33 protein-coding genes (1 of these 33 only partly in view) are annotated in these 46,229 nt (G+C 52.5%); 19 read left to right on the forward strand and 14 right to left on the reverse strand.

What is annotated here, in order from left to right:
• Positions 1-316: the 3' portion of a fasciclin domain-containing protein gene (locus tag NDI52_RS18850; protein ID WP_190772240.1), read on the forward strand. It extends 86 nt beyond the left edge of the window; only the last 316 of its 402 coding nucleotides appear in the window; its start codon lies beyond the left edge, outside the window; its stop codon occupies positions 314-316.
• A 67-nt stretch (positions 317-383) separates the two neighbouring features.
• Here NDI52_RS18850 and NDI52_RS18855 read toward each other — a convergent pair whose 3' ends face one another.
• The 3 genes from NDI52_RS18855 to secD form a co-directional block, all read right to left on the reverse strand.
• Positions 384-827 (reverse strand): hypothetical protein, encoded by a 444-nt coding sequence (locus tag NDI52_RS18855; RefSeq protein ID WP_242035815.1) that lies wholly within the window; start codon positions 825-827, stop codon positions 384-386.
• An 87-nt stretch (positions 828-914) separates the two neighbouring features.
• Positions 915-1,886, reverse strand: a complete 972-nt coding sequence (secF, locus tag NDI52_RS18860) for a protein translocase subunit SecF (protein ID WP_190772239.1) — start codon at positions 1,884-1,886, stop codon at positions 915-917.
• Positions 1,883-3,289: a protein translocase subunit SecD gene (secD, locus tag NDI52_RS18865; protein WP_190772238.1), complete on the reverse strand. Its 1,407-nt coding sequence runs from the start codon at positions 3,287-3,289 to the stop codon at positions 1,883-1,885. The genes secF and secD overlap by 4 nt, the downstream gene beginning before the upstream one ends.
• A gap of 305 nt (positions 3,290-3,594) precedes the next feature.
• Between secD and NDI52_RS18870 the strand changes: the two genes are divergently transcribed.
• From NDI52_RS18870 to menB, 6 genes are all read left to right on the forward strand, one after another.
• On the forward strand, positions 3,595-4,194 hold the full coding sequence (locus NDI52_RS18870) for a superoxide dismutase (protein ID WP_190772237.1): 600 nt from the start codon (positions 3,595-3,597) through the stop codon (positions 4,192-4,194).
• A gap of 990 nt (positions 4,195-5,184) precedes the next feature.
• Positions 5,185-7,350: a polyphosphate kinase 1 gene (ppk1, locus tag NDI52_RS18875; RefSeq protein WP_190772236.1), complete on the forward strand. Its 2,166-nt coding sequence runs from the start codon at positions 5,185-5,187 to the stop codon at positions 7,348-7,350.
• 40 nt (positions 7,351-7,390) lie between these two features.
• Positions 7,391-8,911: a serine/threonine-protein kinase gene (locus NDI52_RS18880; protein WP_190772235.1), complete on the forward strand. Its 1,521-nt coding sequence runs from the start codon at positions 7,391-7,393 to the stop codon at positions 8,909-8,911.
• Positions 8,912-9,046: 135 nt separating this feature from the next.
• Positions 9,047-10,531, forward strand: coding sequence for an ABC transporter substrate-binding protein (locus NDI52_RS18885; RefSeq protein ID WP_190772234.1), 1,485 nt, complete (start codon positions 9,047-9,049; stop codon positions 10,529-10,531).
• A 461-nt stretch (positions 10,532-10,992) separates the two neighbouring features.
• The gene (locus tag NDI52_RS18890; RefSeq protein WP_190772233.1) at positions 10,993-12,456 is read left to right on the forward strand and encodes an ABC transporter substrate-binding protein; all 1,464 of its coding nucleotides are present in this window, start codon (positions 10,993-10,995) and stop codon (positions 12,454-12,456) included.
• A gap of 223 nt (positions 12,457-12,679) precedes the next feature.
• Entirely contained in the window at positions 12,680-13,513 is an 834-nt protein-coding gene (gene menB / locus NDI52_RS18895) for a 1,4-dihydroxy-2-naphthoyl-CoA synthase (RefSeq protein WP_190772232.1), read from the forward strand.
• Between the two features lie 222 nt (positions 13,514-13,735).
• Here the strand turns inward: menB and NDI52_RS18900 are convergent, their stop codons facing one another.
• Complete coding sequence (locus NDI52_RS18900; RefSeq protein ID WP_190772231.1) at positions 13,736-15,370, reverse strand: alpha-D-glucose phosphate-specific phosphoglucomutase; 1,635 nt, start codon at positions 15,368-15,370, stop codon at positions 13,736-13,738.
• A gap of 21 nt (positions 15,371-15,391) precedes the next feature.
• On the opposite strand from NDI52_RS18900, the gene NDI52_RS18905 reads away from it, so the two are divergent.
• Positions 15,392-15,547, forward strand: a complete 156-nt coding sequence (locus tag NDI52_RS18905) for a hypothetical protein (RefSeq protein WP_190772230.1) — start codon at positions 15,392-15,394, stop codon at positions 15,545-15,547.
• A 131-nt stretch (positions 15,548-15,678) separates the two neighbouring features.
• Here NDI52_RS18905 and NDI52_RS18910 read toward each other — a convergent pair whose 3' ends face one another.
• The 3 genes from NDI52_RS18910 to NDI52_RS18920 form a co-directional block, all read right to left on the reverse strand.
• The gene (locus NDI52_RS18910) at positions 15,679-19,536 is read right to left on the reverse strand and encodes an adenylate/guanylate cyclase domain-containing protein (protein ID WP_190789398.1); all 3,858 of its coding nucleotides are present in this window, start codon (positions 19,534-19,536) and stop codon (positions 15,679-15,681) included.
• A gap of 160 nt (positions 19,537-19,696) precedes the next feature.
• Entirely contained in the window at positions 19,697-20,983 is a 1,287-nt protein-coding gene (locus NDI52_RS18915) for a DUF917 family protein (protein ID WP_190772228.1), read from the reverse strand.
• 228 nt (positions 20,984-21,211) lie between these two features.
• Positions 21,212-22,774: an FAD-binding oxidoreductase gene (locus tag NDI52_RS18920; protein WP_190772227.1), complete on the reverse strand. Its 1,563-nt coding sequence runs from the start codon at positions 22,772-22,774 to the stop codon at positions 21,212-21,214.
• Between the two features lie 325 nt (positions 22,775-23,099).
• Here NDI52_RS18920 and NDI52_RS18925 point away from each other — a divergent pair, with 325 nt between their 5' ends.
• From NDI52_RS18925 to NDI52_RS18935, 3 genes are all read left to right on the forward strand, one after another.
• The gene (locus tag NDI52_RS18925) at positions 23,100-24,428 is read left to right on the forward strand and encodes an LLM class flavin-dependent oxidoreductase (RefSeq protein ID WP_190772226.1); all 1,329 of its coding nucleotides are present in this window, start codon (positions 23,100-23,102) and stop codon (positions 24,426-24,428) included.
• 180 nt (positions 24,429-24,608) lie between these two features.
• Positions 24,609-25,568, forward strand: coding sequence for an EamA family transporter (locus NDI52_RS18930; RefSeq protein ID WP_190789397.1), 960 nt, complete (start codon positions 24,609-24,611; stop codon positions 25,566-25,568).
• A gap of 53 nt (positions 25,569-25,621) precedes the next feature.
• Positions 25,622-26,794: an aminotransferase class I/II-fold pyridoxal phosphate-dependent enzyme gene (locus tag NDI52_RS18935; protein ID WP_190772224.1), complete on the forward strand. Its 1,173-nt coding sequence runs from the start codon at positions 25,622-25,624 to the stop codon at positions 26,792-26,794.
• Positions 26,795-27,022: 228 nt separating this feature from the next.
• On the opposite strand, the gene NDI52_RS18940 is transcribed toward NDI52_RS18935, so the two are convergent.
• Positions 27,023-28,093 (reverse strand): 3-deoxy-7-phosphoheptulonate synthase, encoded by a 1,071-nt coding sequence (locus NDI52_RS18940; RefSeq protein ID WP_190772223.1) that lies wholly within the window; start codon positions 28,091-28,093, stop codon positions 27,023-27,025.
• A 541-nt stretch (positions 28,094-28,634) separates the two neighbouring features.
• Here NDI52_RS18940 and NDI52_RS18945 point away from each other — a divergent pair.
• The 3 genes from NDI52_RS18945 to miaB all read left to right on the forward strand — a co-directional run bounded on the left by NDI52_RS18945 (position 28,635) and on the right by miaB (position 32,930).
• A complete protein-coding gene (locus tag NDI52_RS18945; RefSeq protein ID WP_190772222.1) occupies positions 28,635-29,636 on the forward strand; it encodes a hypothetical protein in 1,002 nt (333 codons plus the stop codon).
• A gap of 234 nt (positions 29,637-29,870) precedes the next feature.
• On the forward strand, positions 29,871-31,499 hold the full coding sequence (locus NDI52_RS18950) for an NF038122 family metalloprotease (RefSeq protein WP_190772221.1): 1,629 nt from the start codon (positions 29,871-29,873) through the stop codon (positions 31,497-31,499).
• Between the two features lie 75 nt (positions 31,500-31,574).
• Positions 31,575-32,930, forward strand: coding sequence for a tRNA (N6-isopentenyl adenosine(37)-C2)-methylthiotransferase MiaB (gene miaB, locus NDI52_RS18955; RefSeq protein ID WP_348256491.1), 1,356 nt, complete (start codon positions 31,575-31,577; stop codon positions 32,928-32,930).
• Between the two features lie 14 nt (positions 32,931-32,944).
• Here miaB and NDI52_RS18960 read toward each other — a convergent pair whose 3' ends face one another.
• Complete coding sequence (locus tag NDI52_RS18960; protein ID WP_190772219.1) at positions 32,945-33,583, reverse strand: L-threonylcarbamoyladenylate synthase; 639 nt, start codon at positions 33,581-33,583, stop codon at positions 32,945-32,947.
• A gap of 163 nt (positions 33,584-33,746) precedes the next feature.
• On the opposite strand from NDI52_RS18960, the gene NDI52_RS18965 reads away from it, so the two are divergent.
• Positions 33,747-34,202, forward strand: a complete 456-nt coding sequence (locus NDI52_RS18965) for a hypothetical protein (RefSeq protein WP_190772218.1) — start codon at positions 33,747-33,749, stop codon at positions 34,200-34,202.
• Positions 34,203-34,204: 2 nt separating this feature from the next.
• Here the strand turns inward: NDI52_RS18965 and prmC are convergent, their stop codons facing one another.
• Both prmC and NDI52_RS18975 read right to left on the reverse strand, forming a co-directional pair.
• Complete coding sequence (prmC, locus tag NDI52_RS18970) at positions 34,205-35,173, reverse strand: peptide chain release factor N(5)-glutamine methyltransferase (RefSeq protein WP_347280043.1); 969 nt, start codon at positions 35,171-35,173, stop codon at positions 34,205-34,207.
• Positions 35,151-35,933, reverse strand: coding sequence for a Tic22 family protein (locus tag NDI52_RS18975; RefSeq protein ID WP_190772217.1), 783 nt, complete (start codon positions 35,931-35,933; stop codon positions 35,151-35,153). Before NDI52_RS18975 ends, prmC begins: the two co-directional genes overlap by 23 nt.
• Before the next feature lie 913 nt (positions 35,934-36,846).
• Here NDI52_RS18975 and NDI52_RS18980 point away from each other — a divergent pair.
• On the forward strand, positions 36,847-38,169 hold the full coding sequence (locus NDI52_RS18980; RefSeq protein WP_190772216.1) for an ABC transporter substrate-binding protein: 1,323 nt from the start codon (positions 36,847-36,849) through the stop codon (positions 38,167-38,169).
• A gap of 338 nt (positions 38,170-38,507) precedes the next feature.
• Here NDI52_RS18980 and NDI52_RS18985 read toward each other — a convergent pair whose 3' ends face one another.
• Positions 38,508-38,714 (reverse strand): hypothetical protein, encoded by a 207-nt coding sequence (locus NDI52_RS18985; protein WP_190772215.1) that lies wholly within the window; start codon positions 38,712-38,714, stop codon positions 38,508-38,510.
• A 635-nt stretch (positions 38,715-39,349) separates the two neighbouring features.
• Here NDI52_RS18985 and thrC point away from each other — a divergent pair.
• On the forward strand, positions 39,350-40,444 hold the full coding sequence (gene thrC, locus NDI52_RS18990) for a threonine synthase (protein WP_190772279.1): 1,095 nt from the start codon (positions 39,350-39,352) through the stop codon (positions 40,442-40,444).
• On the opposite strand, the gene NDI52_RS18995 is transcribed toward thrC, so the two are convergent.
• Together NDI52_RS18995 and NDI52_RS19000 are read right to left on the reverse strand one after the other, a co-directional pair.
• Positions 40,407-40,955 (reverse strand): hypothetical protein, encoded by a 549-nt coding sequence (locus tag NDI52_RS18995; protein WP_190772214.1) that lies wholly within the window; start codon positions 40,953-40,955, stop codon positions 40,407-40,409. The genes thrC and NDI52_RS18995 overlap by 38 nt on opposite strands.
• 46 nt (positions 40,956-41,001) lie before the next feature.
• Positions 41,002-42,492: a site-2 protease family protein gene (locus tag NDI52_RS19000; protein ID WP_190772213.1), complete on the reverse strand. Its 1,491-nt coding sequence runs from the start codon at positions 42,490-42,492 to the stop codon at positions 41,002-41,004.
• Positions 42,493-43,436: 944 nt separating this feature from the next.
• On the opposite strand from NDI52_RS19000, the gene NDI52_RS19005 reads away from it, so the two are divergent.
• Both NDI52_RS19005 and NDI52_RS19010 read left to right on the forward strand, forming a co-directional pair.
• Positions 43,437-44,144: an MBL fold metallo-hydrolase gene (locus tag NDI52_RS19005; RefSeq protein ID WP_190772212.1), complete on the forward strand. Its 708-nt coding sequence runs from the start codon at positions 43,437-43,439 to the stop codon at positions 44,142-44,144.
• A gap of 343 nt (positions 44,145-44,487) precedes the next feature.
• Complete coding sequence (locus NDI52_RS19010; RefSeq protein WP_190789396.1) at positions 44,488-46,023, forward strand: hypothetical protein; 1,536 nt, start codon at positions 44,488-44,490, stop codon at positions 46,021-46,023.
• Positions 46,024-46,229 lie beyond the last annotated feature (206 nt).

Genomic DNA, 46,229 nt, shown 5'->3' on the forward strand with positions numbered 1-46,229 from the left:
TCTTAAAAGCCCGGGTCCTTTCACCGTTTTTGCGCCCGTAGATGACGCCTTTGCGGCGCTGCCCCCGGGTACGGTGCAAACTCTGGTGCAAAATCCTCCCCAACTGGCACGAATTCTCAAATTCCATGTGGTATCTGGGAAATACACGAAGGCGGATCTGGCTAGCATCGATAGCCTCACTTCTCTGGAAGGGTCACCCATTCCTATTAACTGCAATGGCGTGTTTGAAGTGAAAAATGCCACGGTGGTTGCTCCTGATGTGGAGGCCGACAATGGCATTATTCATGTAATCGATCGCGTGATTTTGATGGGCTAATCCCTAAACTAGACTCCCGGTGTTTCTAAAAACACCGGGAGTCTAATCTTTGTACCTCTGAGGTTATCTACTTGCAAACCCAGCGCCAGAGGGGATGGCGATCGCCCCGTTCTCGAATGTTAACAACCTGACGCTGAAGCCGTTTCAGCTCGCTTTCGGGTAAGCCAAACAGGATGTTGCGACTCTGCCAGATTAAGACGCCGACCGTAAGACCAATGCAGAGGGAAAGGGCGATCGTCACCACGGGGTGAAAAATCAAGGCATAGCGGACGGCTGCCCAGGTGAAGAAAGCGCGTAACAAAGAAATATCACGCCGCAATAACCACAGACTGACAGGCAAAATGGTGGCCCAGGCGACTCCAACCACAATCCAGCGGCCTAATACCTGTAAGTGATGTAGCCGCTCCATCTGTTTGCTCAGTTCTGGCTCGTCTGCGGGGAAAAGAGCACGGACAGTTCCGGCAGCCTTACCGCTGAGTAGGGAACGTTTTGAACGGCCATTAAATTTCATAATTGTTCAGGTAAGAGTGCCTGAAAGATTTGAAAAAGGGGCATTGTTCACGCTTTAAGCATGAGCAATGCCCCTCTCCGGAGGAGGTTAGGAAGCAGAATCAGCAGGTTCTGCTTCGACGGGGGAAACTTGCGCATAGGCGTTCCCCGTCCGTTCCCGCCAGAGTGCTAGCAGGGTACTGGCGATAAAAATACTGGAGTAAGCTCCTGCTACAAAGCCAATAATCAGCGCTAAGGCAAAGTATTTTAAGGTGTCCCCTCCAAACAGGAAGATGGCTACCAGGGATAACAGCGTTGTGAGGGTGGTATTGATCGAGCGCGTCAAGGTTTGATTCACCGCATCATCGACCACTTCATCAATGTGGCGATTGGGGTTAATTTTGATGGTTTCTCGGACGCGATCGTAAATGACCACTGTGTCGTTGACTGAGAAACCCACAATGGTCAGCAATGACACGATAAATAAACTGTCGACTTCAACCTGTAGTGCCAGGCCCAGGATGGCAAAGATTCCCACGGTTATTAACACATCATGGAGTAGCGCCACGATCGCAAATACCGCATAGTCAGGCTGAAATCGGAAGGTCAGATAGACCATGATGCCCAAAAACGAAAGCCCCAGAGCAACCAAACCCGATGTAAAAGTCTGCCGTCCCAGGGTTGGCCCGACGGTATCAATCTGTGTTGATGCGGGATCAAATTCGCCCAATTTCGCTGCTAGCGCTTGCAGCAGTTGTTCCCGCTCTTCGACCTCCAATGTGGAGGTGCGAATCGAGAGAGCTTCTTGTCTGTCACCCACGACCTGGATGCTGCTCCCCTCCAGCCCTTCGGTTGCAAGAATCTCACGCACAACGCCTGGGTCGATAGGGCCGTCGCAACTATTGGATTGGGCGCAGGCCAACTCCAATTGCAGTCGTGTTCCTCCCACAAAGTCCAGGCTAGGACGTAGAGGGGCACCAATTTGTTTCCAGGAGATGACCATTGCCACCAGCCCAGCCAGAATAATGGCGGTGGAAATGCCCCACCAGAGTTTGCGTTGTTTAATAACGTTCAGTTTCATGAGATTGCTTTAGACTGAGTGGCTTTGGGCAGTTTAGGACAGAAGTATTGAGGGCGACGCAGTGTCGGAAAACCTAATACGGTAAGCAAGAATGTACGACTACAGGTGAGCGCGGTAAACATACTCACAACCACCCCCAGGGCCAGGGTAAGGGCGAAACCCTTGACCAAGCCTGTTCCTAGCCAGAACAGAGCAGCACAGGAAATCAGGGTTGTGACGTTACTGTCCAAGATGCTGGAGAAGGCTCTGTAGAAGCCTGACTCGACTGAGCGGTAAAGGGTTTTGCCATCACGCAATTCTTCGCGAGTGCGTTCGAAAATCAGCACGTTGGCATCTACCGCCATACCAATACTGAGAATGAATCCGGCGATACCGGGCAGAGTTAGGGTGACGCCTAATAAGGAGAAGATGGCCAGGGTGAGTATGGAGTAAATGATGAGAGAGATGTCCGCTACGATTCCAGGTAGACGATAGTAGACGGCCATGAAGATCAGGACTAGCGCCAAACCAGCCAAACCAGCGTAAATGCTGCTTTGGATACTGTCACGCCCCAGGGTGGCACCAACCGTGCGGTTTTCCAAGATTTTTACAGGAACAGGGAGGGCACCGCTTCGGAGTTGTAGCGCCAGATCGTTAGCCTCTTCTGTAGTGAAGCCTCCTGTAATAGATGCGCGGCCTCCTGTAATCCCCGTTTCTGCGTACTGCACGCTGACAGTAGGAGCACTGAGCAATTCGTTATCAAGGAAGATACCCAAGCTGCGTCCGGTGCCTGCCACACTCTTGGTTAGAGCCGCAAATTCACTTGCACCCTGGTTATTGAATTCCAGGCCGACTTCCCAGTAGTTGCCATTCACAGGGGCAGCATAGGCATTGCTGAGCTTTTCCCCGGTCAGCTCGGTTTTTTGGAAGAGGCTGGCGATCGCCTCATTCCGTTTGTCTAATTCTTTCTGAGCCTTATCAATAGCGGCTTGATCACCACTTTGTTCGGCCTGCGCCAGCTCGACTAGAGCTTGCTGGCGTAACTGATACTCAATGGGTATTTGTTGTTCACTACCCGCTTGCTGCTCCCGGAAATCGAGCTGAGCAGTGCCTCCCAGGACACGTTCAGCTTGGGCCGGGTCACTCACTCCAGGCAATTGCACCAGCAGTTGGTCACGCCCGATCGTTTGCACAACGGATTCAGAAACCCCCAGGCCGTTAATCCGCCGCTCTACAACGCTGCGAACGGCTTCCAGTTTCTCGGGGGTGATTTCAGGTACGGCTTCGGTGGGTTGAGCCTGAAGTGTGAGCTGCGTTCCCCCCCGCAAGTCTAACCCCAAGGGGATAGGAACTTTAATCAGGATGGTAACGGCGGCAATCACCAGTACCAATACAAGTAGGAGGACGGAACGCTGTCTTGCCATGTCTGTAGCTCATACGACATTCGCTATGATAGCTGGATTTTGCGATGACCGAATGGGGAGTGTTCTAGTCCTATTTTTGGCTGGGAGAGACTGCCTTAGGCAAGCGGTCGGGCTCGATTCACCATAAGAATTGCTGGGGTCGTGTGCGGATAAACGTCTGTTTGTAAATTTTTGATATAAAATCCTATCAATAGTCGGCGATCGCCCCACCCAGAAGCCCGTCTGCTTTCCCTGGAATGGGTTCCCGAACTATCAACCTTGACGCAGTTCGTTTGTATCGTTAACCCTCACGAGGAAAGAACACTATGCCATTCCAACAGCCGCCCCTGCCTTTTGCTACGGATGCCCTCGAACCCTATGGCATGAAGGCAGAAACCTTTGAATATCACTATGGCAAGCACCACAAAGCCTATGTTGATAACCTGAATAAGCTGGTGGCCGGTACCGACCTCGACAGCCAACCCCTGGAAGAGGTTATTAAAAGCACCTACAACGACGACTCTAAGGCGGGTATCTTTAACAACGCCGCTCAGGTTTGGAACCACACCTTCTTCTGGAACTCCTTGAAGCCCGGTGGTGGCGGCGCTCCTACGGGAGATCTGGCTGCTAAAATCGATGCTTCCTTTGGCAGCTATGACAAGTTCAAAGAAGCTTTCTCCAATGCCGCTGCAACTCAGTTTGGTAGCGGTTGGGCCTGGTTGATTGATGACAATGGCACGCTGGCGGTTACCAAAACCCCCAACGCTGTCAACCCTCTGGCTCAGGGCAAGAAGGCACTGCTGACCCTGGATGTATGGGAGCACGCTTATTATATTGACTTCCGTAATGCTCGCCCTGCGTTCATTGCCAACTACCTGGATAAGCTGGTGAACTGGGATTTTGTGGCCGCTAACCTGGCTTCATAAGTCTCGTTTGTATTGCTAGGCTGAATGGCGATCGCTCTTTGGGGCGATCGCCATTTTCTTTAAGTGCTTCTGATAATTTGGGCGATCGCTAATCTAAGTTCGGGTTAAGGGTTTTTTCAAGGCGCACTCCTTGAAAGAGCCTAATTTGTCGTACGCCCTGCGCGCGACAAATTAGGCTTTTGAGATTATCCCGAATTGAGGATCGCTATTAATAATGATGGGATACAAAGTTTAATAACAGTCGCGATTGGAGCGGGGGGCACTAAAAACGTAACGACTGAATTTAAACCTGCTTTCAAGGGAAAAATAGCTTAACTTACTTAGTTCTTCTGTTCTATAGACGACCTTCTTTAACGGCTTAGAGTAGGCAAGTTTCGCAAGGTATAAATCATATAAAACTTTAATATTAGATATTGTCTATACCTATTATTTCTGCCTTCAGATAGAGCATTGGTATTCTCTAACACCATCGACCGTGGCCTTTGAATTTGTTATGGTGAAGTAAACATAGGCATCTTTGTATAGAAGGCGTTGGAAGATCTGATTGAGCTCTGCATCGCTGATTTCTCTTATGTATTTTGTAGTGTTTGTAGGAGCTGTATTCAAAACATACAGAAACCTCCAAATTATATGTAGCTGATGTAATGCTCAGTTTCTCAGATTTATACTTTCCTTCAAACGCTTCTTTAAGTTGTCCTTCCATAAGCTTTACTCTCAATTGCCTGGTTGAAAGTTAATTTTTTGTATGTTTCAACGACTAAAAATCAACTTTCCTGGGTCTGGTTTGGGTAATGCTAGGGTTATGTACACCTTGAAGCTCAAAAAGTTTGTCTTGAGGGGCAGTTTTTACCGCTCCTTTACGCCTTCTTGTTATTCAAAAATTTCCCCTTATGGCGCATTGTGTTCTGCTTAGCCATGCTTCTTAAGGGGGCATAGTATCATCATTGTTCTCCCGAAGGTCATAGGGATTCATGCATCGAGGTTTCATCTATGTATAGTCTGTCATCCGCACTCCACACTGAGGCACATCCGCCTTTGACAGATCCTCAATATTTCCTCAACCGGGAGTTAAGCTGGCTAGAGTTTAATAATCGCGTCTTACATGAGGCGCTAGATCCCCGGAACCCGTTATTAGAACGGCTAAAATTTATTGCTATTTTTAGCAACAATTTGGATGAGTACTTCATGGTGCGGGTGTCGGGCCTGAAGCAACAGGTGGAGGCCGAGGTCACCAAGCGATCGCCCGACGGCCGTACTCCCCAGGAGCAGTTGAAAGCCATTCGCGATCGCCTGCTGCCCATGGTGCAGCGCCAACATCGCCATTTTCAGGAAGCACTACGACCTCAATTAGAAACCCACGGTATTTTCTTTTTAAATTACGAGCAGTTGCGGGCTGACCAGAAGGATTACTTGCAGCGGTACTTTCAGGAAAGCATTTTTCCGGTGCTGACGCCCCTTGCGATGGGTCCCGGCCATCCCTTTCCTTATATATCGAACCTCTGTTTGAATTTAATTGTGGAGTTGCGCAATCCTCAAACGCAGGAGCGGTTGCTGGCTCGAGTCAAGGTGCCCGACACGCTGCCCCGGTTTATCGAATTGCCCGAAAACTTGCGGCAGTTAGCCCGCTCAGGCGAAAGCCTCTGGAGCGGTGTTCCTTTAGAACAGCTGGTTGTGCAAAATCTGGATGAGCTGTTTCCGGGCATGCAAATTGAGGGCCATTATGCGTTTCGGGTCACCCGAGATGCTGATATTGAAGTCGAAGAAGACGAAGCCGACGACCTGCTGCTCGCCATTGAGGAGAAGCTACGGCAACGCCGAATGGGCGGGTGTGTTGTGCGGGTTGAGGTGCAGGCGTCGATGCCATTGCCCCTGCGTCACCGTCTGATTCAGGAAATGGAAATTCTCCCAGAGGACGTTTACGACCTTGACGGGCTGATAGGTCTGCACAATTTGATGGATTTATACACGCTTCCGGCTGATCACTTGAAGGCCGCTTCTATGCCATCCGTGCGTCACCCGCGTTTACATCCACTCTCTAAAAGTTACAAAGGCTATGGCAAGCCCAACGAGGATTTCTTCTCAATTGTGCGGCAGCAGGATGTGTTAGTACATCATCCCTACCAGTCTTTCACGCGCTCTGTGCAGGAGTTCATTACCTGGGCTGCCCATGACCCCAATGTGTTAACGATCAAAATGACTCTGTATCGCACCTCTGGGGATTCACCCATCATGGATGCCCTGGTAGCGGCTGCGGAAAATGGCAAGCAGGTGGCTGCCATTGTGGAATTGAAGGCTCGGTTTGACGAGGAGAACAATATTAACTGGGCCCGGATTTTAGAAAACGCTGGGGTGCATGTAGTTTACGGCCTCGTGGGGCTAAAAACTCACACCAAGCTAGTCATGGTGGTGCGGCAGGAAGGTGACCAACTACGCCGCTATGTCCACATTGGAACCGGCAACTATAACCCCAAAACTGCCCGGCTCTATACCGATGTGGGGCTGTTTAGCTGCCAGGAAGAACTGGGGATGGATGTTACCGACCTATTTAATTACTTGACGGGCTACTCTCGGCAAAACTCCTACCGGAAGTTACTGGTGGCTCCGGTGAATATGCGCGATCGCCTCCTCCGTATGATCGATCAGGAGATTGAGCACCGCCTCCAGGGGAAGCATGCCCGTATTGTGGCTCAGATGAATTCGCTGGTAGATCCCGATTTGATTGTGGCGCTGTATCGGGCTTCTCAAGCAGGCGTGCAGATCGACCTGATTGTGCGGGGGATGTGTGCGTTACGGCCCGGTGTGGAGGGAGTCAGCGAAAATATTCGGGTGATGAGTATTGTGGGACACTTTCTGGAGCATGCACGTATTCTCTACTTCCACAACGGCGGGGATGAGAAAGTCTTCATTGGCAGTGCGGATTGGATGCCCCGCAACCTGGATCGGCGGGTAGAGGTGATGGCTCCGGTAGAGTCGCCCGCTCTCGCCAAGGATTTGCAGGCTATTTTAGGCATTATGTTGGCCGACAACCGTCAATCCTGGGAGTTGCAGCCGGATGGCCATTACATCCAGCGTCGGCCTCGGGGGCCGGGGGGCGAACGCAATGCGCAAAAAGTATTGATGGAATTGGCGACTCAGGCTGCATCTCAAGCGAGCTGATTGCGGTAACTTAGAGCGTAGGCACTTCGTACCCAAACGCATGGAAGTCCACTGCACGCGTCCCCGTTGTCCCCGTCCTCAAAATTTCTTTGCCGATCTGGATGATTCGGCAACCCTGCGTACAATTCAGCAAAAGTACTGTACGGCTTGCGGAATGCCGCTACTACTGGTAGGGCGTTATATTCCGACTCGCTTGCTGGGGCAGGGTGGTTTTGGGGCCGCGTTTTTGGCGCGCGATCGCTACACCCCTGCCATGCGTAATTGCGTTGTCAAACAGTTTCAACCATCGGGCGATCTCAGCCCAAATCAGTTGCAGGTAGCTCAAAACCTGTTTGAACGAGAAGCGGTGGTGTTAGAGAAACTCGGCAACAGCCACCCTCAAATCCCCGATTTGCTGGCTTTTTTTGAGTTGGATGTGCCCAGTCGTACGGCTGGTAAATCGGATAGCTTCTTCTACCTGGTGCAGGAGTTTATCGACGGCGAGAACCTGGAAGAGGAGGTTCGTCGTCGTGGTCCCTTGTCTGAAGAAGACACGGTAGAGGTGCTAACCTCTATTCTTAAGGTGTTGAACTTCGTACATAGCAACGATTCCATCCACCGAGATATTAAGCCTTCTAACATTATGCGGCGGCGGGACGGGCGGCTGTTTCTGCTAGATTTTGGGGCTGTTAAGCAGATTACGGCCAGTGTCGGTTCCCCAGCTGGTAAAGCCTCCACAGGAATTTACTCTCTGGGCTTTGCCCCACCAGAGCAGATGCGGGGGGACGTGGTGTATCCGGCCACGGATCTGTATGCGCTAGCCGTTACTTGCCTGACCCTGCTGACGGGCAAGGAGCCCAATGAGCTTTACGATGCCTACAGCAATGACTGGAAATGGCACGATTTGGTGCAGGTGAGCGATCGCCTCAAACAAATCCTCGAAAAGATGCTGCGGGCCAGCCCTAACCAACGCTTCCAATCCGCTAAGGACGTTGCAGATGCCCTTGAGGCAGCGGGTGCCCCAACGATTGGTCACCCCCTAACATCTTCAGGGGGAGCCGCTGCGGCTGCCGCTCCAACTCCGACCCCGGCTCCAACGCCTCTCCCAACGCCTCTCCCAACTCCAACGACGACTTCCCTTCAGAGCTCTCACCCGGCTCCCCTATCTCAACCGACACAACCGCCTCTTCCCGTCTCACAAACTGCCGGAGCACGTCCCCTTTCTCTGTTGGAATATTTGAGCAGTGCGGCTTTTACAGGATTTGAGGGGGGATTGGTGGCGATCGCCCTGGCCAGTCTTTTGGGGACAACCTTTGTTAGCCCAGTGTTCTGGATTCCCTGGCTGGGTATTGTTGTGGGGCTGATCTACGCCCAATCGCGACGGTGGATTGAGGGCAAGGATTTATGGATTCTGGCAGTTATTACGTTGCTGCTCGTTCTGTTCGTGCCATTCTTGAACACCTTGTTAGTCGGCAATCCACTACAAGTTGTTCCCGTTTTTGCAATTTTGGCCGGATTAGTAGCGGTGGCGTTCGGAATAGTATTCAGGTTGATCTATACGATTACCTCTCGTTTTTTCTAGCAGCTGTCTGGAAATCCTCCCAAGCCCTTCGACAAAGAGGGAGCCGAGCTTGAGAAACCTCTTTGTTAGGTGAGGGAATCAAGGGTTTGACATGGGCTGCTGCTAGAGGTTGCTGCATCTCCGCCCCTGGCATCCATGACCCCTAAAAATGAAGCGCCAACTCTGCTTGTGTTGTTGCTAATGACCATGACTCTGCTGACGGGCGGGGTTTGGTGGTCTGCCGGACGCATGAATCTTGATCATCTGCTGAGTTTGAATCCGCAGATCTTAACGGGGCGATCGCCCACCCGCCTTTCTCCAGTTCTGGCCGAGCGCTTTAGTCAGGGGGAACGATTGTTGATTGAGATGGGGGCGTTGCCAGAGAAGCAACTGGGGGTAACGGCGATGGCATCGAGCTTATATCCTGAAGCCGCGCAGTATTTTGAGGCATCGCTGGCGGTAAACCCCAATGACCCCGAAGCGTTGATTTACCTCAACAATGCTCGTATTGGGCAGGGGCTTGCTTACACCCTGGCGGTGGTGGTACCCAGCGGACGTGACCTCAGCAGCACATTAGAAATTTTGCGGGGGGCCGCTCAGACCCAGAACGAGGTGAATCAGACTGGGGGAATTCAGGGGGTGCCACTGCGATTGGTGCTGGTCAATGATGATGGGGATGTGGCGATCGCCCCCCAAATCGCCGACCTACTGATACAAAACGGGCAAATTTTGGGGGTGGTGGGTCATAGTACGACTGAAGCGACCCAGGCTGCTGCCTCCCGCTACGAAGACGGCGAACTGGTTGCCATCTCACCCCTCAGCACCGCTACCCCACCCCCTCGCGAAAAACGCTTCACCTTTCGCACCCTACCGGGAGATTTCATGATGGCTCGGGCTCTGGCCCATCAGATGTTGAATCGATTGCAACAGCAAAAGGTCGCGTTGTTTTATAGTTCCACCAGTGCATCTAGCCGTTCTCTCCGTTTGGAGTTGGGTTCGGCACTTACAGTTGAGGGTGGGCAATTGCTGCGGGAGTACGATCTGGCTGGCCCAGGCTTCAGCCCGGTTGATAGTTTTAATCAGGCTGCTTTGCAGGGAGCAACGGCATTGATTTTACTCCCGGATGCCGCGCAGGTCGATCGCGCGTTGCAAGTGGTGCGGGTAAATCGGGGACGGCTGAGTTTGCTGGGCGGCAGTGAGCTTTATAGTGCCAAAACCCTGGAGATCGTTGGGCCAGAGTCGGTGGGCATGGTAACGGCAGTGCCCTGGCATGTGCTGACGGATCCAAACTCACTATTTGTGCAGCGATCGCGCCAACTCTGGCAGGGGGATGTGAACTGGCGCACAGCGATGACCTACGATGCAATGCAGGCTCTAGTCGCAGCAATGCGTCAAAACCCAACCCGCAAAGGCATTGCCGAAGCACTACTGCAACCCAACTTCTTCGCAGCAGGTGCGACCGGAGTGGTGCAGTTTTTGCCGGGGGGCGATCGCAGCCACGCCAGCATTCAATTTGTGCAAGTGCAGCCGGGATTCCGCTCAGGCTATGGCTATGACTTCGTGCCCGCTGAATTCGCCCCTGTGTTCGAAGAACCCACATCTCTGGGTTTCCTTCCGTTAGGCCAGAAGACGCTGTTCTAGTACTTCACAGCAAAAACAAACCACTACTCAACCTCAGTTCGGGATAAGCCGAACCGCCCATTGTTGCGTGCGCGAAGCGCACGCAACAATGGACTTTTTCGAGTGCCGCGCGACGCGCGGCACTCGAAAAAGCCCTTAACCCGAACTGAGGTTACTCACAACACAAATTCCTAAGGAGTCCAACAAAGACCTCCCATTTTTTGGGGAAAGTGCACGGCGAAGCCGTGCACTTTCCCCAAAAAATGGGAGGTTCTTTTCTAGCAATCTCCTAAGTCCTAAAAAATAATTTTTAGACGTCCGTGATAAGTGCGGAGCACCGTGTTTCCTACAATAAAGTAGCGAATTCAACAGTCTACCTGTCGACACCCTCAAATTGCAGGCGATCGCAACGGTGCCAACTGCGAAACCAACCAGGCATAAACACAGCTCCGAACGATTGCCACCTCAATACTCTTGCTGACATGGCTAAAACAAACGAAACCTCTAAGCTGATTGTGTCCTTGGTCATTACTCTGGCCCTCATTGGGCTTGGTTTTTCATGGCTGACCCGTAACCTCAATCTGGGTAGGATTCTGCGCTTTGGGCCAGCGGCTCAATCCCCGCTCGATCTTCAGCCAACGCCTTTACCCACAACGGTTCCGGTTGGGTTTAGCAGTTTTTACAACCCTGACGCAATCACCCGCATCAGTCAGGGGGGGCGTCTCCTGTTTCCCGATGGTGTCACGATTCAGAAGGAGGGAGCAGTCGCCGCATTGAATGAAGGTGACCTTCAGCGGGCAATCAACGGTTTGGAAGCTGCCCTGCGATTGAATCGTAATGACCCCGAAGCCCTGATTTACCTGAACAATGCGCGGATTGGTTCGGGTGCGTCCTTCAGCATTGCCGTCGCTGTCCCGATCAGCACAGATCCCGACGGCTCTCGGGAGATTCTGCGGGGTGTTGCCCAAGCCCAAACGGAGATTAATCAGGCCGGGGGAATGAAAGGAACACCCCTGCGAGTTTATATCGCCAACGATGAGGGAGATCCGGAGATTGCCAAGCAGATTGCGATCGCCCTGATTGGAGACCCCAGCATTTTGGGGGTGGTCGGCCACTATGCGAGTGATGTCACCCTTGCAGCAGGGAATGCTTATGATGCTTTAGGTCTGGTGGCTATTTCTCCTGTCAGCACTTCGGTCACCTTGTCTAACCGCAGCGACTATATTCTGCGCACGGTACCCAGCGATTCTGTAGCAGGTAGTACGTTGGCCACTTACACGCTCAATACCCTTCAGCAGCAAAAAGCAGCGGTTTTCTACAACTCCAAGAGTGGTTATAGTGAATCGCTGAAGACTGAATTTATCTCTGCACTGCTACGTGGCGGTGGCCAAGTCGTGGGTGTGTATGATCTATCAGCTCCTAATTTTGATGCAGAGGCACAAGTCCAACAGGCGCAGTTGGCAGGGGCTACGGTGTTGGCGCTTCTGCCCAATACAGGGCAACTCGACAATGCTTTTAAGGTGGCGCGCGCCAATTACGGCAGATTTGCCCTATTAGGGGGTGACGATATGTATACGCCTAAAACCCTGCAAATGGCAGAACAGGGGACGGCGGAAATGGTCGTGGCTGTTCCCTGGCATATTCTGGCTCATAACGATTCTCCCTTTGTAGCTGCATCCCGTCAGCTCTGGGGTGGGGATGTCAATTGGCGTACCGTAACGGCCTATGATGCTACCCAGACATTGATTAGAGCCATTCAGGAAGCACCTGCTCCGACGCGTCAGAAGATTATGGAAACCATCCGGTCGGATTCCTTTACGGCAACGGGTGCAACGAGTAATGTGCAGTTTTTCCCATCGGGCGATCGCAATCAAAATGTTCAACTGGTAAAAGTACAACCAGGAGGGCGATCGGGTAAGGGCTTCGACTTCGTCCCAGTTCCCTAGTAGGATCCGTCAGGACTTATGCATTTTAGGACTTACGCGAGTTCATCATATTTAAGTATTTGTGTTGTGTGTGGTGTGCGAAGTACACCCCACACAACACGAATGCGTAACTCCTGTGCATAAGTCCTATGGGTTTTTGGGTAATTCCGTGGGATAGTAGTTGGGTTGTCTTGCCGTGCAGGGCGCAAGCCCAAGTCGGCAACTCTTTTCAGCGGACAGGGCTATGGCTATCGAGTGGCAATCTGCCGGAACTTACGAAGACATTCTCTATCACAAGGCAGACGGCATCGCCAAAATTACGATCAACCGTCCTCACAAACGGAATGCGTTTCGTCCTAAAACCATTAACGAGCTATACCACGCCTTTTGTGATGCGCGGGAAGATACCAGCATTGGGGTGGTTCTACTTACAGGGGCCGGGCCTCATACGGATGGGAAGTATGCTTTCTGTGCAGGCGGTGACCAGAGTGTGCGGGGTAAGGGCGGCTATATTGATGACTCCGGTATGCCCCGGTTAAATGTGCTGGATTTGCAAAAGCTGATCCGCTCCATGCCGAAGGTGGTGATTGCTCTGGTGGCAGGGTATGCGATCGGGGGAGGCCATGTGTTGCACATTGTCTGTGACCTCACCATCGCCGCTGACAACGCCATTTTTGGACAAACTGGCCCCAAAGTTGGCAGCTTTGATGCCGGGTTTGGAGCCAGTTATCTGGCGCGTATTGTCGGTCAGAAAAAAGCCCGAGAGATTTGGTACCTGTGCCGTCAATACAATGCTCAGCAAGCTGAGGAAATGGGCCTGGTAAATTGCGTTGTGCCCGTTGAAGAATTGGAGGCAGAAGGGGTTCGTTGGGCGCAAGAAATTTTGGAGAAAAGCCCGATCGCCATTCGATGCCTTAAGGCAGCTTTCAATGCTGATTGCGATGGTCAGGCTGGGCTGCAAGAACTGGCGGGTAACGCTACCCTGCTGTACTACATGACTGAGGAAGGGGCTGAAGGGAAACAGGCGTTTTTGGAGAAGCGATCGCCTGACTTCCGCCAATACCCCTGGCTGCCGTAAGAGAATTAACGTCCATATTTGCAAGAACGAACTGCGTCCGTTCTTGCAAATATGGGAATTTAAATGTGAAGCCTGAAAATAGCCCGCCGAAGGCGGGCTATTTTCAGGCTTCAATTCAAAACGAGAATTGCTGCCATCAGGGCAGGTTTTGTTTAACGTTTTGGAATAATCCAAGACGTTATTGGCTAAACCTGCCCCTACAAAGGATCGTGACCCCTGAGATCAGGTGATCACCGTGGGTTTATCCATGCCTGTGAGCTCCCGAATGTTTGCCACTTCTTCTGCGATGTCGATGAGCGGCTTCAGCGCTACTTGTGGATCCAGGTCGTGCTTACTGGCATCAGGTTCGTAGCTTTCCAGGTAGACTCGCAGGGTAGCTCCCTGGGTGCCTGTGCCGGAAAGGCGGAACACGACGCGAGAGCCATCGGTGAAGACAATACGAACGCCCTGATTTTGGCTAACACTGTTATCGATCGGGTCGGTGTAGCTGAAGTCATCGGCGTAGTCTACGGTGTAGCTGCCGAGTTGCTGGCCTTTGAGGGTGGAGAGGGCATTGCGGAGGTTGGTGATGAGCGTGTTGGCGCGATCGCTGGCTACACCCTCATAGTCATGGCGTGAGTAGTAGTTGCGGCCATAGGTTTGCCAGTGCTGTTTGACAATGGCCTCCACCGATTCTTGACGCACTGCCAAAATATTCAGCCAGAACAACACTGCCCACAACCCGTCCTTCTCCCGCACGTGGTTGGAACCAGTACCGAAGCTTTCCTCGCCGCAGAGGGTAGCTTTTCCTGCATCCAGCAGGTTACCGAAAAACTTCCAGCCGGTTGGGGTTTCGTAGCAGTCAATGCCCAGTTGAGCGGCTACGCGATCGGCGGCGGCACTGGTGGGCATGGAGCGGGCTACCCCGGCGATGCCATCTTTATAGCCGGGAACCAGGGTGGCGTTAGCGGCCAGGATGGCAAGGCTATCGCTGGGAGTAACGAAGAAGTTCTTGCCCAGAACCATGTTGCGATCGCCGTCTCCGTCGGATGCCGCTCCAAAATCTGGTGCATTATCCCCAAATAGGATTTCGACCAGCTCATGAGCGTAGACCAGGTTGGGGTCAGGGTGACCGCCACCAAAATCCTCCAAGGGCACGCCGTTCATGACGGTGCCAGCAGGGGCACCCAGACGTTTCTCAAAAATGGCGTGGGCGTAGGGGCCTGTAACGGCGTGCATCGAATCAATGCACATCCGGAAATTACCGGCAGCAATGAATTCTTTGATGCGATCGAAGTCGAATAACGTTTCTAGCAACTCCTGATAATCCGCAACGGAGTCAATCACCTCAACGGTCATCTCGCCCAATTGAGTTTCACCCAAACGAGTCAGATCCACATCGGCAGCTTCGAGGATTTTGTATTCGCGAATCTCCTTACTGTGGGCGTAGATGGCATCGGTAATTTTTTCGGGAGCGGGGCCGCCGTTACCCGTGTTGTATTTAATACCGAAGTCGCCATCTGGGCCACCGGGGTTGTGGCTGGCAGACAGGATAATGCCTCCGAAGGCGCTGTATTTGCGGATGACGCAGGAGGTGGCCGGGGTAGAGAGAATGCCGTTTTGTCCTACTTTGACGCGCCCGAATCCGTTGGCAGCGGCCATTTTCAGGATGATCTGGATGGCTTCGCGATTATAGTAACGTCCGTCGCCGCCCACGACTAGGGTTTGCCCTGCAAATCCCTCCAGACTGTCAAAGATGGCCTGGACGAAATTTTCCAGATAATTGGATTCTTGGAAGGTCTGTACGGCTTTACGGAGGCCCGAGGTTCCGGGTTTCTGATCCGAGAATGGGGTCGTTGCGATAGTTTGGATAGTCATAGGATGGGGTAGCCCCGTCAAATGTGGGATTTAGATACTGGACAGAAGGGCGATCGCCCCCGACGGCGGTTTGTCGCGATCGCAACAGCCTCTGACACGCGCGTTATTCCTTTCGACAACTCTATAGAGCCATTTTGGGTACATCCCGTCAACTCCAATGGGACAGGCTTCGTGTAAATCTTATACAGCCAGGGCTTTCGCAAGTTGATGTCGCTTTTGGAGTTTTTTAGACAGCACTGTATTTACAGCATTTTTGTGGTGTGTGATGTGCAAAGCACATCACACACCACAAAAATGCGTAAGTCCTATCAAGAATCTAGTTGTTTTCTCGCCTCAATTTGGTCGTAGGTCATTTTGCCCTCGGGCATTTGAGCCAGCGCTGCGGTTAGTTGCGTGCCGTTTGGGTCATCGCCGAGCCGGTAAAGACTCATCGCGATACGTAATAGGAAAGAGCGGGCTTCTTGGGCTTGAGCGATCGCCCAAGCTTTATGGAACAGCGATCGCGCTTGCTCCTTGGCCTGGGTACCGTCGCGGGATAACAGAACCTCGCCCTTGAGGCGGTAGAGTTCGGCGATGTAAGCACCTTCGCCATAGGTTTGGACATCGTCCAACCCCTGGTCAATGGTTTCAAAGGCACCGTCTAAGTCTTCAGCGTCAAGCAAACTTTGAGTGAGGAGCATGGAGAAGAACCCGATGCCCAGACAGGCACCGCTGTCACGCAAGCCCGCGATCCCCTCCTTCATCATGGGCAGACCTGTATCGAAGTCACCCAGCCCCACTAGCGCGCGGCCCCAGAGAATGTTTCCAAGCACGATCCACAGGCCCAACTCCTTTTCCTTAGCCAGATTAAGCATGGCTCGGGCCACTTCGCGGGCCTGAGCGAATTCATGGCGGCAAATGTAGACCCAAGACACGGTTTGTAGCGCCTGGGCTACAGAAAAAGGGTGATCGAGATTGCGGGCTATAGCCAGCGCTTTTTTAGCGCGGGCCAGTGAGGAATCCGGGTAGCCGAGGATCCAATCCCCCCAAGAAATCCAGGTAGAGAAGGCAATGTAGGGGTCCATCCCAAAGCGGTGTACGCGATCCTTATGCGCATCGCCGCGCTCATAAATCTCGTCGAGGGTTGAACTCTTCGAGCGGGCTAGCTTGAGCTGACCTAACCAGAACAAAGTATTGCCAAGGGCTCCAGCGGCTTCCATCTTCAGTCCGTCGTCATCTGAGTTGTCAGCGATGGTGTTGCACTGCTCAGCGATATCGCGGCATGTCTCCAACGGCCCAACGAACAGGTAATAGCTCCACAGTCCCCGGAGAATCGTGTGCATATCCGGTATGTTACCGACATCCTGGCAGAGGGCACGCGCCCGCTCATACACAATACGCACCTGCTCTGACTGATACCCCTGGGTCATCACCAGCGGGTTGGCTTGTTTCATCCGAAGCTGCAACTCCAGGCTGTTGCGCTCCTTGCCCTCTTCCAGGCTGTTGAGCATCTCGATCGCCTGGGCGTAGCGTTGCTCGGCCTCCGTGTAGGCCGCGATTCGCATGGCGCGATCGCCCGCGAGTATGGCGTACTGAAGGGCTTTGCCGCTGTCCTCAGCTTGTTGATAATGGTGAGCCAGCACCGAGTAGTAGGGAGCCAGCTCTTTGGCATGGTGCTCCTCGTACCACATGGCCGTAGCACGGTGCAGCTCTCGCCGCTGCTTGTAGAGCAGCAGGTTGTAGGCTACATCCTGGGTAATAAGGTGCTTGAAGATGTACTCTGGCTCGGGGTCGTTTCTATACAGGGGAGTCATTTCGAGCTGCTCCAGCTCTCCCAGGACTGCCCCCAAATCTACATGCTCTGGCAGGATCGGGTGAATTTGACTCAGTGCTGAAATTGCGAACACCCGCCCAATGACGCTGGCAACCTTCAGAGCCATCTGGTGCTCAGGGTCAAGGCCATCGATACGCCCAAGCACGACCCCCTGAACCGTGTCGGGAAAGCCTAGATCATCCAGCTTAGATACTTCTTCGCGGAGGCGACAGGTTTTGTCGCTGATGTCGAGCAGCTTGGCTTCTCGGATCGCGTAGGTCAGTTCCTCTGCAAAGAAAGGGTTGCCTCTGCTCTTGCTATGGACGAAGCTCACTACCTCTGTCGGCACCTGGGTAACACCGAGACGCTGGGCAACGAGTGCTCCGGTATCATTCTGATCGAAGTCCTGAAGCCGAACGTGGGTTGTCTCCTCGCGGTCGAGCAACTGACGGAAGGTTGTCGCTTGAGGCCCAACTACAGCACGGGTTGCCACAACGACCAGCAGCGGATTTACGTCCTCAATGGCATCTTCAAGCAGCTGCCACGAAGCTGAGTCAAGCCAGTGGGCGTCTTCAATGAGAATGGTGGTCGGGGTGCGCTCAGCCGATGCTTTTAGCAAACTCAACACTAGAGCCCTGATAGCGGCGGCTCGAGCTGGCCCCTCCAGAGCAACGTCAGCTTCAGGAAACTCGAGCGGGAGGATGTCGTTGAGCAGCGAAACATCATCGGCGAGGGCAGGCCCAACCGCATTCAAGACCTGCTCACGGTGCATTTCCAGGGTCGCACCGCGCTCAAGGGCAAATAGGTGTGTCAAAATGCCACGCCAGCCGTGGTAAGGGACATTCTTTTCGACCGCATCCCCAACACCGCGCAACGTAACGACACCTTCCTCATCTGCCATCCGACAAAATTCTTGGGTCAGGCGTGACTTACCGACCCCTGCCTCGCCCTCAATGACGATTGTTTGCGTTCCTTTGCCCCAAGCCAGCATCTTCACGGCCTCTTTCAGCAGATTTCGCTCCTGGAGGCGACCGACGATGTCAGAAATTTGGGGGCGCTGGAGTTGCTCACGCAGGGGCACGTAGACGGAGACAGATTGATTCTTACCTTTGACCCGGATCGGCCCCTTCTTCTGATAAACAAACAACTCCCGAGTCGCTCGATGGGTATTGTCGCAGCAAAATATCGGAACCTGACTGTTTGGGTCGGCGATCGCAGCCTGCATCAACCTTACTGCCAGGTTGATAGATGCCCCAATCACCGTATATTCGCACCGCTGCTTATCACCTCCAACCACACCACAGAATGCTTTTCCTGTCGTTACCCCAATCGCGTGGCGAACGCCCAGCCTGTCGAGCTGCGCGTGAATATCAAGAGCTACCTGGACTCCACGGGTGGGATCGTCCTTATGGGCCAGGGGAGGCAGCCCCAACGCCGCAATGATATAGACGCCCTTCTCATCGACGCTGAGCTTGTTCAGCGTTCCTTCTCTGCGGTTCAGTGCCGTTTGAATGTCTTGGACAACGGTTTGAATCAACGACAGTTCTGCGTCGTCGTGGAAGCCTGCGAGGCTAATAAATAAGGTCGTCACCCTCCTCAGCTCGGACATATAAGCGGCCTGACCCGCTGCCGCTCTAGCCAATAGAACGCTGGGGATATACGCCCGTAATGCCTCGATATTCTGTGCTGGCGATCGCTCCATTAGCGAAGAGACTGCCACAAGCTCAGTGACAGCTTTGATAACTCGGGCATACCCTCCGGTCTTTGGCTCAAGCAGAAAATTGCTCTGAGCCAGCTCACTAGCTTCGGGCGACAAAATCACTTCGCCGCGTTGAGCGCGATCCTGAGCCAGACAGACCTGCTCTACAGCATCGCCGCGCACCATGTAGTGCCACTTGCGGTAAATGCCGCCGACGTGGAACACCGTGAGTGAACCGACCCCAACCCCAATACGCATGGAGATGGAGCGTCCTTCGGAGGCGGCAAAATCCGCCAGGACATGCTGAGCATCAATGGCACATTGGGTGGCGATCGCCACGACAGCGGAGCGATCGGCCCCATCTCGGATAGGCCAGAACGCGTAGAGCGCGTCTCCTGCAAAGTGCAAGACATCGCCCCCGCTACTGGCGATCAACCCCTCCAGGCGTTCAAAGATGCCGTTAAGGATGTGAGTGAGCACCTCGGCCCCTTCCGGCCCCTGCTCGGCAAGCCGCTCGGACAAAGCCGTGAACCCCGAGATGTCCGCCATCAACATCGCCCCCACCGGAGTGTCGCTGAACGCCTCTTCTAGAGAAGGCGAAGCATCCTGAAACCGGTCAATAATCAGGTTCGGGATGTAGCGGGTGATGTCATCAATCGGGTATGCCATTTTCATGTCAACGGTGGGTGTGTGTCATCGGGGCACCCTAGTATCTTGGGGCATCAGCTTGCTTACCCTTTGATGAGGTGAGTGTTAGAGGCTTGCCTCATCAAAGAGTAGGCAAACTGACGCCCAACTGAACTAGTCAGAAGCAAGCTGCACGGTTTTCTCCAACTCAAGCCTGAAACTTGACATAGCTTCCTGCATAGCCCAGGTCTTCCATCATCGCCTGCATTACCTTCAAAATGCCAGGGTCATCACGAAACGCGATGCGGTGGGCCTGGCTGGGGGCACCAATCGGTTGAGTCGCCTCGATGCCAATGGCATACAGTTCCCCGGCCTCTCCGGTTTGGATTTTTGCCGCTAGTTCCGAGTTGTCGAAGGTAGAGCCATCCAGACCCAGCCAGGCCAACATATCAGGGGCCATGATAACGGGCTGCGATAACTTACTAGAGTAGGCCAAGATGTTTTCGTTAACCATGTAAACGGTTACAATTTCCTCGCTACCGCTCACCTGCAAGGTCAGCGTCGCGTGATCGTGTCCTTGCTGAGTAGCAACGGCCATCTTCAGCGGCTTCATGGGTGCCCCGCCCAGTACCCGGCTCTTGAGGCCAGCGGTTTTCAAAGCTTGCTGCACATCCTGTAGATAGTTGCCTTGACTTTGCCGGATTGCGGCTCCTACGGCAATGGCATTGCTAAGACCTCCAGGAACGGCAAATTTCTTGAGTTCTGACCCTTTCATTAACCATGTGGCAATGGCACCGAGCAGCCCGTAGGCGGAGCTGCCAATGACCGCGATCGCATTAGTCTGAATCTGGCTGGTTGTACAGGCCTGAAAAACGGCAGATTGATACTGGGTTGGGTCGTTTGCATCGTTGGCGATCGCTGCCCCACCCCGCTGAATCAGCTCGTTTTGTAGCCCGAAGGTGGTTGCGGCGATGAGTGGCACTGCCCGCCCACAACCATCGGCATCGACCACGGGAACGCCCAGGTCACACGCCGCCAGAATGGGTGCGATGCTGTTGACCGCACCTATTTCACCTGGCACCACAAACGATACGCTGACGCCTGCCGATTTTTCCAGTGCTCTGATGCAGCGCTCTAACGAATTGAAGCTGGGGGATTTCAAATTGGCTGCGGCGATCGGCGATCCCAAATAGGCAGACATGACAACCCATTGGTCATCGCCGACCTGATCGACCCCGACCATGGGAATCACCTGGCTCGGATCAAGGGTTCCGAGCATATCCCGCCCCATACTTTTCGGACCACCGCCTCCCACTGAAAGAAAGGCGGCACCATCTAATAGGTCTTGAAGAGACTGATGATCCACCGTCAGCACGGCCTCGTTGCAGCTAATGGGCTTTAGAGGCCGCACCAAGGGCGTTCGAGGCTCCCGCGATTGAACTGGCAGCTCTTCGTAACGGTTCAAGCTGGTAGCGTGGTGCACGCTAAGGAACATGACGGTATCTCCATTGCAGTGAGAGGTTGTAGCAGCGACACGCCCCTAGTGTTCTATCAATTTTTAAGTGTCGGGCACCCAACACTTAAAAACTAATAAGAATTTTTTGACCGGTCTTTGACTCGTCAAAAAATTCTTAACGGAATACTAGGGTCTGTTTTAAGGGTTGTTTTTTCGTGTGCTTCGCGCACGAAAAAACAACCCTTCCAGCAAGTTTCAAAACTCGCCTTAGTGTCTGGGTTCATAGACAATTTTCGTATCGCTGAATTGAGAGGGAACTTCAGAGCGTTGGATATCCGCTCCTTCCGGATACGGTGTTAACCCCTGCTCATTGGTAAACAAGTTGGTCGGATCGTATTTTGTCTTAACGAACAGGAGTGAATTAAACACGTCACCCCAGTAGTTCCAGCGATAGTTGATATTATTCCGGTTTGGATAATTCTGGTATTTGTGCCCGTTAGAGTATTTTTGGAGCAGTGCGTTGAACCCTGTGAGCCATTCTTCCGCCTCTTTCTGGCCACTCTTGGGCCACTTGTCACTGAAGAACGAGTCTATGAAGAAATCGAAATCGACGTCGCGGTGAATGAAGGCGTTGGGGCGTTGGGGTGATGCTGCGGCTCCCCCATAGACCTCAAATGCACACAAGTTATAGAGGTTGGGTGTGGTCTTGAAATAGTCAATGATTTCGGTCCATTCGCTCGGTTCCAGGGTGCGCGCAATGTAGTTGCTCTGCTTGCTTTCAAAGACGGTTTCTAAATCTGGTGGGATCTCCCACCAATTGAGCAAGAAGTCGCTGAGGTTTTTGTATCGCGCCACCTGCTCCTGCAACAGGTTCGGCGTACCGATAGTCATCAAAGGGGCGATCAAGCCCTTGCCCTCCTCCCGTGGGCCTGCATACATTCCCATGAACAAGAACGAACAATCTTCCGCGCCGCGAATTCTGGAAAAGGCACATTGATACCCAAGTTTGGGCGTCAATCCAGTCTGCATATAGTTTCTCTGTAACTCCGGTAGCACCTGAGCGGCCTGATCAATGGGCCATTCAATCACAAACGCCCATAGATCGCTGAGCGGGGCCGTGCGATATTCCACCTCAAGGAGTATCCCCAGGGTGCCACCCGTGGCTCCTCGTATCGCCCAGTACAGGTCAGTGTTCTGAGTTTCATCGGCAACGACGATTTTGCCGTCAGCGAGCATCACTCGAACGCGTTCAACGACATCACAGTTCAAACCGAAGGTACGGGAAGTAAAGCCGTAGCCACCGCCCTGCATGTGACCGGCCACTCCTACCGTCGCGCATTCGCCACCCGGAATATGTAGCCCATAGAGATCTAGCTCAGCGTTGACCAATCCAAGGGTAGCGCCCGCCTGTACAACAGCGGTCGTCCGATCAGGAGATACGAACACCCCGTTGAGGTTGCTGATGTCGATCACCATACCATCGACTACAGAGTATCCGGTGTTGCTGTGTCCTCCTGAGCGAACAGCGAACGGCAGTTCATCCCGGTATTTCGTGACAAGCGCCAAGCATGCAGCAACATCTGATTCAGCCGCACAGTAAACGATGATGCAGGGATAGGGGAGATCGGGGACTAGGGAATGTCCTTTTCGATCTTGGGGGTATGTCGGATCGCCTGGAAGCACGATCGTGCCTTGTAAGGATTGCTGGAACGCTTTCAGTTCTTCATCGCTAAATGGAAGCCTGCAACGTTCAGCGTCTGGTAGTCTGGAGAGCGACTGATGCAACTGCTGTTGACGCAGGGCTAAATTCGCATTGGTGAGCATTGCCATGACTGCCTCTCCTCATCTCATATGTAGTTAGACCTTGGGTATGGAGGGCGTCCCCGCCTGTACCTAGCGATCGCTAATGCAGTTTAAGTCGACCTCAGGCAGGTTGACAATTATTTTTTATTGTGCAGTAGTTGAGCCGATCGCCAGATATGGCTAAGAAGTAGAAGCGCCTGTTGAGAATCCAGCATTTAATGTGTGCACGTACACTGGAATAAAGCCCAGTTAGATGTTTGTAAGGGAATGGCCCTCCGGGCCATTCCCTTACAAACATCTAACTGGTTTGGTTTTTAAACTGGTGTTACGTAGGCTGTGCATGGGAGGGTGAATGACTCGTTCAAAACAGTTGAAACTGGGGGCGTTTATGCGTCCGGTTAGCATCCATACGGGTGCCTGGCGTTATCCTGGGGCGTTGCCTGATGCCAACTTCAACTTTCCGGCGCTCAAACAATTCATTCAAAAACTGGAGCAGGGCAAGTTTGACGCCTTCTTTATGGCCGATCACTTGGCGGTTTTGAATATGCCCATTAACGCCCTGAAGCGGAGTCATACTGTGACTTCCTTTGAGCCGTTCACCCTGCTTTCCGCCCTGGCTGGCGTCACCGAACATATTGGGCTCGTCGCCACTGCTTCAACGACCTACGACCAGCCTTATCACGTTGCTCGCCGCTTTGCCTCGCTTGACCATATCAGTGGTGGCCGTGCGGGCTGGAATATTGTTACGACGTACAATCCAGACGCTGCGCTGAACTTTGGCCTGGAGGAGGAAATGGAACACGGTGAACGCTACAAGCGGGCTCGTGAATTTTATGATGTGGTGATAGGGCTTTGGGATTCCTTCGCCGATGATGCGTTTATCCGAGATGTGGAAGCAGGGATTTATTTCGATCCGGCAAAAATGCATATTCTCGATCACAAGGGAAAATATTTCTCGGTGCGGGGGCCCTTAAACATCGCCAGGCCGATTCAGGGCTATCCTGTAATTGTTCAGGCGGGTGCTTCGGAAGCGGGACGACAACTGGCCGCTGAAACGGCCGAGGTGATCTTTTCAGGCGTTAACACGCTAGAGGCTGGTAAGGCATTTTTTGCAGATGTTAAACGTCGTGCCCAGGCTGTTGGTCGTGATCCTGACAGCATCAAAATTTTGCCGGGTGTTCTGGTCGTGGTGGGCGAAACGGTCGAAGCTGCCCAGGCAAAGCAAGCTCACCTGGATAGTCGGATACACTACGACAGTGGGATTAGCAGTCTGAATCTGGCACTGGGCTATGATGTCTCCGGTTTTGACCCGGATGGGCCGTTGCCGGAAATTCCAGAGACAAATGGTAGCCAGACGGGGCGCGATCGCATCGTTGCCCTGGCCCAACGTGAAAATTTGACCATTCGCCAGCTGGCCCAACGAGCTGCCAGTTATGGTGGGCTGATTTTTGTTGGTACGCCCCAGACGATCGCCGATGACATGGAGCAATGGCTCATGGAAGAAGGATCGGATGGCTTTAATGTGATGTTTCCTTTTCTGCCGGAAGGGCTGAATGATTTTGTCGATCAGGTGATTCCAGAACTTCAGCGGCGTGGTATCTTTCGCAAAGACTACGAAGGAAAAACGCTGCGCGAAAACCTTGGCTTGCCACGCCCTGCCAACCGCTTCTTTGAGCAGTGACGTGAACACAACATCGGTTAGCGGAGAGGTGGATAAACCGCAACTCTTGGCTTAAACCTGCCTGCACGGGTTAATGGAATAACCCGTCTGTGAAGTTGAGTTTCGATTTAACAGCCAAAAATTTTGTTTGCCACAGCTGTTCTGCTGATTCCATTTTCCATCTACTAAGCCATCAATGTTGTGATTGGAATTTTGACTGTTTTATTGGCGGCATTTGTTCTGACATTACATAACATTGTCGTTCGAGTTCTATTCTCTCATCAGGTCTTTCTAGGGTTATTTTCATTGGGAGGCTATGTAGCCCCCACGTTTCATAACTCTTTTCTTTTGATGTTCATGCGGATGTTACTGGTTGTTCCCCTCATGGCATCCCTGGCACCCAAGTTGCATCCCAATGCCACGAAAGACATTCAGAAGCTATTTTTGCCGGATAGCCGGAAACTTCTGGCCCAAACGCTTGTTTGTGGTGTTCTGATGTTTGTTTATATTTCAATTCTGTATGTTGCGATCGGTTCCATTCCGGCTGGTATTGCTCTGACGCTGTTCAGCACGTATCCGGTATTTACCGCTTTGTTATCCTGGCGCTTCTTTGGCGATCGCCCCACCTTGTTCAAATGGGGAGTGGCTGGCATCATTCTGTTGGGTACCGTGCTGACCATTCCTCAATCGTCAGCCATGGCTGATGGGCCTCTGGTGGCGATCGGGGTGGTTGCCAGTATTAGTTCTGGGGTCATCTATGCGTTTTACTCCGTGCTGGCTCAGAAGGTTTTTGAGAAACTGCATCCGGTGTCGTTTACGTGGATGAGTTTTGCCATGACCTTGTTACTCTCAGGCCTGAGTCTGTTGGTTTATCCAGCGCATGATGGACAACTGGATTGGACTCCCCTGTGGATTGGTGGGTTGTTATCTGGATTATTCAGCTTTTCAGGCCACGTGATGCATAATCTTGGCATTCGGATGATTGGTGCAACGACTGCCTCCATGATTAACTCCAGTAGCCCAGCCATCACAACAATTCTGGCCTGGGCTGTGATTCATGAAACGCTCAATGTTGTTCAGATGATTGGAATTTTGGTCGTTACTGTAGGGATTGTGCTGCTCAGTAGTGAACGCGTATTAATGCGGCGATCGCAATCCTAAATACGGCCTGAGCCTGGTACACGACTTGAACCCTTCACGCTGAGTTAATTGAAATGGCTTATTCTCAGAAGAAAAAAACATCGGCCAAAGCAGACCAGATCAACGAGTCGGTCATTCGTGAAATGACGCGAGTGGCGTTGCAACATCAGTCGGTTAACTTAGCGCAAGGATTTCCAGATTTTGCCTGCCCTCCAGAGCTGAAGCAGGCGGCCTGTGACGCGATCACGCAGGATGTGAATCAGTATGCCATTACGTGGGGCGATCGCTTGTTTCGCCAGGCCGTTGCTGACAAAGTGCAATGGTATTTGGGCTTAACGATTGATCCCGAAAAGGAAATTACCGTGACCTGCGGTTCAACGGAAGCTATGGCGGCAACAATGCTGGCCCTGGTTGAGCCGGGAGATGAGGTGATTGTTTTTGAACCGTACTATGAAAACTACGGCCCTGATGCAATCCTGGCGGGCGCAACTCCCCGCTATGTCACCTTGCATCCACCTGACTGGACATTTGACGAGGCTGAGTTGAGACGGGCTTTTAGCAATCGCACCAAAGCCATTATCGTCAACACACCACACAATCCCACGGGCAAAGTTTTCAGCCGCGACGAGTTGACGCTGATTGCTGAACTTTGCCAGCAATGGGATGTATTAGCTTTTACTGACGAAATCTACGAACACATTCTGTACGACGGCACCGAACACATTGCTATTGCCACGTTGCCGGGAATGGGCGATCGCACCGTCACCATCAACGGATTATCTAAAACCTATAGCGTCACGGGATGGCGAGTGGGATACATTCTGGCTCCCGCTGAATTAACAAACGCGATTCGTAAAATCCATGATTTTTTGACGGTGGCGGCACCCTCTCCTCTACAACGGGCCGGAGTTGCAGCCATGAAACTTCCCCCCACGTATTACGAGAATTTAGCCACAACCTATCAAGCGAAGCGACGTTTCATCACACAGTTATTAGACGATATCAATGTGCCTTACTTTCAGCCGCAAGGCGCTTACTATGTGTTGGCGGATATTTCGCGGTTTGGCTACACGAACAGCGTTGAGTTTACCTATTATTTAATTCAGGAAATTGGTGTGGCTGCAATACCCGGTTCCAGTTTCTTTAGCCAACCGGAATTGGGACGATCGCTCATTCGCTTCTGCTTTAGCAAAACCCCTGAAACGTTAGAAGCCGCGAAAGAAAAGCTGTTGAAACTGAAACATTAACTCGACTGTATAGCAGAAATCAACCAATATTGGGTGGTCTGGGGTGCTTTGCATCCTACACCACCCAATATTGGTTTGGGTATTCGTATGAGCTAATAAAAATGCGATCGCAATCAATGAAATGCGATCGCATCTTCTCAAATCAAATTAGTACCAGAACCTGACAGCTCCACAATTCGCTGACAGTGGTTAATTTTTTGTGCTACACGCACAAAAAATTAACTCAAATTAAGCAACTGGAACTGGGGAGGTCTGTACCTTCACCGCCTCTGCCAGGGAGCGTAGCATCTCAGCCGTTGTCTCAAAGTCTACGCAGGCATCAGTAATGCTCTGGCCGTAGGTCAGTTGAGACAGATCGGCACAAATGGGTTGGTTGCCCGCCACTAAATGGCTTTCAACCATGACACCCATGACGGAGGAGGAACCCGCCCGAATCTGGTTGGCGATGTCTTGTAGAACAACGGCCTGGCGGGTGTAGTCTTTGTCAGAGTTGCCGTGGCTGCAATCGATCATCACTCGTTGATTCAACTTGTGGCGAGCCAGCTCTTTTGCCGCCTTTTCAACGGAAGCCGCGTCATAGTTGGGGCCGTTTTTGCCTCCGCGCAGAACAATATGGGTGTCGGGATTGCCCGTTGTGGTCACAATGCTGGCGAGGCCGTGGAAATTGATTCCCAGGAAGTGATGGGGGGAGCTAGCCGCTAGCATTGCGTTCACAGCCGCGTTAAGGCTACCATCTGTACCATTTTTGAAGCCGACGGGCATGGAGAGACCAGAAGCCATTTCTCGGTGGGTTTGGCTCTCGGTGGTGCGAGCCCCAATAGCTGTCCAGGAGATAACATCGGCCAGATATTGGGGGATGATGGGGTCAAGTAACTCTGTGGCGGCAGGCAGACCCAGTTGAGCCAGGTCGAGCAGCAATTTCCGGGCCAAACGTAGACCTGTGTTAATGTCGTAGCTGCCATCCAGATGGGGGTCGTTGATCAGCCCTTTCCAGCCAATATTGGTGCGAGGCTTCTCAAAATAGACTCGCATCACGATTTCCAGCTGATCAGACAGCTCAGTGCGGAGCTTGAGCAGCTTCTGACCATATTCGTAGGCCGCATGCACATCGTGGATAGAACAGGGACCAACGATCACCAGCAGACGTTGATCCTCCGCTTGCAGAATGTTGCGGATGCGATCGCGGGTATCCGCTACGAGAGTAGCCACGCCCTCTGTAATGGGAAGTTCCCGATGAATGAAGTCCGGGTTTAACAGAGGACAAGTTTCAACAACGTGCAGGTCGTGGGTTTGGCGCATTTGATTTGTAATTTTTTTAACAAAAAACCTGATATCTCCCCTTGGCAGCTTATCAGGTTTGTTTTCTACTCTGACTCTGACTTATAAACCCTCTCAACGACAACAAACTTTTTTGAAAAATTACACTAGATTGCACAAATCCTCATGGAAGGCACGTATCGCCATACTCTAGCTTCATAAGGATTTGAAATAGACCATTTTTTTAATCTTAGATTTTACGTGTATTCTTCATACACCAAATCTAGTGCTTCACAAAATAAACGTTAGGAGAGTAATGCGGCGTGCGAAGCATGCCGGGTCACCAAAGCTCTTGTTACCTCAATACTCCGGACAGTTTTTCTGAAACCTTTGATTTTGCGTGTGCAAAGCGCACGCAAAATCAAAGGTTTCAGAAAAACTGTCCAGACTAAATGTTGCCTGACGCTGGCTACAGTTCTGGATGCTGGTGGGGTGGACATCTTGCCAGACCCACTAAAAGGAGGGTGTTTTTAGGCTGAGTTATTTCTAATCTTTAGGGTATTCCCCTATTTGCCGATACCCTATGTACCTCGTGACCACCAAAGCCGAGCGTCTCCCGCGCGATCATCAAATTGTCATGGTGGATGGCACGGTGCCGGATTGGGAGGCGAAACCAGGCGATCTGCATTGGGATCATCACCGTTCAGGTGGGGCAGCTGTGCAGATGGACGAAATTCCAATGCCAGAAACGAAAACACTCATCGAAGAACGGGCAACAGACGCTTCTCCCTGTTTTGTCACCACCATGGTTGATCCGGATGCCTGTTGTGCAGCCGCCTGGGTACAGTTACCCCGTGAGGTGCTAACGCCCGAAACGATCGCCAGATTTAAAGCGATCGCCTGGGATTGCGACCATCTCACCGTCCCCGATGATCTGAAGCCCTATGCTGAGTTTGCGGCCAAGGCTGTGGTTGCCCTAAAGAACTCCAGTGAGGGTATTGCCTCTGATCTGGGGTTGCCCCATGAGCGGAAGGAATGGGAGGACGAACATTGGGAGGCGTATTCGTCGGAAGCCTTTCGGAGGGGAACGGAGTGGTTGATTGAGGCAGCGAAGGGCGATCGCCCCTACCCTGGTGAAAGCGGCGAGGCTGACGACTATTGGCAACAGATGGAAGCGGATACCCAGATGCTGATCGACGAAAACCGTATTCGCTTTATCACTACAGACCGAGGGGATGTTGCGGTTTGTGACCAAACCAGTACGAGCCATGGAATTGATCCGCGATCGTTTTACCAGGCTCTTCCCAGGCTGCATAACGCATCGACCAAGCTGCGTCCAGAAGCCATTACCATTCGGGATCACCGGACTGGTGGAACGCAATACACGCTCGGCAGCATTCCCTTGCATCCCAAACAGGACACCCTCGATTTCACCCAGGGAACCTTCGACCGACTCAGCCGGGCGGAGCAGGAAAAAGACCCCGAAGCAGGCTCTTGGGGTGGGCGTCGTACCGTTGGCGGTTCTCCCTGGAACACTCCTTCAAACCTCACGGTAGAGGAAATTGTTGCGTTGCTTGATGAGTAATCGATGGAATTTTGCACGCCGCATGGGGAAGAGTAGGGTGCAGCAGAATTGGCATGGCCCGATGAGCCGGGTGCCATAAAAATTCTTGAGAAAACCGGGCGTTGCATTCTTTCACCGATGCTTAATTGTGGTCTAACGCCTTGATTTAAGCACGCTCAAAAATTTCGATTGAGGCCCCTTTCCGGTTGTCGGAGTTGGGGGAATGGTCGTTTTTTAACACTTGACGACAAATATATGACGATAGACCGGGCTGGTAATAGCTTTGATACAGCCAGACGAGTGGCGTTGAATTCGCGATCGCAAACTTTCCGCGATTCCCTCAGTCACACTGACCGCAATGATTTCTACCGCTTTCGCTTGGCCCAGCACAGCAGTTTTCAAATGGCTCTGTCTGGCTTAAGGGCAGGGGCCAATGCGTTGCTGCTCAACCAGCGGGGGCAACGGGTGGCTACTGCCCAGCGTCCAGGTCGGCAAGCAGAGCAAATTCAACAGCAATTGGGGGCGGGTACCTACTACTTGCAAGTGTCTCGGGTGGACGGCAGCACCTCCTACAATCTGCGCATGTCGGCTGTGCCAGATTTGGCAGGCGATCGCCGGAACCAGGCTCGCTATCTGGGGCCGTTGGGGCGTCGGCAAGTGCGGGAGTCGATTGGGGGGAGCGATCGCCAGGATTGGTACCGTGTTCAGGTGAATACCCGTAGCCGTCTGTCACTGATGTTGCATCGCCCAACGGCTGACCTGGGCCTGCAACTGTTATGGAGCAACGGTGCTGTGCTCCATCAATGGCCAACGACGAATCACCTGGTGCAGCAAACAGTGGCTCCTGGCACCTATTTTGTGCGGGTAGCTCCGCGAAGTCCTCATGCCAGGGGCGCTTATCAGTTAGATCTAAGAGCGGCGGCTCTACCGACACCCTCCAAACTGCGGTTCAACTTTACCTATGGTGAAGGAGTGCCACCTTCATTTCGGAATGCTCTGGAGGAAGCGGGGCAGTTGTGGTCACAACGGTTGACGGATGATGTGCAGGTCAATATTCACTTCCAATTTGATAACGATGTGGCCGGTGGGGCTTCTACGCTGGTGCAGTATACCTATAGCCAGGTACGGCAGGCGTTGGTGAGCGATCGAACATCAGGGAGGGATGCGATCGCTCTGCAATCTCTCCCGAATAGCCCGGCTCTAAACTTGTTGATGAATTACACCAGCGACAACCCCAACGGCTCCGGCAGTGCTGAGCCCTATCTGGATAACGATGGGGATGCTAACAACCGACTCATCCGGATGACGACGGCTAACGCGAAGGCGTTGGGGTTAAACCTGGCTCAAGGAGTTCCAGCGGGTACCTTTGCAGGGGGTGACTCCCGCTACGATGCCGTGATGCTGATGCCCCAGTCGGGGCTGTCGGGCTATGCCTGGGATACGAATCGGAAGGATGGCATCGCCTCTGGTGCGGTGGATTTGGTTGGAATTTTGGCTCACGAAATTGGCCATATCCTTGGTTTTTCTAGTGGTATCGATGCCCTGGATCAGAGCAACACGCAGGCTGATGATCAGTGGACCTGGGTGAATACCCTCGACCTGTTCCGCTATTCCTCGGACAGTATGGCGGCAGGGGCAGGTGTGCGCGATTGGACGGTGGGTTCCCATGATGCCTTCTTTTCAATTAATGGAGGGACAACCCGCCTGAGCAGCTTTGGCACCGGAATTTACCACGGCAACAGCACTTTTCCGGGCCACTGGAATGATGACGCTTCCGGGATTATGTCGTCGACGCTGGCTCCTTTTCTGGGTCAGCCTGCCCCGATTTCTCAAACCGATATGACGGCTCTGGATGTAATTGGTTGGGATGCCAGAACAACTTAAGCGCTGCGCAATCTCCAACGCCTATAATCAATAAGGATATTCCGGCAGCGATGGTCTGCCTTATTTCTGCGCCCTATGACCCGTAACGCTCGTCGCTATCACATCACCACCTTCGGCTGCCAGATGAACAAAGCAGACTCCGAACGGATGGCTGGCATCCTGGAAGACATGGGCTTCCAATGGTCAGAAACGCCTGATGATGCAGATTTAATTCTCTACAACACCTGTACCATCCGCGACAATGCCGAGCAGAAGGTTTATTCTTACCTGGGGCGGCAGGCCAAACGTAAGCAAGAGCAACCTGACCTGACGTTGGTCGTGGCCGGATGCGTGGCCCAGCAGGAAGGGGAAGCCCTCCTGCGCCGCGTACCCGAACTGGATTTGGTCATGGGACCGCAACACGCCAATCGACTGGAAGACTTGCTGGAACAGGTGTTCCAGGGTAACCAGGTAGTGGCAACGGAACCCGTTCATATCTACGAAGACATCACCAAGCCCCGTCGGGATAGCAAGATTACCGCCTGGGTAAATGTGATTTATGGCTGTAACGAACGTTGTACCTATTGTGTAGTGCCTAATGTGCGTGGGGTTGAGCAATCCCGCACGCCCGAAGCCATTCGTGCCGAGATGGAGGAGTTGGGACGGCAGGGCTATCCAGAAGTGACCCTATTGGGGCAAAACATCGACGCTTATGGGCGCGATTTGCCCGGTAGCAAGCCTGATGGTAGCCATCTGCACACCTTCACAGATTTGCTGTACTACGTCCATGATGTCCCCGGCGTAGAGCGTATTCGCTTCGCCACTAGCCATCCCCGCTACTTTACGGAGCGATTGATCCGCGCCTGCCACGAACTGCCCAAGGTGTGCGAGCATTTCCACATTCCTTTCCAATCAGGGAATAATGCGCTGCTGAAGGCCATGTCACGAGGCTACACCCGCGAGAAGTACCTGCGGATTATCGATACTATTCGTCGCTATATGCCGGATGCGGCTATCAGCGCAGATGCCATCGTCGGCTTTCCGGGTGAAACCGAGGAGCAGTTTGAAAATACCTTGCGGTTGGTAGAAGAGGTTGGTTTTGATCAACTGAATACCGCCGCCTATTCTCCTCGCCCAGGCACTCCGGCTGCGCTGTGGGAAAATCAACTTTCGGAGGAGGTGAAGAGCGATCGCCTTCAACGTCTCAACCACCTGGTTGCCACCAAAGCAGCGGAACGGTCCCAACGCTACCAAAACCGCATCGAAGAAGTCCTTGTAGAAGACCAAAACCCCAAAGACCCCAGCCAGGTGATGGGCCGCACGCGCACCAATCGTCTCACCTTCTTCAATGGCGACATCGAAGCGCTGCGAGGCAAACTGGTGAAAGTGCAGATTACCGAAGTGCGAGCGTTTAGCTTGACGGGAACAGCGTTGGAAATGGCGATCGCATAAGCAATGCTGAATGATTAACGCCCAGCATCTGCGGACAATGCAATACTTCCTGCGCGGAGCACTTGCCAGCCATCCTCTGTCCATTTCGCCACAGTAGATGGCTGCCCAGAGTTTGCAGCTTTGTTGCCCAGGTTGTCTGCCAAACTCCCTTCCAGGGCTTCTAATTCCGCTGGTGCAAAGGTCAACACCTCTGGGAATTGCTCGTTAATCTCTGCAATGGTTTGGAGGGGTGGTTTCCCGGAGCGGTTGATGCTGGTGGTAGCGAGTGGTCCTGTGTGGCGGAGCAAATGACGGGCGATCGCTCGATTCGGCACTCGTATGCCAATGGTGGTTGGATCGCTAGGGTTCATGGCAGAGGGGAGGCGATCGCTCGCAGGTAACACCAGGGTCAGCGCCCCCGGCCAGTAAGTATCTACAACGCGTTGCCATATGGCCCTTTCTGTATCGGTTCCGGTTACATAGGGCCATAAATCCGCTGGGTCGCCACCCATGAGAATGAGGGGTTTGGTTTCGCTGCGTTGTTTGGCGGCATAAATGAGGGCAGCAGCGTCAGGGCGGCTTGCGAGGGCAGGAACCGTGTCAGTGGGAAAGCTGATCAGGCGATCGCCCTTCTCTGCCGCTTCCACCAGAGTTTTGAATGAAACCTGTGCCATTGAATTGATGGATGAAATTAGTTGTGAAGGGTGGGGCGGGTGCAACCTGCCCCATCCTTCACAACTAATAATAGGATTGCTGTATCACAATGAATGACAGCAGATTGAATGGATACGCCGCCACCCAAATTTCTTGGGATGTCTATTGAGGAAAACACTGGCTATGAGTGAGCAGGCAGCACAGGTACGGCAACAGCTAACAGAAGAGTTGCATTCTTACTGGCAAGAGCGGTATCAGGCCTATCAGGAAGGGCGAGAGGTGGGGCGATCGCTTAACCTGATGGCTCAACGCATTCAGGCCGCTGATGCTCAGTTACCTGCTGCTGTAGAAGAGGCTTACCGTTTTTACCAGGAGAACTTAGTGGAGCGGGATATCGGCACTGTGTCTCTGTCCCATTTGCCCATCAACGGCATCCCCGTTTACACCATCATGGCCTCAACCGATGGAGATGATGGTTGGTTAGAGGTCTACGACGATGTGGGGGAATGCTTGGGAGTTGGGCGAACGTATTTAGAGCTGGTGAACTGGGGCGATCGCGACACGCTTCGTAATCAGGTGGAAACGGGGGAGTATCCGCCAGAGATGGATCGAGGCCAAACCCTCTGGGCGCAGGATTGATATCAAACTCTTTGGGCGCTAGCAAAACGCTCATTGCCCGATAAATCATGATGAATGGCGATCTGCTGGTAATGACCGTTTTGACGCAATAACTCAGCCACATCAACCCCCTGCCCGGCCATCATTTCAATAACCCAAATTCCCCCTGGCTTCAGGTAATTCGGAGCTACATGGACCAGGTGCCGGATCGCGTTTAGACCATCCTCGCCCCCATCAAGGGCTAGATGAGGTTCGTGATCCATCACCTCTGGTTCTAGCGTGGTAATAACGGCTCGGGGAATGTAAGGCGGGTTAGATACCATGCCACACAGTTGGCCATGCAGAGAGGTGAGAGGCGAAAACCACTCCCCCTGATGAAACTGAATGCGATCACCCAGGCCATTCTCAATCGCATTTTGTTTGGCCACCGCTAATGCTTCTGGGCTTACATCCACGGCATGAATATGAGCTTGGGAAAAAATGCTAGCCAGGCCCAGAGCGATTGCCCCACTCCCCGTTCCCAGATCCACCCAGTGCCCACTGTGAAATTCTGGGTCGGACGTCAGCTTTAGAACCAAATCAATAATTTCTTCAGTCTCAGGGCGGGGGATGAGAACAGCCGGAGTCACCCGCAGAGAAAATTGTCGCCAGGGAGTACGCCCCGCCAGATATTGAATGGGTACCCGCTCGGTAAGGCGTTGTTGCCAGAGTTGTTGCAACGCTTCCAAAGAGGTGAATAAAGATACGGCTGGGCGATCGCGCAACGTGCCCAGCCGTAACTCTAAACCATTTAAATCTGCAAGTTCTTGCAGAAGCCAATCCACTTCATAGGGAGGGATGTGAGCGGCGATCGCCTGCTCCTGAGCCAACTGATGCCATTGCCAGAGGGTAGAGCCCGAAATGGAATACTCGGCTCTACTGGCCTCAGGGCGATCGGTATTGTCAGGAGCGTGGCTCACGATGTTGCCCTTACCGCTGTCTGGGGTTTGCACCAGGAGCTGCCTGCTGCCCACCGAACTCTTCTTGGATATATTGCAAGGACTCGGTCGGTGGCACCAGAAACAGATTGTTCAGGGAGGGATCATCTTCAGACCGCAACACACTGATCAATGCTTCCAGGGTCGTGACCTGAATTTGCATTGTGTTAGCCAGGGAGGGATCCTGCTGAGAAACCCGGGACAGCAACGATTGCACCTCTTGCTGCTGGAAGTAAAGGGGGATTACCTGATTCTCACCCTGGGTAATGGTGAGGTAGCCGCCGCCATTCTGCGTGGATTCGGCATAAAACACCGGCACACCCTGAAATTCTTCTGCAGCTTGGCCCTGCTCTTGCAACAAGGTACGAGCCGCTGCCACCTGAGCGTCTCCAGGAACCAGACTAAACCGAGGAACATTACTTCCTTCCGGCGCTTCCGAAATCAGACGGAAAATTTCTCCCAGAGAAAGGGGTTTGATAGCAACCTGGCCTGCCAGGTCGGGGTTGGCTTGCCGCAGTTGATCCAGGAATGCCTGAGCATCCTGCCAGTTCATATAAACCTCGGCCACAGCGACACTTTGATCCCCACGAGTAACCGTATTGACGAGGGGGGCTCCATCGGGGGTAGTAATCGCAAATACGGGAACAGAACGGAGTCGAGCGGCAACCTGCTCATCGGTTAATGCTAAAACCTGATGGGCTGCGGTGATGAGGGTTCCCAGCAAGATGCTGCCCGCTAACCCTAGCCTGAGACCCCAACGAGTCCAACGTTTCATAACGACTCCTCGGCTATGCCTGAAAAACAACAAATACCTGGCCTGGAAAACGACGCATTAAACCTAATGACGACGAGAACAAGTTTCAAAATCCCAGCGGTATGGAACTCTTAGGAATTCTTAGTACTTGTAGCACAGTCCGGAAACTTCAGCTATGACTCTGTGGCAGTGTAGCAGGTGGCGATCGCCCCAATCAAAATGCCCAACCCTTTTTATGAACAGCTTTTGAACTCAAAGGCTGTCCTATAAAAAATATTAATTGGGGCAAATTTGTCAGCACGAGATCGAGAATGCAAGACTAATCAACGCATTCTCAAAACGATGCTAAAACTCAAAAATTAGTTCTTGGGTTCCCACCTGGCAAAGCGCAAGCCCACGGTTGCAGGTTCACATTGAAGTCATCCTTGTTACTGCGTCATCCCCTACAAAAAGTAGACGGAGAGGCGGGTAAAAGGTTTCTCTTCTAATATCAGATCGAATATCAGAGGAAAGTTTGGGTGAAGGAAAACTCTACTCTGATAGTTCTTAGATGAGCAATGAACTGAGTTACAGAATTTGGCTACGAATTATACATGAGTGGTTTGTAATACACTCAACTGATCTATATTTTGGTCGTGTTTCAAACGCGTGGATGGGATGTGGTGAAAGGAGCACTTCGCGTTCCTTTCACCACGCGTTTAGAACACGACCCACACCGACTTACTGGAAGCATAAGATTGGCCTGTAGGAATATTTTCAAATTTGATTGTTTGTGCATCTTGCGTGCAAACCATCAGCTTTGCAAACATTCTCGAACCCGCTATGCTATGTATCCGAATCTGCATTCGGTGATTCCACCCGAATCCCTTACTGGCGCGATAGTATTTCACTTTCTACCTGCCGTACTTTTTTTGTAATTGTTTCGAGGACACCTATGAATAGCCCCATTCGCTGGTTTGCTCGCTTGGGTCAGGGGGGTGCGATCGCCCTCCTCCTTCTAGTAACCGCCTGCCAAAATAACACCTCTACGGCTGAGTCTCCAGCAGCATCGGCTTCTGCGAGTCCTGCGGCGGCATCTGCCGATGGCCCCTTCAAATTGGGTAGCTTGATGCCGCTGACGGGAGACCTGGCCCAATACGGGCAAACCATGCAAGATAGCATCAATTTATTAGTAGATACGACCAATAGCTGTGGCGGGGCTTTGGGCCAGCCTATCGAATTGATTTCAGAGGATGACCAGACGGACCCAGCAGCAGGGGCGGCTGGTATGACTAAACTGGCCGAAGTGGATAGGGTTGGTGCGGTGGTTGGGGCTGCAGGTAGTGCCGTCTCCAGTGCTGCTGTAGATATTGCTGTACGAAATCAGGTGGTGCAAATTTCTCCCTCCAGCACCAGCCCCTCCTTCACCGATCGGGCCAAGAATGGCGACTTCAAGGGTTTTTGGGCGAGAACGGCTCCCCCCGACACGTTCCAGGGGGATGCACTCGCCCAACTGGCTCGGGAGCAAGGCTTCAACACTGTCGCTGTGCTTGCCATTAATAATGACTACGGTAATGGTCTGCTAGAAGCTTTTGTGCCTGCCTTTGAGGCGTTGGGTGGCACGGTTGTGAATAAAGACAACCCCACCAAGTACGCTGAAAACGCGACGACCTTTGACTCTGAATTGCAGTCTTCTTTTGGTGACAAGCCCGATGCAGTACTGGTCATCGGTTACCTGGAAACGGGCAGCTTGATCCTCAAGTCGGCCTACGAGCAGGGGTTGCTGGGGGGTGACACCAAAGTACTCCTGACCGATGGGATGAAGAGTGACGAGCTGGCAGAGAATGTTGGCAAAGGTTCGGATGGTCAGTTCATCACCACAGGTGTCATCGGTACTGCCCCAAGCGCGGGTGGCCCGGCAATCGATGCGTTTACAAAGCTGTATCAAGAGAAGTTTAACCGTGCTCCCAACGTGTACGATCCTAACTCCTGGGATGCCGCAGCAATCCTGGTTTTAGCAGCGGAAGCGGCTAAGTCGGGTCGGGGAGCTGACATTGAAGCCAAGTTGGATGAAGTGGCCAATGCTCCGGGTGAGGTCGTAACGGATGTCTGCAAGGGTCTGGAGTTAGTACGGGCTGGAACCGACATCGATTATCAGGGAGCCAGCGGTACCGTAGACTTCAACGCTCAAGGTGATGTGGTCGGTAGCTACGATGTATGGACGATCGGTGACGATGGCAAGGTGAAGGTTGAGTCAACCATTAATGTGGGTGGCTAACGCTTCTACTGACATCCACTCCAGTTAGTCAAATGGGCTGATAAGTATTTAATATGGGGCGCAAAACACCCCGTATTAAATACTTTGCGCTGTACCGGAGCAAAATTGCTAGACCTGATGGCTTTCTATTGGGTATGGCATGTAACACGCCATACCCAATAGAAATATGTAAATTCTGTATTTAAGAAAAAAGGTGCCAGAGGCACCTTCCCAAGGAACTTTAGATGAACACTTCGGTTAATTCATTCAATTGAGCATCGAGTTTGAGGGCGAAACCTCCAGGCTAGCTATTGGTAGAGATAATAGCGATCGCCAACTCGATTCAACTCAAACAAATCTTACTGACCAACTGTTGCCAGCTGCTTTTGCTGTTTTAGAATTTGGAGCTGCTGAAGCAGAGCATCGGCCTCGGCTTGTAGATGGAGCAACTCAATTTGCTGCGGTTTGCTGTAGGGAAGCCGGGGAGCCGCAGGCGTCAGAACTGCGACGTTGGATTGGCTAGCAGCATCAACAGAAGAATTCGATACCAGGGTTTGACTAGTCATTTGTACTTACTCACGCCACGAGGGTTATTGTATCTCAAACCTCGGCTCTGATTGTAGTGAAAGCTGCATTCCTGAAACCGGGGTCTGTGGCAGTTTCGCAATTGGTAGTGTTTTTTGCGTCATCCTATAGACACAATCCTCGGGCGATGACGCCAAATCAGGAAAATTTTATGTGGGCTCTGTACACATAAAAATTCCTTGATTTGGGCAGCAGTTCTCATGATGGGCTTCAAAGCCAAGATTGGGCTCCCGACGGGCGCGCAATCTTGGCTTTGAAGTCCAAAAACCGCTTGCCGAAGGCAAGCGGTTTTTGGGGCTGATTTTATACTGAGAACTGCTGTTATTTGGATCCCGAAAGCCGAAAAAGACAAAAAACGCTGTAATAAAAGCTATCGATTTTGAGTGGCTTGGTAGAGTCGCGATAGACTGGACTGATAGGCATGGGGCATAGACTCGGGTATTTACGTTGCCCTTCATCGGGTTCTGTTTCGTTCTGACGACCCCTGCCCAGCAATCAACCCGATGTGTTACATGGGGCTGGTCTGTTCTATCCTGACTAATGCCAGGATTTTCAACGTTTCTCGTAGATTGGCAGACGTATCGTGACAGTAAGTATTGATGCTCCGAGCGGGGAAATGTATCCCCAACCTGCGATCGCCGCTAACAGCTCTTATCAGGGCTGGCGTGGCCTGATTGAGACCTATCGCCCCTTCCTGCCGGTAACCGACAAGACTCCGGTCATTACCCTCCATGAGGGCAACACACCGCTGATCCCGGCCCCGGCGATCGCTGCCCAGATTGGTCGGCAGGTGGAAGTCTTCGTCAAATACGATGGCTTAAACCCCACAGGCAGTTTCAAAGACCGGGGGATGACCATGGCCATCTCCAAAGCGAAGGAGGCCGGGGCAGAAGCGGTCGTCTGTGCCAGCACGGGCAACACGTCGGCTTCCGCAGCGGCCTATGCGCGGCGGGGTGGAATGCGGGCCTTCGTACTAATTCCCGATGGGTATGTAGCGTTAGGTAAGCTGGCTCAAGCCCTGCTCTATGGGGCGGAAGTGCTGGCCATTCAAGGTAACTTTGACCAGGCTTTGCAAATTGTGCGGGATGCAGCCGAGCACTATCCTATTACCCTGGTGAACTCTGTTAACCCCTATCGCCTGGAAGGTCAGAAGACCGGAGCATTTGAAATTGTCGATGTATTAGGCGATGCCCCCGATTGGCTCTGCATCCCGGTGGGCAACGCAGGTAATATTTCTGCCTACTGGATGGGCTTCTGCCAATATCACCAAATTGGCAAGAGCACACGCTTACCCCGCATGATGGGCTTCCAGGCCGCAGGGGCAGCTCCCCTGGTGGGTGGATCTCCAGTCCCGCATCCTGAGACGCTGGCCACAGCCATCCGGATCGGCAACCCTGCCAGTTGGTCGAAGGCGATCGCCGCCCAGGAAGCCAGCCAGGGACAGTTCAATGCGGTCACGGATGAAGAAATTTTGGCAGCCTATCGATTGCTGGCTGCGGAAGAAGGCGTATTTTGTGAACCAGCCAGTGCTGCCTCGGTAGCGGGTTTGCTGAAGGTAAAAGATCAGGTGCCCACGGGCGCACGGATCGTGTGCGTGCTGACGGGCAACGGTCTGAAAGACCCCGACACCGCCATCAAACACTGCGAAAACCAGGTGAAAGCTGGAATTGCGCCTACTCTAGAATCGGTAGTTCGTACGATGGGGTTTTAGGGGCAGATTCATTCCCGTGACTCTCTCCACTGACCTGGGTTGGGACGCTGGATTTAACCAGGTGTCCTCCTCGTACCCGGGTCAGTTGATCCACGGTATCCCCAAGGGCGGCCGTTAGCTCTCGGCGAGTACGGGCATGGGTTTCCTGCTCTGCTTTGATTGCGCGGGTCAGGCGATCGCACTCCATCAATGCCTTTGTCAACGCCTGACGCAGCTCGTCAGGTGTTTTTAATGTACTCACCAACTCCTGTACTGCTTCGGGCACGCTGGGGTCGGTCGCTACGGGTGGGAGGGGAGGGTTTCCCTGGAGCTGCTCTAGCTCGTCCTGCAATTCCTCAATCTTGCGTTGAGAGAGGGCTGCTTCCGTACGTCGTTGCTGAGCTTCAGTTTGATAGAGTTCGCGCCAATTCATAGCGCTGGCGAAGGCCCCATCTCGCTCTTTGTGGGCATCCTCCAGCTTCTGCTGCAAATTCTTAATTTCCCCTAACCATTGCTGGACATCGTGGGACATTTCCAGTGCTCCTGATCCAATCCAATAGGTGAAAAAACGTGAGAGCCTAAAACAACAGTCGTGTCATTAACGGAGGAACCGGAAGAATGATAACGACCAGGACGGTAAGTGCCAAAAGGCCAAAAAAGTCGCGTCGATTGTCTAACTCGCTTACATCATTCAGGGCTGGCTCGTCCATGGCGGGAATAAATAGCAAAAGGATAGCCCACAACAGAAACTCCTGCTGCACAAATGAGATAAATAACACCAACAACCGGGCAATCTGACCAATTGTTGCGCCCATCCGTTGGCCAAACATGGCATGGACGATGTGGCCGCCATCTAGCTGGCCAACTGGCATGAGATTCAGGGCGGTAATGACAATGCCAATGCAACCGGCGATCGCCACAGGATGCAGATCAATAGTCTGTTGAGCTGCTAACTGGCCCCCCAAAGCCAATCGGCTCAAAATCGCCAGCAACAGAGATGACTGTGGATCAAACGAGTTGAAATTAAGAATGCTGGAGGTTTCGGTACGATCAACAACCGTTGAGTGCGCCAGCCCCCAAAATAGGAAGGGAAGGGAGGCCAGAAAACCTGCCATTGGCCCTGCAATGCCGACGTCAAACAAAGCTTTGCGGTCTGGAACGGGCGATCGCATCTGGATAAACGCCCCAAAGGTACCAAACGGAAAAACTCCTGTAGGGGGTACTGGAATAAAGTAAGGCAATGTGGCCCGCATGCCATTGCGACGGGCTGCGAGGTAATGAGCCATTTCATGGATACCCAGGATGGTCATCAAAGCGAGTCCGTAGGGCAAGCCAAGCAGTAAAACTGATGCATCCCCAGGCAATTCCTCAGCAGTTTTGCCCAACAGGACGATGCCCCCCAGAGTACAGGTCAGCAACGTTAAGGCCGACAGCACCAGCGCTACAATAGGACGTCCATCAGAACGCTTGGCTGCATCTCCCCGTCTGGCCTGTACATTGGGAACCAGAGCAAAGAAGGGTTTGCCGTTGCCCCCTTCTTGAAAGATGACGAGGAAGCGATCGCCAAACCGCATTTCGATGTTCTCGCGGATAGTTTGATAGGCTACCTCGGGCGAAGCGCGCAATTGCCCCCGGCAAATCAAAGCCTGGGGGCGATACTCGACATTTTGTAGGTAATAAACCGTCCAGGGAAAGCAAGTGTGTAGAGTTGCTTCTTCTTCGCGGTTGATGGGTTTGATAATGCCTTTTGGGTCGAGGGAAGCAGGGGGGATGGGAATGGTTTCAGGAGTAGAGGTTAATGTCTCCGATGGGGGCGGTGAGACGGGACGGCCCCACTGGATCAAAAACCAATAAAGAATTGGGCAAAGTACGAAGGGCCCTAATAATAGAATGGTAGGAATTTGAGCTTCTTCACCTTTCATCAGGATCCACCCCGTCCAGATTAGAGCGGGGGTCATCAGCACCAACCACAACAGCCATACAGGGGTGCGTGTGATAGTCGCCACACTCCGCTGTACCGTGAAGTAGGTGAAGAGTCCTAATATTCCTAATAGAAGGAACCAAGCCATGCTATCTAGTGGGCGCTAAGAGGGCTATGAATCAGCGGCAGTTAAGTACCCCACTGAATTTAATCGGTTTTAAGATGCACGTCATCACCCTAGATAGGGGATACACCTCTTCGATCATGATAGCTTTTTCACCCTGAGCCATTTCATCAATGCTTTGGGCAGTTTTGTGAGAATTACTTCTATATTGGTAAAGCTCATACAGAATTAGCCCTACTTAAAAAAATGTTTAAGCTGCTTACTATACCAAATCTGGTTGAAAAACTCGGAGGTAAGCTCCTCACCAGGTAAAACCGCTCCACAGTTTAACCCAGTGAAATAAGTCGCTTTACTAACCTGAGTTCGGATTATGGACTTTTTCGAGGCGCACACCTCGCCTGCCTCTGGAAACAGCCCATTTTAATTAGACCGAGTTGAGGTTACTTACAACATTAGTTCGGACAGTTTTTCTGAAACCCTTGATTTTGCGTGCGCGAAGCGCACGCAAAATCAAGGGTTTCAGAAAAACTGTCCAGAGTATTGTTACAAGAGAAACAGATGTTTTCTTGGAGGTAAATGGAAACAACGTTCCTCGCTTGTTGAGTATTTAATATCTAAATGGTTGATGCTTATAGCTACTTACTTCTGGTGCATTTACAGCGCTTTTCAAATGCTTAAAATCTAGTTGTTTTTGTGAGAGCCGTGCGGAGCCCGGTTCTCACAAAAAAACGTGGCTGATTCAAGCGCAAAGCGCTGTGGGTCTTAACTTAACTCAATTAACTTTCAGCTTAAGGATAATTTCGTCCAATGCATTGAGTCGTAAACCGTTATAGTTTGAAAGGCTGGGAAAAAGCCTGTTTAGGGCTAATATGGGTTGGAATTTTCAGAGCTGTTGATGGGTATTCGCACAACCTACAAAAGCGCAACCCTTCTCGGCACTCCTTCAGGCAAACTATATTTTCAAGGTTATGGCATCTGGACCGACTGAATTTGACTTGCTTCAACCTCCCGCAGTGGGCTCAGGGAAACTTCCCCGCCTGGTTGTAGAGGGGGTGTTTGCCTTTCCGCCCAATCGCAACACCATGGGAGGAACGGCTTACCTGGTGGTGGAGCCAACAGGCAATATTCTGGTTGATTGCCCGGCCTGGGATGAAACCAACGTCGCCTTTTTGCAGGAACAGGGAGGGGTGCGCTGGCTGCTGCTAACCCATCGTGCAGCCCATGCCCATGTGCGGGAATGGAACAATGCGCTTCACTGCGAGATTTTAATTCAGGAACAGGAAGCCTATTTGCTTCCTGGTATTCCTGTAACCCCCTTTTCTGATGAATTTCAAATCAGTTCTACCAGCTGTGCTCTATGGACACCGGGTTATTCTCCAGGTTCGTCCTGTCTTTATCACGCCTTACAAGGTGGACTGCTGTTTACAGGACGCCATCTTTTGCCCAACCAGGCAGGTGATCCCGTTCCTCTGCGGGTTTCTAAGACATTTCACTGGCCCCGCCAACTTCGTAGCCTGGAGCGGTTGCAGCGAGAGTTTTCGTCGGAAACATTGCAGTGGATTTGCCCCGGAGCGAACACGGGTTTTCTGCGGGGGAAGCGGGCGATCGACCAGGCTTACGAACGGCTGGGCCAATTGGACGTGGAGAGTTTGAGGAGCATGCAACCCGGGTTGTAAGGGTTGCTTCAAAAATTACTCATACCGTTTTTACAGCGCTTTTATGAAGCTGCGGAGAGTGGTGTGTGGCACTACGCTCCACACACCACTCTCCGCAGCTTCACATTGATTTGGTATATAGCAATGTGCAAGTGCGTTAAGTACAGCAACGGTGGTGTGGGGCACGAAGTGCCCCACACCACCGTTGCTGTACTTAACGTGCACAGCGCTATAACGTGCAGATTGCATAGCTCCTGCATTGTAAGCTTTGCAAAATTAAGATTTGCGCGAAGTCGGCGGATGCAACGCGTGGCTCGGTGGAAAGAGGGGAATGCTGAAATTAAGCCTCCTTGAGCCGTGAGCTATGACTGATTTTCTGGTACCCACTGATTCTGTATTACCTTCCGAGGCGGAAGCCACTCCAGATTTAAGTTCCTGGGTGCTGCGTATTACAGCATCGCCAGATCAACGGGTACCAAGGTTGCGGCAGGCAACCCAGGTTTTAGCCGCCATGCAGCAATTGGTGGAAATTGTTCAGGGGGTGCGATCGCCCGATGGTGGATGGGATCCCGATCGCCCCGCTACACCAGAGAATTTGCTGCCCTACGTCTTCGAGGAGGCTAGTGACTTACTGGATGCCCTTGAATCTACCCTGGATAGCTTTTCCCGTCGACCCAGTGAAGGGGCCGAATCCTGGTTATCTCAAGACCTGTGGCAAAACTACTGCTTAGCAGAGGATTTTGCCCCGCAATTGCTCTGGGGTATTGCTCGCAGCGCTTATGGTGTAATGCGGCTGCTGGAGGGGGTACGGGCTATTGTGCAGGAGGATGGGCGATCGCCTCGAGAATCTCATGGCATCGTTCGGATGACGGCTCTGCTCCAGATTCGGATTGCTGACCATAGCCAAACGATTGACCTGGTGACTCACCATCCTCCGGAAATGACCCTGGATACTACCGTTCCTATTCAATTGCTGGAAGGGTACCCCATGACTGAACCCCGTCCCGCTGGGGAACTGTTGCAAGGCTTTGTCCAACAAATTCGGATGACAACTCCAGCAGTTCTAAGCTTTCTCAATGGAGTTGCGGTTACAGGTCTGACCCCTCAGCATCGTTGGCAGACAGGTACCCTGCAATTAAAGATGGGGTTGGAATTTATCCCTGACTATGAAGTGACCCGAGCTGCGGTTGCCCTGCCCCAATCAGTGCCGATTCTCAAATTTACCGATACGGTGTGGCTAGAGGCTTACCGCACAACTGTTTTACAGCAATACCTGGCGACCTTGATTCCGCAACTGTCGGCCTACCAAAACATGGCCCAGGCCGACTTGCCACCGCTGGCTGACGATATCCTGCCACTGCTGGTACAGAATGCCTGTGAAGTGGCCAATCTGCTCGAATCTGCTCCTCCATTTCTCGCCCAACGCCCAGCAGAAGCGGGCGTGCCCTTAGCGGATCTGCTGCCGTGGCTCCTCTGGTGTGTGAGTCGCAGTGCCTATGAGGTGATGTATCTCATTGGTGGGCTGCGCTGTCGCTTGCTGCAACCCGGGCAGGCCTGGCAGTCTGGACTGCTGCGCTTATTGCTAACTCTTAAGGTCAGCACACCTGAGCATGACTGGTACTTTGATTTAGCAACCGGTCACATGCCGGAACCTGATGTCTTTCCGTTGGAGCCGGATGTAGTAGTTCAACTTCCTAGCCGCTTGGGTGGTAGCCAACCTTGCCTGATTGAGCAGTGGCAGAGCCGCGTGATGGCGGCGATCGAAAGTGCAACCCCTGAGTTGCGTTTTCTCTTGGAAGGCACTGCGGTAGATATTCTGACAAGGGAAGCCGAGGCAGTTCCGGCATTGGTGCAGTTGTTGGTCGATTTTGATTTCCTGGCTGATCTTCAATCCAGCTAGTACGCTGAGGCGGAAATCCATCACCTATGTTTTTGTGTGGGGTGCGAAGCACCCCACACAAAAACATAGGATGTAAACTTAGGCCGCAGCCTACTAGTGGGTCATTTGACTCGAATATCGCCATTTTTTATAGGCGGCTGTCAAGATAGTAGGGAACCCTTGGGTGCCCTGCTATGACCCGTCGCCAAAAACATCCCCTGCGTGAT

It is taken from the genome of Leptolyngbya sp. PL-A3, from assembly GCF_039962325.1.
Classification (GTDB): domain Bacteria; phylum Cyanobacteriota; class Cyanobacteriia; order Elainellales; family Elainellaceae; genus Vacuolonema.

Coding starts and splice junctions, on each gene's coding strand:
- NDI52_RS18995 (WP_190772214.1), bottom strand. CDS start 40,955: ATGTCCCACGATGTCCAGCAATGGTTAGGGGAAATTAAGAATTTGCAG.
- NDI52_RS18925 (WP_190772226.1), top strand. CDS start 23,100: ATGACTCGTTCAAAACAGTTGAAACTGGGGGCGTTTATGCGTCCGGTT.
- NDI52_RS18855 (WP_242035815.1), bottom strand. CDS start 827: ATGAAATTTAATGGCCGTTCAAAACGTTCCCTACTCAGCGGTAAGGCT.
- secF (WP_190772239.1), bottom strand. CDS start 1,886: ATGAAACTGAACGTTATTAAACAACGCAAACTCTGGTGGGGCATTTCC.
- NDI52_RS18870 (WP_190772237.1), top strand. CDS start 3,595: ATGCCATTCCAACAGCCGCCCCTGCCTTTTGCTACGGATGCCCTCGAA.
- NDI52_RS18945 (WP_190772222.1), top strand. CDS start 28,635: ATGTACCTCGTGACCACCAAAGCCGAGCGTCTCCCGCGCGATCATCAA.
- NDI52_RS18960 (WP_190772219.1), bottom strand. CDS start 33,583: ATGGCACAGGTTTCATTCAAAACTCTGGTGGAAGCGGCAGAGAAGGGC.
- NDI52_RS18965 (WP_190772218.1), top strand. CDS start 33,747: ATGAGTGAGCAGGCAGCACAGGTACGGCAACAGCTAACAGAAGAGTTG.
- NDI52_RS18975 (WP_190772217.1), bottom strand. CDS start 35,933: ATGAAACGTTGGACTCGTTGGGGTCTCAGGCTAGGGTTAGCGGGCAGC.
- thrC (WP_190772279.1), top strand. CDS start 39,350: ATGTATCCCCAACCTGCGATCGCCGCTAACAGCTCTTATCAGGGCTGG.
- miaB (WP_348256491.1), top strand. CDS start 31,575: ATGACCCGTAACGCTCGTCGCTATCACATCACCACCTTCGGCTGCCAG.
- NDI52_RS18920 (WP_190772227.1), bottom strand. CDS start 22,774: ATGGCAATGCTCACCAATGCGAATTTAGCCCTGCGTCAACAGCAGTTG.
- NDI52_RS19010 (WP_190789396.1), top strand. CDS start 44,488: ATGACTGATTTTCTGGTACCCACTGATTCTGTATTACCTTCCGAGGCG.
- NDI52_RS18900 (WP_190772231.1), bottom strand. CDS start 15,370: ATGACTATCCAAACTATCGCAACGACCCCATTCTCGGATCAGAAACCC.
- NDI52_RS18880 (WP_190772235.1), top strand. CDS start 7,391: ATGGAAGTCCACTGCACGCGTCCCCGTTGTCCCCGTCCTCAAAATTTC.
- ppk1 (WP_190772236.1), top strand. CDS start 5,185: ATGTATAGTCTGTCATCCGCACTCCACACTGAGGCACATCCGCCTTTG.
- NDI52_RS18940 (WP_190772223.1), bottom strand. CDS start 28,093: ATGCGCCAAACCCACGACCTGCACGTTGTTGAAACTTGTCCTCTGTTA.
- NDI52_RS19005 (WP_190772212.1), top strand. CDS start 43,437: ATGGCATCTGGACCGACTGAATTTGACTTGCTTCAACCTCCCGCAGTG.
- NDI52_RS18915 (WP_190772228.1), bottom strand. CDS start 20,983: ATGTTCCTTAGCGTGCACCACGCTACCAGCTTGAACCGTTACGAAGAG.
- menB (WP_190772232.1), top strand. CDS start 12,680: ATGGCTATCGAGTGGCAATCTGCCGGAACTTACGAAGACATTCTCTAT.
- NDI52_RS18985 (WP_190772215.1), bottom strand. CDS start 38,714: ATGACTAGTCAAACCCTGGTATCGAATTCTTCTGTTGATGCTGCTAGC.
- NDI52_RS18885 (WP_190772234.1), top strand. CDS start 9,047: ATGACCCCTAAAAATGAAGCGCCAACTCTGCTTGTGTTGTTGCTAATG.
- secD (WP_190772238.1), bottom strand. CDS start 3,289: ATGGCAAGACAGCGTTCCGTCCTCCTACTTGTATTGGTACTGGTGATT.
- NDI52_RS18890 (WP_190772233.1), top strand. CDS start 10,993: ATGGCTAAAACAAACGAAACCTCTAAGCTGATTGTGTCCTTGGTCATT.
- NDI52_RS18950 (WP_190772221.1), top strand. CDS start 29,871: ATGACGATAGACCGGGCTGGTAATAGCTTTGATACAGCCAGACGAGTG.
- NDI52_RS18935 (WP_190772224.1), top strand. CDS start 25,622: ATGGCTTATTCTCAGAAGAAAAAAACATCGGCCAAAGCAGACCAGATC.
- NDI52_RS18980 (WP_190772216.1), top strand. CDS start 36,847: ATGAATAGCCCCATTCGCTGGTTTGCTCGCTTGGGTCAGGGGGGTGCG.
- NDI52_RS19000 (WP_190772213.1), bottom strand. CDS start 42,492: ATGGCTTGGTTCCTTCTATTAGGAATATTAGGACTCTTCACCTACTTC.
- NDI52_RS18905 (WP_190772230.1), top strand. CDS start 15,392: ATGTGGGATTTAGATACTGGACAGAAGGGCGATCGCCCCCGACGGCGG.
- NDI52_RS18910 (WP_190789398.1), bottom strand. CDS start 19,536: ATGAAAATGGCATACCCGATTGATGACATCACCCGCTACATCCCGAAC.